Here is a 56,085-nt window from a genome sequence, read left to right as displayed (position 1 = left end):
GAAGGCCAAGCGAGCCGACTTCCTGCCTAGCCTGGAGCGCCAAGCGCGTGCCGCAGTGGCCGAGACCATTGAACGCGCAGCGGCCCGGCACTTGTCGGAAATGGGAATCCCTGCCGCCTGATCCGCCCCACCACCTCAACCAGCCCTCCTAGTGAGGGCTTTTTTTCGCCTGAACCATGCACACCAAGACCATCAATCACGTCCACATGTTCTGCGGCCTGGGCGGCAGTTCCCGTGGATTCAACCCGACCCGACCTGTGGAGGGAATTCAATGTGGCTCTTAATTCCATTGAACTCTGCGCAGGTGTCGGCATGCTCGGAGAAGGCGTCCGCGCCGCATTCGCTCATCTTGGGATCGAGCACCGAACCGTTTGCTACGTGGAGCGGGAAGCCCCTGCCGCCAGCCAGCTTGTCACGCTTATGGAAGCGGGAGCCCTTGATCCGGCGCCTGTCTGGTCTGACATGCTCACCTTCGACGGCGCAGCTTGGCGCGACTGTGTGGATCTCGTCATTGCGGGCTTCCCGTGCCAGGACCTCTCCATTGCAGGCCGGCGGGCCGGCCTGGATGGGAAGCGCTCCGGGCTCTTCTTTCGGGTTCTCGACATTGCCGACGCTTGCGGTGCGTGGGGCCTCGTTCTGGAGAACGTCGCAGGCATCGCTACTGCCACCACCTCCGTTGTGGACGAAGCCGAAGGGGCGCTCGAAGAGCGCGCCGCCGCCCGCGTCCTGGGAGAACTGGCCGACCGCGGGTGGCATGCGGAATGGATCACTTTGTCAGCAGCCGACGTGGGTGCCAGCCATGGGCGGGCCAGGTGGTTCTGCTTTGCCTGGCGCATGGAGCACCCCTTGTGCGCACGATGGGCGCAGACCCGGGCCGGATCTGAGGTCTACCCAGGGTGCCAATCTGAACCGGGAGGCGTCGACCTGGATGACGCCAAGTGTCTCCAACGCTCAGGGCAACCAGTACACGCGAGACCAGGGGACTGCAGGTGCCGAGCGGCTGACGCTGACAGGCCAGGCCATGAACTGGACCACGCCTTCAGCGTCGGACGGCGATCGAGGCGGCCGGATGACGCCGGCCATGACGGGCAGCTCGCTGACCCAGCAGGTGGGGTCATGGCCCACGCCAACGGCGCAGGACTGCGAGCAATCCGGCGGGGCGAAGTGCACGGCAACCGGGAGACGGGGGCAGTCGCTGTGGCACGCCGCGACCGCCGAATGGCCGACCCCGGCCAGCAGGGACTTTCGGACACCAAACAGTCAGGAAAGCCAGGCGCGCCGCCAGCACTCCGGCGGCGAGCAGCTTCCGAACTTCGTGGAGCACCACTTTTCGCACCCGGTCCTATCGACCCTCGATGGCCGTCCATTGTCGCCAACAGGCCGGACCTTGCCCCGGCGGTTGAACCCGGCGTTCGCATGCTGGCTGATGGGATGGCCTATCTGGTGGACGAATCCCGCACTCACCAGCTCCGTCAGGTCGGAAATGGCGTTGTACCGCTGCAGGCTGCAGCAGCACTTGTGCAGCTTCTTTGGCGAGCCGGATTTGCCTGAATGAAAGACCAAGGAGAAAACAGCATGAAAACAGCACACCGAAATGCATCCCTAGCAAAGCACCAGATCCGCCACCAAGCGGCCATCTACGGACTCATGACACGAGTGCAGCCCCTCGTCAAAGAGGAGCACGCAACCATGATGAACCCGATCCGCATGGCCTATGAGCGGATGCGGACTGGCTCGGCCGACCAGGCCGACATCGAGGCCTTGCAGCGCTCCATGAAGTTCGGAGAGGTCCGGAGCGAGTCCATCGACGCCATTTGCGTTGAGGTGTTCGTACGAGCCCTGGAATCGCTGGATCGCATTCAAGCGCGGGCTCAGCGCACGCGGACCATTGGCCTTGATGCCCAGGCTATGCAAGACCTGCAGGCCGGCATGGATCTGGTTTCCGATCTGCTGGAGAAATCCACGATGCATGACATCTTGACCTCTGGTGATGAGGCGGCCCGGCGCCTGCGCGCTGAGGGAAAGCTGGGCTCTGTTGCCGGCATCCAGCTTGACTCCAACACCAGAGAAGAGGTTTCGCCATGAAGGAAACCACATCCACCCACTACGAGTTCACCCTGCCGAGTGGCCTGGTGATGAGCCTCACCAACATCCCTGCCTCAGATGCCCAGGCCATTGAGGATGGGCTCAACGGAATGGCAAAGCTGCGGGCCGAATTCGAAAGCTACAAGGAGGCCTCAGAAGAGGTCTTTGGAACCGTGGTCGACCAGAAGAAAGACCTTGAAAAGAAGGTCGAACGTCAATTCGAAACCATCCAATCACAGCAGCAGGTCATCGTGCGCATGCGAACCCAGCTGGAAGCAAAAGGAACCCCCTATGTCCACGCCTGAAGAAGAACTTAACCCCTGCCCAAATTGCGACGGCACCAAGGTGATCGAGGTCTGTGCCAGCATGGATCCGGCATCCGGCCTGATCAAGGAATGCTGCCCGGCCTGCCATGGGACCGGGTACCAGAAGAACGACCTGCAGCCGGACTTCATGGGCACGCCAAAGCGCAAGCTCGACCAGCTGCTGGCTGAGGGCTTTCGTGTCACCGGCTTTGCCATCGAGCGCCATGCTGAGGGCGTCGAACCCGTGCGCGGCTTCATCACCGTGGGCGGCCTGGTGGGCTGGTGGACGCCAGGCATGCAGGCGCTGGAGCGTGCCCATGTGGCCATGGAAGCGCTGCGGGTGCGGTGCGAGCAGGCTGAGGCTGCGATTGATGCGGCCCAGGCTGTGGAACGGGAGCGGGATGAGCTGCGCGCCCAGGTGGAGGCGCTGAGCAAGTCGCAGGAGCCGGTGCATTGGAGGGCTATTCTCGCAGCCGACCAAGTGCCACATCAGCTCAAGACGTCAATGCACATCGTTGGATTCCGCAACAAAGGCTCGGCCGATCAATTTGTTGCTGAGCAGTTGGACTTCCAGGGTTGGCGATACACGCTGGAGCCGCTCTATGCCCATCCGGCACCCCATCCCTCGCTGACACGGCCATCCGTGCCGGAGGGGTGGGAACAGGTTGAGGCCATCGCGGTTGCCCGTTACAAGGTCGCCGCATCAGACCAAAGCATGTTTCACAGGCATGCAGTTGTTGCAGGAGATGGTAAGCAGCAACTCTATTTGGGACGCGAGGTTGAGTGCGAAATCATGGCGAGGAAGTTTGCCAACGCATTCCTTGACGGAGCTTTTGTAGCTCAGGGACTTCTCGCCGCCCCGCGGCCAGAGCAGGCGGAAAGGCCAGCCGTGCCGGAGGGGTGGGTGCCATGTTGCGTGTCTTTTGACGGTGGCGCCCCCGAAGAAGTGGCCTACGGCCCCAAGGTGATGATGGACCGCTTGCAGAAGTGGTTGAGCAAGCACTTTGCACGGGTCATTCGCGACAAGCTCGAAAAAGGCGCCGGCCCGCAGACTGAGGCCTACGCCCCACTCACACCTGACGAGGTGCGCGACCTGACCTGCATGCAATCCGGCGCCCCCTGGTCAGATGCCCACCTGACTGCACTGGGGGAGGTCATTGCCACCTATGAGCAGCTTCGCCACGAAGGAAAGCGCCCCGTGGATCCCGCCACATCGCCAGAGGCAGAGCAGCCAGTCAGGGTTGAGATTCACACCAGTATTTCCACCCCACCAACCGGGCTGATGACGATGGCGATAAAAGCCCTTACCGATGATGCGCGCCGGTATCGATGGCTCACCGATGACAGCGCATCTCCTGAAATGCAGGCACGAGTGAAGGAGGTGGCAGCCTCAATCCACCTCAACAGCAAGGCCGTGACTGACTTCACCATCGACGGGGCCAGCCAGCTTACAGGGCCGCAGCGGACAGTCGCTGAGATCTATGCCACTGCAAAAAAAGGAGGTGCGTGATGGAGTACAAAACCCAAGAGAAGCCTCTGAAGGCCTACGAGGTTCGCGAAAGTGGTGAGGGCTGCTGCACCATCGAATTTGCCACCAGTGGAGTGGCGGCCCGCCGCAATGGAGCAGGCGAGCTGTGCGTGGATTTTGAGGACATTGAGTCCTGCTGCCGCGCACCATGGGCCGACGAATATGCCCCCGGCCCTGTGCCAGTGCGTGCAACCCTGGCGGCTGGCTGGTGGCACACCTGCAGCGGCTGCCAGTGCACATTCGACGCTGAAGGCCGCCGCGATGGGGAATTCGATCGCGAAGACGCCTTTGAGCCCGTCGATGTTGGCAGCTCTCCCTTCTGCAGCCCTACCTGCATGATGGTGGACTGGGCTGAGCGCCGAGGTCGTCAGGCCCGCGAGCATGCTGCCATCGAGGCGGCCACGACCAAATGGCCAGATGCGCTTTCTGCCTTTACCTATGAGAACTATGGGCCATCGCGTGAGCTTGTGCGTTTCGTAGACGTGCGCCTGCCAGGGCTTGAGTACCACGTGGGATGGGTGCCAGGCGAGACCGAGGCGAGCGTGTCTCGATGCGATTTGGATACCTTCAATCGGCTGTATGGGGTGAAGGAAGAAGCACAGAAAGGCGGTGCGTGATGGGCATGCAGCACTACCGCCGATTTCGCGGCCACGAGATCACCGTCGAACGTGGATCGAAGGCTGAGAACTGGTACATCCAAGTGTTCTCGCCAAGCGGGGGCTACAGCTATGACGGCTGGTGGCGCGATTCGGCCAGCAAGACCGTCAATGAGGCCTTCCGAGAAGCAAAGCGTGGTGCCTGCCTGGTGCCTGCAAAGAAAGGCGGTGCGTGATGTGGACCCCCGCATGGTTCGATGCGCTGTTCATTGTGATTACATCCCCAGTCACCTGGGTAGTTGTCGGCATCGTCCTGGTCCTGCTGATAGGACTGCTGCTGCGGGCAGCCTGGCGGCTGGTCCGGAAAGGCGGAGCAGCATGAGCACGCCCCCCATCGCCCGCGCTGAACTCGTGCGCATGGCCGCCTCAGCGGGATTGGGCCAGTACCTGCCCGCCGAGGGAGGCCTGCCTGGCACATGGTGGGGCACCAACCTTGAGAGCCTGGAGCGCTTCGCCCACCTGGTGATCGAGGACTTCCTGAGCCGGTCGGGCCAGTACCTGACCAACGACGTGACCCGTGAGGCAGCCATTGCTGAGGCCGTGGCGGCTGAGCGCGAGGCCATCATTGCTGCTTGCCGGGCCAGGGCCGACGAGTGGCAGAAGCGCCCAGGCCGATGGCAGCACCACCAGGGGGCCGCCATCGGCGCGCTGGTCTGTGTGGAGCTGGTTGAGGAAAGGGGGCGTGCGCCCGAAGTGCCGGGGTGCTGGTGCCTGACCTGCAGGCCGATGAGGCCCGTCGAAGATCACGGAAGCGTTCGCATGGCGCTGTGCCCGACCTGCGGCAATAAGCGCTGCCCAAAGGCCAATGATCACCGGCAGGCCTGCACAGGAAGCAACGAACCGGGCCAGCCTGGAAGCGCCTACCCCTGACCTACCCCACCCCTACCAAGGCCCCTACCCAGGGGCCTTTTCTTTTTGGAGAACGCCATGAGCGAGAACAGCAAAATCGAATGGACCGACCACACTTTTAACCCCTGGATTGGCTGCACCAAGGTTGGCCCAGGATGCGACCACTGCTATGCCGAGAACCTGATGGACAAGCGCATGGGCGTGGCCGTGTGGGGACCAGGCAATCAGCGCGTCCGCACCAAGGCTGCAAACTGGCGCAAGCCGCTGGCATGGGATGCCAACCATGAGGCGTTCTTTGCCGAGCATGGCCGCCGCCAGCGCGTGTTTTGCGCCTCGCTGGCCGATGTGTTTGACAACGCGGTTGACCCGCAGTGGCGCCGTGACCTTTTCAATCTGATCTTGTCGACACCAAATCTCGATTGGCTGCTGCTCACCAAGCGCATTGGAAATGTGGCCGCCATGATCAGCGAGACGCTGCCAGAAAACATGAAGGGCCTGGACAAAGATCACCCATTGGCATGGCCCTGGCCACATGTCTGGATCGGTGCCACGATCACCAGCCAGTCCGAAGCAGACCGCGACATCCCCAAGCTGCTGCAGGTGCCCGCCCGTGTGCGCTTCCTGAGCATGGAACCACTGCTTGGGCCGGTGGACCTCACGAGCATTGAAATGTTCGACGGTGACGCCGAAATCTACCCGCTCAAGGGCACGACCAATTGCGTGAATGACGAAGGTGAACCAGCAGAAGACGTTCCTGCGCTGGACTGGGTGATCGTCGGCGGCGAGAGCGGCCCCGGCGCCCGCCCCATGCACCCCGACTGGGCCCGCAGTCTGCGCGACCAGTGCCAGGCGGCCAGAGTGCCGTATTTATTCAAGCAGTGGGGTGAACACATGCCAAAGAGCAATCACATGGGCCTGAGCGACCGAGAGATCAATCCAAACATGATGATCCGCATCGGAAAGAAAGCTGCCGGCCGGCTGCTGGATGGCGACACCTGGACCCAGTTTCCGCGGTAACCAGCGAACTCCAATCAACCCCACGGCCCGCCAAGTGCGGGCCTTCTCTATTCAGCACCATGCCTACCGTATCCATTGAACCCATGTACCTCTCCCGTGAAGAGGTGGCCAAATTCGTCAGCCTGTCAGAAGAGGTGATTTATCGAATGGCAAACCAAGGTGAATTCCCACGGCCGCGCCGCCTGTCGAATCGTCGAGTCGGGTGGCTGGTGAGGGAGGTCAGGGAATGGGCTGAGGGCCGTCCTGTGTCGGAAATCCTGCCGCCTGAAAACACCGGTCACTCAAACCGCTGATGCGATCTCTTCAAGCCTGGCAGATAGGAGGCTCAGCCAATGCCTCTTTTCCTTGTCGTAGTGGTATAGGTTGTATGTGCCCACGATGCCGGGCTGAACGTGCCCAATGATCGCTTCGGCAATCTCATTGGGGCAGCCCAGGGATGCAAGCAACGTTCTCCCGGTTCGCCTCAAATCATGGGGAGACCAATGAGTAACTTGAAAGCGCTCGCGAGTGATGTCCGGCCGCGACTTGCTGTAAGGCATCCGAAAATGGATCGGAGATCCTACGTTGACCTGCAGCAGGTGCGTTTTCACCCCCTGCTTTGTCGTTCTCGGGAACAGATATCCGCCCTGGAATCTCTCCATCCTGCGGCTGACCACCTCCAGCGCTCTGCCGATCAATGGCACGCGATGGTCAGTTGCTGATTCAATATGTCGATTCTTGGTGAGGCTCTTTGGCAGGGTCCACCACACCCCATCATCTTCTTTGGTCACCTGGCTGGCATGCATTTGGACCAGCTCTACACCTCGGCTACATGTCCACAGGTAGAGCGTCACGACGTCCCGCACCGCCTCGCTCATCAGGCCAATGTCTTCGCGAAGCAGCGTCCCCATCTCTGGGACCGAAAGAACCCGCTTCGAAGTCCCCTTTCTCACTCCATCTCGCATTGCTCCCTTTGACTTCATTTTGGGGCCAGCCACCTGACGCCACCAGTTTGGAGTCTCATCCGGAAGAAGCCCCGCATCCATCGCCAAGTTCCAAGCCGCCCCTAACTCGGCCTTGACCGATTTGGCAAGGATGGCCGTGCTGGACATGCTTGCCATCAGCTCAAAGACCATCTTCCGACTCACCTCGGAAGCCGGCATTAAGGAAAAAGGTTCTGTTGCGCGCCTGAGCCGCTGAGCAACAGCAATAGCCCCTTTGGGCTCTCGGTTATTCTTAAGATGGCCTTCAGCGTAGGCTTCGACGACATCAGACACCGTGGTGACCTTGATGGCGGCCTCTTCCTCAGCCTGCCGGCGTAGCTTTTTCTTATCCAACGCGGGATCTACGCCTGACGCCCGAAGTTCTTTGAGCTCCTGCCACCTGGTGACTGCGTTGATCCAACCCATCGCTGGCCACTCACCGATCTTGACCTGGCGCATGCGCCCATCCACCGGGCTCTTGAAGCGATAGATCCATGTGCGCTTTGTCGCAGTAGCCTCAAGGCGCAATCCCTTGACCTCCTCGAAGGCGATAGACTCACCTGGATTCATAGCTTTCGCTGTACGAGCATCGAATTTCAAGGACTCCCCCAAGTGCGGTTTGGCGTGATTCTACAAACCTACGCCAAACCTACGCCAAGTAAGCTAGTGGAGCGGCGATTTATAGATTCTCCTGACAAACTTCGAAACTGATCAATTTGGGAAAATTCTTTTGCCTTCATAGACTTACAAGTGAATTCCCTTTTAGATCAACGGTTTACAAGACAAAAAGATCCCATGAACATTGTGATTCTGGACGACTACCAAGACGCAGTGCGCAAACTCAATTGCGCAGCACGCCTGGACCCCTTTTCCGCCAAGGTTTACACCAACACGGTGAAAGGCCTTGGGCAGCTGTCCGTGCGGCTCAAGGATGCGGAAGTCATTGTGCTGATTCGGGAGCGGACCCACATCACCCGCCAACTGATCGAAAAACTCCCCAAACTCAGGCTGATTTCACAGACGGGACGGGTGGGCAGTCACATCGATGTTGGCGCCTGCACCGAAAAAGGCATTGCGGTGGCCGAAGGCGTTGGCTCGCCTGTTGCCCCTGCTGAATTGACCTGGGCCCTGATCATGACCAGCATGAGGCGGCTGCCTCAATACATCGCCAACCTCAAGCATGGCGCATGGCAACAATCGGGTCTGAAATCTGCCTCCATGCCGCCCAACTTCGGGTTGGGCAACGTGCTGCGGGGCAAGACCCTGGGCATCTGGGGGTACGGCAAAGTGGGTCAGCTGGTCGCCAGCTATGGCGCTGCATTCGGCATGAATGTGCGCGTCTGGGGGCGCGAGGCATCGCGGGCCCAGGCTTTGTCCGATGGCTACCAGGCGGCCAACAGCCGCGAGGAGTTTTTCGAGCAGTGCGATGTGTTGAGCCTGCACCTGCGCCTGAACGATGACACCCGTGGCATTGTGACCCTCGAAGACTTGTCACGCATGAAATCCAGTTCGCTGATCGTCAATACATCACGAGCCGAGTTGCTGGAGCCCGACGCCCTGATCGCCGCGCTGAACCGGGGCCGTCCCGGCATGGCTGCGGTGGATGTGTTTGAAAGCGAGCCCATTTTGCAGGGACATGCCCTGCTTCGCTTGGAAAACTGCGTTTGTACGCCCCACATCGGTTATGTGGAACTCGACAGTTATGAGCTGTACTTTGGTGCGGCATTCGACAATCTGGTCAACTACATCCGCGGTACGCCCACCAACATCGTCAATCCTGGGGCGCTGCAGGTGCGGCGCTGATCGGACAGCCAGCGACTCGACGGGGGCTCTTGAATGCACCCCGGCTGGGCCACAGAGTCTTGCCTGGAGCGGCCACTGCGCCGCTTCAAAGTTTGTTGGATTTCGAAATCGACTTGGCAAGATCGGCCTCGAACAAGTCGAAATCGATCAGATTGCTATCTTCGATGACTGTTGATTCCACTGGCATGGACGCGGGCAGGCGATCCAGTTCGGCAAGCGCAGTCCCGTCAAGCGTGAAGTCCAAGGGAGAGTCCAACGGCGAGTCAAGCGGCGAATCAAAAGGAGAATCCAGCGGCGAGCTCAACTCTGCCGTTCGAGCGACCGCGCTGTCCGCTTTGCCAAGCTCTTCGACGCGCACCTCAGTCGGCGCCCTGGGCGGCGCCAGAGCCGCCTCCATGTCGCTGAGGTCCAGGTCGAGGTTCATCAAGCTGTCAGGGCCTGAAGACTGGGTGGAAGGGCCAAAACCCGAGATGGGATCTACAGGCATGAATTCCGCCGGAATCTGCCCAGGCGCCGCACCGAATTGAGAGTCGCGCACGGTCTGGAACGCTGTCGACAAGTCGCCAGACTGCAGGCGCGGACTGCTGACACCCGAGGCCCCATCACTTCGCGCTTCCTGATCCAGTTGACGAGCCACGGACTGCAGCACGAGCAGGTCTTTGAAAGCATCCAGGTCAAAGAACTCGCCGATCGAGACGGCGTGCGCATGAAAGACGGCGTCCTCCACCGCCACCAAAGCCCCGGGGCTGCCCCACACCTTTTCCAGATAGGAAAGGGTGCGAGGGTAGGCCTCCAGGCCCTTGCCCGCCTTGGAGAAAGCACTGAAGGGCGGCACTTCGGCACTGAAGATCTGATTGAAACGCTCACGCAACCGGGCGTACTCCCCGGTGTGACTGAGTGTGTGGTGAATCTTGAGCAGATCGAGGTAAGCCAGAGGGGTGCTTTCTGGATACTGATCAATATAGGTTTGCAGAACGCCGATGGCTTCGTCGTATTGGCCGAGCGAAACGAAAAATTCAGCGTGCTGTTGCACATCAAACAGATCCAACGGCAGCTTGGAGCCCCCACCGGGCACTGGCACACCCACCAAATCTGTGGAGCCAGCGGGACGCAACTCCGATTTCAAGAAATCTGTGGGTGACGCCGCCGTCGCCTTGCCCATGCTCTCCAACCGTTGGAAGGCCGACTCACTCAAGTCCAGGTCGACATGAACGCCGGACATCGATGGCAGGAATGGCGGCTTGGCCACATCTGCCATGACCGGTCTGGCAGCCCCAGTCACCGGGGCTGGAGACGCCATGGCAGGCACCGGCTCCGGCAGCACCGACGCACCCGCCTCTGCCCCTTGATTCGACTTGAGCCCCGTCTGCCACCAGGGCGCCTTACCCTTTCGAGAGGCCTTGGCAACCCCCCCACTCGCTCGCGGCACGCCACCGCCTCGCTTCAGACGCAGGCCGGCATAAGCCCCAGCGCCGATCAGCAAAAGCACCAACCCACCCAGCCCGTACACCACGGGATTGGCGTAGCGCTCATCTTCCGCCTCTGCCAGACGACTCTTCAACTCGTTCAGTTGGGCCTGAGCCTGCCTGTCCACCGACTTGAGACGCTTGTTCTCGGCCTCCAATCGCACGCGATCATCCGTGTCTGAAAGAATCTGCTCCAGCGATCGATTCAGCGAGGCCCATGCAGCCAGGGCCTGCGCACGCTGCGGCGAAGCCCCCTCTTGCGGCACCATGCTGAGCATGGGCGAAGGCTTCAAGCCGACGACGCGCTCGACCGAATCCGCAGGGGAATCCAATTTGAGGCGAGCCTTGGCCACCGGAGGCGCCGAGGCCACCTTCCCAGCAGACGGCTTGGCAGGCTCGTGACGCGCTGCCCGCACGACACGCTCCCCGGTCTTGCCCGCTGCTGTATCGCGGACGCCACGGGCCTCGCTTGGCACCAATTGGGCGGGTATCGCGATAGCGTCGGAGGCTTTGGGCAGCGGCACGGGCGAAGCCGTGGCTGGGGACGCACCCACCGAAGCCGCCGCACGAGGATCCTGCGGCAGCTCGGTCAACAACACATAGCGGCGGGTGACCTGTTGATCACAGTTCGCCGTCAAAGTCACAGTGACCACGGGCTCGTCAACAGGGACATTGGATCGAAGGCGCACCACACGCTCGCCGGCGCTACCAGAAATCGCCAGCGTCACACGGGAGCCATCAATGCGGGTATCACCTTGGGCCAGTTGGGCACGCAGGCAACCAGCATCGACATCCTCGCCGGATTCGAGTTTCAATTCAAAGGCCAGCGAAAGCGCCTGCCCCAGCACAGCGTTGCCGCGCACGCCCCCCAGACTGAGAGCAAAACTGCTACCAGCCAGCGCCAACAAAGGCACCCCGACGAAAATATTACGTATTTTCACAATTTCGTGTTTGCTTTATCGCAGATTCTGGCACAAGGCTTCTAGTCCCCAAGCAAGGGATAATTCATTCATGAAAATAATTTACCAAAGCGTTGCAATCGTGGGCAGTGGCGCCATGGGACGAGGCATTGCACAGATTGCAGCCCAGGCTGGCAGTCAAGTGTATTTGTTCGATGCCAAACAAGGTGCGGCCAGTTCTGCCCGTCAAGAAATCAACAGCCAATGGGAAAAGCTGTCGGCCAAGGGCCGTATCAGCCCGGACCAACTGCAGCAATATCAGAGCCAGTTGCACGTGGCTGAAAGCCTGTCGGCATTGGCTGGCTGTCAGTTGGTCGTCGAAGCCATCGTCGAAAACCTCGAAGCCAAACGTGCCCTGTTTCGAGACCTGGAATCCGTGGTGAGCGCCGAGTGCGTGCTCGCCAGCAACACATCCTCTCTCTCGATCACGGCAATTGCAGCCGCCTGCGCCCGGCCTGAGCGGGTGGCTGGCTACCACTTCTTCAACCCTGTTCCGCTGATGAAAGTGGTTGAAGTGATTGCAGGGCTGGCCACGGCGCAGCCCACCTGCACGGCACTCAGCGACTACGCGCGCCAGATGGGGCACACCCCAGTGACCGCTCAAGACACCCCTGGCTTCATCGTCAACCATGCCGGCCGCGGCTACGGTACCGAGGCCCTGCGCATCGTGTCGGAAGGTGTGGCTGATTTCGCCACCATTGACCGCATTCTGAAAGACCAGGTCGGGTTCAAGTTGGGCCCATTTGAATTGCTGGACCTCACAGCCCTCGACGTCTCGCATCCGGTGATGGAGTCGATCTACCGCCAATATTACGAAGAGGCACGCTACCGCCCCAGCGTCATCACCGCACAGCGGCTCGCGGGCGGCATGCTGGGTCGCAAGACTGGCCAGGGGTTTTACCGCTACGAAGGCCAACAGGCGCAGTGGCCGCCAGAGCCCCCCGTGCCCCAGGTTCCAGAGATGCCCCCCGTGTGGGTTTCGAGCCGCGCCGCGCGCCGGGCCGAGTTGTACCAACTGCTCAAGGACCTGGGTGCTGCGATCGAAACCGGCACGTCACCCTCTCCCCAGGCACTCACCCTGGTGGCCCCGCTGGGCTTCGACGTGACCACGGTGGCCGTGGTGGAGCGCCTGGACCCAAGCCGCACCGTGGGCATCGACATGCTGGTGGACGATGCCAGCACCAAGCGCCGGGTATTGGCCACCAACCCGGCCACTCGAGCCGATATGCGCGATGCAGCGCATGCGCTGTTCGCTCGTGACGGCAAGGCGGTGAGCGTGATTCGCGACAGTGGCGGTTTTGTCACCCAACGGGTGGTCGCCACCATCATCAACATCGCCACGGACATCTGCCAGCAAGGCATCTGCAGCCCACGCGACCTGGAACTGGCCGTCACACTGGGTCTGGGTTACCCCATGGGCCCGCTCGCCATGGGGGACCGCTATGGCCCCACCAATGTGCTGGAGGTGCTTTTCAACATGCAGACCGTGTACGGCGATCAGCGCTACCGGCCCAGCCCCTGGCTGCGACGCCGCGGCGCCATCGGCCTGAGCTTGAGCCACGTCGAACACTGAGCCCTCGAACGCCACAACACCACTGAACCATGCCCGCCGAACTGCAAAGCACCAGCCAGGGTCAGACCCTGATCCTGACCCTGCACAATCCCGAGTTCCGCAACGCACTGGGGCCAGAGATGTATGCGGCCGGTGTCGAAGCCCTCAATGTGGCCGAGCGCAGCGCGGATGTGCGCTCAGTGGTCATCACGGGGTCTGGGCCCTGGTTCTGTGCCGGGGGCAATCTGCAGCGCCTGCAGGCCAACCGCCTACAGGCACCGGCCGTGCAGGCCGATAGCATCGAAGGCTTGCACACCTGGATAGAGGCCATCCGACTCTTCCCAAAGCCGATCCTCGCGGCCGTCGAAGGAGCCGCAGCAGGCGCCGGTTTTTCATTGGCCCTGGCCTGTGATTTCGTGCTGGCGGCGCGCGACGCCCAGTTTGTGATGGCCTACAGCACGATTGGCCTTTCGCCCGACGGCGGCGGCAGCTGGAGCCTCGCCCGGGCCTTGCCGCGGCAACTTGTCACGGAGTTGCTGATGTTCGGCAACCGCATCTCAGCCAGCGCACTTCACCAACATGGCCTGGTGAACCATGTCAGCGAACCAGGCCAGGCGCTGCAGGATGCGCTTCAATGGGCCGAGCGCCTCAACGCACGTGCCCCCAATGCACTGGCCAGCATCAAAGACCTGATCAACGAGGCCGGTCAAGACACATTGACCCACCATCTCGACCTCGAACGCGACCACTTTGTCCGCAACCTGCACCACGTCAATGCGGGCATTGGCATTGAGGCCTTTCTGAACAAGACCACGCCGCGTTACTGATTGCAAGGTTACTGATCGCAAGATTACTGATCGCCACGCGGCCTGGCACGACGTGACTGATCAGCCTTGACTGATGGCGCCGCCAACGGCCTTGCGCCTGAGCCTGCGCCTGGGCCTGCACTCGCCACGCGTGATCACCCCTGGGCCTGGCGAGCCAACGCAGTCCACCGCCCACACCGTCCGCACTGACCGCCCCGCAGGCGCAGGCAGACGGTGGTTCGCGCCCGTACGAAAGCCGGGATTCGCGAACCGGATCGGATGAGGCAAGCAAGCCGTCCTGAATGCCCCGTCCGCTCAGACACGCAGGTGACAACCCTGTGGGATCACGCCGGTCCCAGACGCGACAATGAACCTGTTTTCAGTCACGCAAAAGACAGGCCATGGACGACCCGATTCTTAATATCGAAGAACGTGAAGCGATCAACTCAGGTCGCTGGTTCTCATCCCTTTCACCCTCACTCCGGCACGACATACTCCGATGCGCATACGTGAAGCGATACCGCGACGGCGAGCTGATTGCAGCACGGGGCGACCCACCGGAAGAGTGGATTGCCTGTGCCAAGGGCGCGGTGCGAGTGAGCTCCACCTCGATCTCGGGCAAGCAGATCACGCTGACCTATGTCGAGCCCGGGATCTGGTTTGGCGACGTGGCCATCTTCGACGGCGATCGGCGCACCCACGATGCCTACGCGCATGGAGACACCACCATCCTGTGTGTGGCCAAGGCCGACTTCAAGAAGATCCTGGCCATGCACGTCGAGCTCTACGAAGCCATGCTGAGACTGCATGCGCGGCGCATTCGGCAATTGTTCGGCCTGGTGGAAGACCTCAACACCCTGCCCTTGCGTGCGCGTCTGGCCAAGCAACTGGTGCACCTGGTTCGCAGCTACGGTGTGCCCAGCCTGTCGGATGGTCGCGAAATGCGCATCAGCCTGCATCTGGCCCAGGAAGAGTTGGCCCAGTTGCTGGGGGCCTCGCGTCAGCGCGTCAACCAGGAACTGAAAGCCATGGAGCGCGAAGACGCGATCCGCATCGAACCAGGAGGCTTGATCGTGCGTGACCGCGATGCGTTGATGCGCATCGCCGACAGCGACCTCTGATTCAGCCACCCTGCCCCTGAAACCCAAAGAGACAAACACCAGCCCATGAGCAACTACGAACACTTTGTCGGCACGCGCCCCGTGACAGAACAGCATGCCATCGACACTGCGGCCCTGTCGCAATGGTTGAGCCAGCACCTGCCCGGTTTTGAAGGCCCGCTGAGCGTCGAGATGTTCAAGGGCGGGCAGTCCAACCCCACCTACAAACTGGTCACGCCCAAGCGCTCCTATGTGATGCGCGCCAAGCCGGGCCCGGTGGCCAAGTTGCTGCCCTCGGCGCATGCCATCGAACGCGAATTCGCCGTGATGACGGGCTTGGCCGGCACCGACGTGCCGGTGGCGCAGATGCACTGCCTCTGCGAAGACGAATCCATCATCGGCCGCGCCTTCTACGTCATGGAATTTGTCGATGGCCGCGTGATGTGGGACCAGTCTCTGCCCGGCATGACGCCCGCGCAGCGCCGCGACATCTACCTGGAAATGAACCGCGTGATCGCGGCCTTGCACACGGTCAAGTTTGCCGACCGCGGCCTGGCCGGCTATGGCAAGCCAGGCAACTATTTCGAGCGCCAGATCGGCCGCTGGAGCAAACAATACGTCGCCTCCATCACCCAACCCATCCCCGAGATGGACCAGTTGATGGCCTGGCTGCCCGCCAACATCCCGGCCGCGGCCCGGGATGAGCGCATGGTGTCCATCGTGCATGGCGACTACCGGCTCGACAACTTGATGTTCCACCCCACCGAGCCACGCGTTCTGGCCGTGCTTGACTGGGAGCTCTCCACCCTGGGCCATCCCTTGGCCGACTTCAGCTACCACTGCATGGCCTGGCACATCCCGCCCGGCTCGTTCCGCGGCATTGGAGGGCTGGACGTTCAAAGCCTGGGTATTCCGACCGAAGACGAATACATCCGCCTCTACTGCGAGCGCACCGGCATCACCACCCCCGAAGCACTCAAGGCCGACTGGAACTTCTACCTGGCCTACAACCTGTTCCGCATCGCAGCCATCCTGCAGGGCATCGCCAAGCGCGTGGAGACCGGCACCGCCTCCAGCGCCCAGGCCGTCAGTTCGGCAGCCGGGGCCCGCCCCCTGGCCCAGATGGCATGGCAATTTGCGCAACGTGCAGGCGGCTGAAGCCTCTCGCCCCCGCAGACACGGCCACCCCATTTTTTCGTTCTTTCCACAAGAAGCCCCCGGCACAGCGCCAATCAATCCAACAGGAGAAGCACATGGACTTTGACTATTCACCGAAAACCAAGGAACTCCAGGCACGGCTGAAGCAGTTCATGGCCGAGTACATTTACCCGTCCGAGGGCGCTTACCACGCCGAACTGGAAGCCAACACGGCCGCGGGCAAGCGCTGGTCAGCGCTGAAGACCATCGAAGACCTCAAGCCCAAAGCCCAGGCGGCTGGTCTGTGGAACCTGTTCCTGCCCGTCGACACGGCGGACGCCTCGGGCTACAAGGGTGCCGGCCTCACCAACCAGGAATACGCACCGCTGGCCGAAATCATGGGTGCGGTGCCCTGGGCCAGCGAAGTGTTCAACTGCTCTGCCCCCGACACAGGCAACATGGAAACCATTGCCCGTTACGGCTCGTCAGAGATCCGCGAGCGCTGGCTCAAGCCGCTGCTCGAAGGCAAGATCCGCTCTGCCTTTGCCATGACAGAACCCGATGTGGCCTCCAGTGACGCCACCAACATCGAAACCCGCATTGAACGCCAGGGCGACGAGTACGTCATCAATGGCCGCAAATGGTGGATTTCAGGGGCTGCCGATCCGCGCTGCGCCGTCTTCATCACCATGGGCAAAACCGATCCGGAAGCTCCCCGCCACTCTCAGCAGAGCATGGTGGTCGTGCCAGCCGACGCGCCCGGCATCAAGATCCTGCGTCCGCTCAATGTGTTCGGCTACGACGATGCCCCGCACGGCCACGTCGAGATGACGTTTGAGAACGTGCATGTACCAGTGGGCAACATCCTGCTGGGTGAAGGCCGCGGCTTCGAGATCGCCCAGGGCCGCCTTGGCCCCGGACGCATCCACCACTGCATGCGCCTGATCGGCCTGGCCGAGCGCGCACTTGAGCTGATGTGCCGTCGCGCCTCGGCCCGCACCGCCTTCGGCAAGACCGTGGCGCAACAGACCGTGACCCAGGAGCGCATCGCCGAAGCCCGCTGCAAAATCGACATGGCGCGCCTGCTCACGCTGAAGGCAGCCTGGATGATGGACGTGGCCGGCAACAAGGTGGCCAAGACCGAAATTGCCATGATCAAGGTCGTGGCCCCCAGCATGGCCTGCCAGGTCATCGACTGGGCCATGCAGGTGCATGGCGGCGGCGGCATGTGCGACGACTTCCCGCTCGCCTACGCTTACGCAGGGGCACGTACCCTGCGCTTCGCAGACGGTCCGGACGAGGTGCACCGCAACGCCATCGCCAAGCTTGAACTGGGCAAGTACGCCGCCCGCCCTGTCGAAGTTGAAATGCCGATCACACGAGGCTGCTGAGCCCGAAACCGGCAAAGACCTGCGCCCGGTTGGCAGCCAACCGGGCCAGTTCCAATGTGCGTGACAACTGCTGCACATGGGGGCGATCATGCTCGGTGCGCAGGTACAGACAACCGCGCGTCAGCATCATGACCAAAGGGACAGAGCGCTCATCCGTCCCCTCCCAGGCCAGCAAGTCCGCCGTGAGGGGCCCCTCCAGCCAGCACTGGGCCTCCTCCCGACGATCGCCGAGCACGGCGTAGCGTGCCCAAAGCTCTGGCGCCATCGTGGTCCACCCGAGCTCGCCAAACAGTGCCAGCCATCGGCTTTCTTCGTGCAACTTCAGCTTTCCTGTCGTTCGCACCTTGTCGGTGTAACCCTCGTAAGCCTGCTGCTCAAGACGGGTTTTCAACCATCGGCTCATCACCATCAAAGACAAGCTGTCCGGCAGATCCAGATTCATGCGCAGACGCAATTCATGGCCACGCAGGTAGTCACGCCTGGGCGGCATGCTCTCCATGCGCAAGGCCATTCCGCTGAGACGCCCGGTCCAGATCAGGCGGTCCTCGCTGCGGATGGCCTCGAAAGCCAGGCCTTCACGCTTGGCCCAAGCCCCCAGGGCAACGGAATGATCGGGCTTCAAGAACTTTGACAGGCGCTCCAGCATGGCAACTCAAATTCACTGAAAGATGAATTATTTGCCAGAAGTTGATCTGCCTGAAGCATCCAGCGAACCGCTGCCGCAACAAAGACACGGAACTCGGCACTGAATCGCGCCCGGGTTACCCCCCCTCAGGAGTTGGACACGTGCGGGTGGAAATGGAGACCGGCGCCCGGCTCTCCAATCACGCTGCCAACCTCGGCGAGAGCGACGTAGAACTGGACGACGCACGATGGACCCTGGGCCCAAAGCGTTGACAACCAGGCCAAGGCCCCCCTTTATTGCAGCCACAAAGTCACACCTGTTCAATAACATGGTGCAGACATCGCAGCCACGCGTCTCCAACTGCCCACTACTTGAGCTTTTGCCGGCCAATTGCCAATGCTTCATCTCTCCGTTGACCTGCCAACCGTGCTGCTGTTGCAGGTGTCGTCGTTACTGGCAGGCGCCATGGGCCTATTCAATTTGCGCAGCCGCAGCCAACGCCATCCTGGACTCGGTTTTCTTGCATCCTGCTTTCTGTTGCTGGGCGCCGGCGGTGTTATCGCGGCCATGGGCGAACTCAATGTCTTGCCTCACGCGCTATGGACTCACCTCTCCCTGGCAATCGGTTGCGGGGGATACGCACTGATGTGGCTGGGGGCATCTGAATTGAGCGGCGGCCCCTGGCGTCGTTATCAACGGCTGGTGGCGTCGACTCCGGTGGGATGGATCCTTATCGGCCTGATCACCCAGTTTCCGCTGACCAACACACCTCGCGCGGCGGCATTTCATTTCAATGCCAGCTTCTTCCTGATCGGGTCAGCCGTCATCATCTGGCGAGACCGTCATACCGATCCGCTGCGTTCCAGATGGCTGCTGAGCTTGACCATGCTGAGCAGTGGCGTTGTCTATGGCGTGATGGCCGTGGCCATGCTTAGCCACGGGGCCGAAGAGCTGCCGATCGCAGAGGCATTTTTTCTGCAGATCATTTTCAATTTTTGCATCGTCTTGTGGATCATGTCCCTTGTGAACGAGCGCACTGAGTCCAAGCTCCGCCACGCCACAGAAACCGACGAACTCACTGGTATAGGCAATCGGCGTTTCCTGACAAGTCGTCTGCCTGAATTGGCACATGTGGGATGGGCCCTCGCGGTGCTTGATTTGGACCACTTCAAGCGGATCAATGACGCTCATGGTCACGACGTCGGGGATCGTGTTCTGGCGTCCTCGGCCGCCGTGCTCAAAGCTGAGCTGCGTGACTGCGACACGCTGGTTCGCCTTGGTGGTGAAGAATTCGCGGTTGTCCTGCCTGAAGTCAGCAAGGACAACGCCCTCGCTGTCGCCGAACGTCTTCGCCGCGCAGTCGCGGCACAAACAATCGAGACAGGTACGGCGGGCCATTGCACGGTGACTGCCAGCATCGGGTTGGTCTGGGTCGACACACACGGCCAGCCTTGGAGCCATTGGCTCAATCTAGCCGACCTCGCCTGCTACGAAGCGAAGCATCGTCAACGCAACTGCGTCGTTTTGCATGCAGCATGAGCTTGCCCCCCTGGGGGCCGGAGCGTACAACTCGATCTTCATTTGTGCTGCGCCACCCACCGGCGATTCCCGTACCGCAGGGGCTCATCTCGTCCAATGTCGCATCGAGCCGGGAAGGGCTCTGGAGCCCTGTTCAGTCCAGAATCACCTGCCGTGCTTGTTCTCTGGTCGCGAAGCTTGATTTCCATGCAAAGCGAACCCATCGCCGATGGCGACCCTCTCCACTCGCCAAGGGAGGGCCGAGGCCAAGACGCAGGCGCCAGGGGGGCAGAGTGCGGCCGACCTCTTGGGGCACGCCAGCGTGTTCACGCCAAGGCGCCACCATCTGCGTCGAGGCAAGATCGTGGGCCCGACCAAGTAGCAAATCGTGCCAGTTTCAAGGGCATAATTCGGTGCGCGTCGGAACTCTTTCCGATACGCGTCGGAATGCGCTACAACAAACATAGCGCGAAACGCAGCATTCATGCGACTGCCCGTAGCTCAGTTGGATAGAGCAACAGCCTTCTAAGGCTAAGTGTTTTTATCGGCTTTGCACGGGCCTGCGCCTCCATGGTGCTTCCTCATGCTGTTTTTTCAAACAGCCTCCACGCCCGCGTCAATCTGTCAACCCTTCCGGTTTGTGGTGCACTTGGAGGTCGCAAATCCTGCCACAGAGCAAACCTATTTGCCCAGGCACGACGCCACGGTCAACATGGCAACATCTTCGAGTTACTGACGGCTAGTTCTTTCAGGCACTAGCTATACAAGCCCTTCGGCATTTAGTGCCTGGCGTACCGCAGGACGCTCCCGCATGCACACGTACCAAGCCTTTAGATGGTGGAGGTCGTCAAAATGGATGTCGGTTTTGTAGACGGACTTCAGCCACGGTGCCTGTGCCCAACCTGTTAGCGCATACAAATAGGCGTCGGCCACGGTAAACGTGTCGCCCATGAGGTACTTTTGATTTGCCAGTTGTGCGTCAATCCAAGCGTAACGTGTCTCCAGTTTGGGCTTAGCGGTCTCGACGTACTTGCCGGCCTGCACCGCGTAGAGCAAGGGAATAAAGCCCTTGTGGATTTCCGAGGTCAAAAAGCTCAACCACTCCTGAAGACGGTAACGAGCCAACGTGCCGTTGGCGGGCGCCAAACCTGACGCAGGCTTCAGGTCAGCCAAGTATTGAACGATGGCAGGTCCTTCCAGCAGCACTGTGCCATCGTCGAGTTCTAAGGCAGGCACGTAGCCCAAAGGGCTGATGTCGTAGAAATCGCGGCCGTCTTCAGTCCTGTGGGTTTTGTAGTCGACCTTGATGAGGGTGGCCTCCAAACCCAGTTCTTTGATAACGATATGGGGCGATAGCGAGCAGGCCCCGGGCATGTAATACAGCTTCAAACTGGTTCTCCAAGTTGGTGGTTGAAGCGCCGCAGGAATCGGCACCTCAGGCCATGGTATGGAGCCAGGCTAGAATTGGAAGAAGGCAAAAAAACTGCCCATAGGTTAAAAAAGTATACCTACGACCTCTCTTCCAAAGCTGTGTTATGAAAGCCAATGTCACTGGGTGCTCTGTTGAAGAAGCCATGCGATTGCTTGGGGGCCGGTGGCGACTGTTGTTGGTGTCGTATCTGGTCGACGGACCGAAGCGATTCAATGAACTGCGCCGGGACATTCCGGGCATTTCTCAACGCTCCATGACACTGGACCTTCGTGCTTTGGAAGAGGCAGGACTGGTCAAACGCACAGTACATCCCAGCGCGCCAGTTCGCGTTGAGTACGAACTCACCTCAGACGGACAGCGCTTGAAACCGGTGGTACAGGTGATGAAGGAATTTGGGCTTTGGTTGACGCAAAAGGCGCAAGCTTGACCACAACAGAGGTTTATCTATCCAGAGGCCGGCTGTTCGAGTCACTCAGGACACGCTACCCACAAGCCACAGGGCCCATAAAGCCTGCTACGGAAACGATAGCGGGCTTTTTTCATTTCAGGACCGAAACGATTCATGAAACGCATCTCAAATCCAGCGTTCTAGACGACCAAGTTCCCGCCGAGCACCAGGGGAGCCAGCAAACTCCGCCGACCTAGCGTAAAAAATCGTGAAATCCCGTCATTCGGCCAGCACCAAAATCAGACGCGGGGCCGCACATGGCCTTGCGCTGTTCAGGGTCGGCAGGGCCGTCAAAAGAGGCCCATTAAGACCGAGGGCGCGGCGGGGTCTCGACCGCGCGCTGGCAGATTCATTGGTGGATTCCCCATCACTTCAATCAGAAAACACAATAGATCATCGCCAATAGCAATCTATTTTTCAATTTCAGCATTAATTGATAATTTACAATTTTCCAAATATCGTTTTTGCTGTTTTAGATGTAAAATTTGATGAAATAACGCTCGGCAGCTGAAAATACTGCCATTTGTCGCAATCGACTTCCAACGAGGCCCCCCAATGAACGCACTTCGACAAATCAGAATCGGTACCCGACTCGCCGCAGCTTTCGCCACTGTCCTGCTTTTGCTTGCACTGCTTGGTGGCTTCGGGATGTATCAAATGAGCCAAGCAAACTTCTATGCCAACGACCTCGGCACGAATTGGCTTCCCACCGTGAAGGTGCTGGGTGACATCCGATCAACCTTCAACGAAGTGCGCCGGGTGAACATGCGGCACCTGCTCGAGAGCTCCCCTGAGCTCAAGGCCGCACAGGTCAAGATCTACGAGACAGCGATCGAGACAACGCTGCCCAAGCTTTTTGCTGTATACGAACCCCTGATTGCTTCGCCAGAAGAGCGCCAGGCATACGAGGAGATCAGACATGGCTGGACTGCATTCTTAGAGATCGAGAAGAAGCAAATGGCCTTGGCAACGGGCAATGATGCCGATCGAGAGGCCGCGCGCCAGTTGGCTGTAGGGGCTGCCGCAAACGCTTTCACGCAAATCATGGACAGTGTCACTAAGGATGTGAACATCAACCTGACAGGGGCGGACAATGCAACTGCGGGAGCCAAGGCTAGCTATCAGCATTCGTTGATTGTTTCGATCTCGGTGATCGTCGTCGCTTTGATGATGGGTGCTGTGCTGGCAGTGTTGGTCACACGCTCCATCGTCCAGCCCTTGAAAACCGGCGTCAATGTGGCGGAAGCGGTTGCGCAGGGCGACCTGACCACCAAGTTCGACATCCAGGGCCGCGATGAGCCGGCAGACCTGTTGCGCGCCCTGCAGCACATGAACGAACGCCTGGTCGACATCGTGGGCCAGGTGCGACTGAGCAGCGACAGCATTGCCACCGGCTCGGCCGAGATCGCCACCGGCAACGCCGACCTCAGTCAGCGCACCGAGCAGCAGGCCAGCAACCTCGAAGAGACCGCGGCCTCGATGGAAGAGCTCAACAGCACCGTCAAGACCAATGCCGACACGGCCCAACAGGCCAACCGCCTGGCCACGGACGCCACCCAGGCGGCAGAACAGGGCGGCGCCGTGGTGGGTCGGGTGGTGGCCACCATGCAGGACATCTCGGCCTCGTCGAAGAAGATTTCGGACATCATCGGGGTGATCGATGGCATTGCCTTCCAGACCAACATCCTGGCGCTGAACGCCGCGGTGGAAGCGGCCCGGGCCGGCGAACAGGGCCGTGGCTTTGCCGTGGTGGCCAGCGAAGTGCGCAGCCTGGCCGGGCGTTCGGCCGAGGCGGCCAAAGAGATCAAGACCCTGATCGGCGCCAGTGTCGAAAAGGTGGAGGCCGGCACCACACTGGTGGACGAAGCCGGTCAAAGCATGGACGGCATCGTGAACCAGGTCAAGCGCGTGAGCCAACTGATCAACGAGATCTCCAGCGCCTCGATGGAGCAAAGCAGCGGCATCAGCCAGATTGGTGACGCGGTGAATCAGCTCGACCAGGTGACGCAGCAAAACGCCGCGCTGGTCGAAGAGAGTGCCGCTGCGGCCGACAGTCTGAAGAACCAGTCGCAACGCCTGGCGGAGTTGGTGTCGGTGTTCAAGATCGACGGCCAGCCTGGCCGCGTGGGCGGCGCCAGCCCGGCACCGCTGCCTTCGCGTCAGTTCAGCAAGGCACCGGCCATAGCGCCGCTGCCCAAGGCCAGTGCACCCAAGCCGCCCAGCCTGGCCAAGGCCCCCAGCCCCGCCTTGACCAGTTCGCAAAAGGCTGTGGCGACCGCTGGTGGGAACGACGACTGGGAGTCGTTCTAAGCACCGATTGACAAGGAGTGGGCCCAATGGGAATTTGCCCAACGCCCACGCCCCTTCGGACCGTCGAACGCGTCCGATGCCACCGACGCTGTCATTGACAAGTACTGGACAGCGTATTTGCCTGTATCCGCTCGAGATCTGCCTATGTGCAAGTAGACGGTCAACGATCTATTTGATGATGCCTGAAGGGAACAGAGCAAAGCCAGGCCTTCAGGGCCCTGCAATTGCCCCATCAACCAAGCAGCAAATCGCGCCAATTTCGCAGGCATAATCCGGTGCTCGCCGCGATCCTTTCCGATCCACCTCAGAGAGCACTGCACAAACCGCAGCACCAAACGCAGCATTCATGCGACTGCCCGTAGCTCAGTTGGATAGAGCAACAGCCTTCTAAGGCTAAGCGTTTTTGTCGACTTTGCGCGGGTCAGAGCCCTCGCGATGCTTCCTCATCCTGTGTTTTCATACAGACCAGGAAGCCGCGCCGATCTGTAATTCATTCAGCTATGTGTTGCACCTTCGGGTCGCAAATCCTGCCCCAGTCCAAAATTATCTCCTGAGCCGCGAGGTAGTGTTCAAACTGAATGTGCATTTAGGGCCTCTTGCCTCGCAAAAAATTCAGGCAACGGATAACAGAAAGGCCATCTGGCGCTCCTTCCTTCCACTGAGCAATGGGCCATTACTTGTAATTGAGAGAGCCTCCTCAAAAGTCGCAAAAAGAGGCCGAAAGACGACAAAAATTCTCCTGGAGAACACAAAATTTCCCTAACAATGGAGGCGATTCACCGATTGATACCCTCCACGAGATGCCCTTTGCTCCAGTTCCCGCCGCTGAGCTGACGCGCCTAAAAGGACTGCGCGACCTCATGGTGCTCGACACACCGGCCGAGCCGCTGTTCGATACGCTGGCTCAGCAAGCAGCGCAGATCTGCAAGGCCCCCATTGCTTTGGTGAGCCTGATCGATTCGGATCGCCAGTGGTTCAAGGCCAACGTAGGATTGACCGGCGTACAGCAGACCGCTCGCAACGTCGCGTTCTGTGCGCACGCCATCATGAGCGACAACATATTCGTCGTACCCGACGCCACGAGGGACGAACGCTTTGCTGAGAACCCATTGGTCACTGGCGAGCCAAACATCCGCTTTTACGCCGGCTGCCCTCTGTCACTCCCTGATGGCTCACGGGTCGGTACCTTGTGCGTGATTGACCAGGTTGCCCGAGAGCTCGACCCTCTGCAAAAGCAGACATTGCGGTTCCTCTCCGAGCTCGCGACCCAGGCCTTGGTGATGAGGCGAGAGGTTCTTAGCAAAGCTTTGCAGGTGCGCACTCAGTATGAACAAGCCCTGGAGCGTAACGAAGAACGGTTTCGAGCCTTGGTTGAGACACAAGGGGATCTGGTGTCGCTGGCCACTCAGGACGGAACTCTGCATTACGTAAACCCTGCATATGCTGCACACTTTGGTCATGCTCCCTCGGAAATGGTCGGTCGCAACTTGTTTGAGTTTGTCTCCGAAGGTGATCGGAGCAGCGTAATCGAGCAGATTCGAAAGGTTTTTGAAACCCGACAAAGCCAGCAGGGCGAGAACCGTATGCTGGGACCCGATGGGTCTGAGAAATGGGTGGCCTGGACCAACCATTACCAACAGGACGCGAGAGGTCAGGCACTGCTCCACTCTGTGGGCCGTGACGTTACAGATAGGCGGCAGGCGGAAATAGCACTGAAGTTCAGTGAGCGATTACTGGAGCGCACAGCCAGCGTCGCCAAAGTGGGTGGCTGGGAGTTAGACGTTGTCACCCAGACAGTGACCTGGACACTGGAGACTAAAAAAATCCACGAGGTTGAACCGAATTTCAGGCCAACGCTTGAATCTGCGATGGCCTTCTACCCCCCCGACATACGCCCCTCGCTGGACAAGACCATCCAGGAAGCTATTGAATCCGGGCAATCCTGGGACCTTGAGCTACCACTGGTCACCGCCAGAGGACGGGCCATCTGGGTCAGGGCTTGCGGCGAGGTGGAATACGCAGAATTGGGGCGCGCGGTCAAACTTTTCGGCACCGTGCAAGATATCACCGAGCGTAAGTGCCTTGAAGCTGAGCTTGGGACGATCTCTCGGCAATACCAGGACCTCTATGACCACGCGCCGTGTGGATATCACTCACTGGACGAGCAGGGACGCTTCATAAACATCAACCAGATCGCCCTGTCCTGGCTGGGTTGCGATCGTGATGAAGTGATTGGAAAGCTGAAGATCACTGACTTCTTCGACGAAGTGGGCAAGGCTCGCTTCGCAAAATATTTTCCGATCCTGATTGAGCAAGGACAGGTGGGCCCCATTGAGTTCAACCTCTTGGGTCGCCATGGCCAATCGCGCAAGATTAGCGTCCTTGCCACGGCAATCAAAGATGCTCAGGGTAGGTTTGTTAAGAGCCGAACGGTGATGTATGACATGACCGAGTTGTTCAACACCCGAAAACAACTGCGCAAAGTTAATCGCGAGCAGGAGGCCATGCTCGACAACGACATGTTGGGTATCGCCAAACTGAAAGACCGTCGCATCATCTGGCGCAATCGGGCCCTGGAGCGCATCTTTGGTTACGAACCCGGCGGTTTACTCGGCCAACCCACCGCTGTGCTTTACCCCAGCCCTGAAAGCCATGAGGCTTTTGGACAAGAGGCCTATCCGCTCCTCTCGGCAGGTAGAAGTTTTCGGCGGCAATGGGAGATGCGCCGCTGCGATGGCGACCCCATCTGGATCGATCTCAACGGCATGGCACTAGAAGAGAGCGGCGGAGAGACGCTTTGGCTGCTTCAAGACATCACCGAAATGAGGCAGTACCAGGCGCAGGTTGAGCACATTGCGTTCCACGACAATTTGACGAAGCTACCCAATCGTCTGCTGCTGGCTGATCGCATGCGCCAGGCCTTCGCGCTCAATGAGCGCATGAACACCATGGCAGCGGTTTGCTATATGGATCTCAATGGCTTCAAGCCCGTGAACGATCAATATGGGCATGCTGTGGGTGATCAATTGCTGCAGGAAATCGCACAACGTCTCGGTGCGGCCGTGCGAACGTCAGACACTGTGGCTCGGATGGGAGGGGACGAGTTTGTGTTGTTGCTTACGGCTCTTGAGCATCCTGAGGAAGCAGAGGAGGTTCTTCGCAGGGCAAAGGCCACCATCGAACAGCCCTGGGAAATAGCCAACGGCAAAGCCATCTGCGTCTCAGCCAGCTTCGGTACGGTATTCCATCCTAGGGACGGGAAGCTGCCCGCCCAACTTCTCAAGCTGGCAGACGAAGCCATGTATGAAGCCAAGCGCAAAGGCAAATTAGAAATATCCCAAGGCCCTTGGTCACCAGATATTTAATCGGTCTCTGTTTCCATCCGTCTGCTTCCGCCCGCTGCAGCTCTTCGCCACAGCCATGTAAGAGACTAAGTGGTAGCAGTAGCGCTCGCCCCATACACAGGCACCTCTCACCTGTCAGCGGCTGATATCGCTGGACTGCTCAAGGGAAAATTTCCGTCAAATCCCGTCATTCGGCCGGCACCAAACATCGGACGCGGGGCCGCACCAGGGCTTATGCCGCCCAGTATCGGCAGAGTCGTCAAAAGAGGCCTATCAAGACCGGGGGCGCGGCGGGGTCTCGACCGCGCGCTGCCAAGTTCATTGGTAGTCCCATCATCACTTCAATCAGAAAACGCAATAGATCATCACGACCGGAATTCAATTTTTCATTTTCCGCATTAATTGATAGTTAACAATTTGTTAAATATCGTTTTTACCGTTTCTGGTGTAAAATCTGATGAAATGACACTCAGCGGCTGCGAGCACTGCCATTTGTCACAATTAACTTCCAAAGAGGCCCCCCAATGAATGCTCTTCGTCAGATCAGAATCGGCACCAGACTCGCAGCAGCATTTGCCACCGTCCTGCTTTTGCTCGCCCTGCTTGGGGGCTTCGGGATGTATCAAATGAGCCAAGCGAACTTCTATGCCAACGACCTCGGCACGAATTGGCTTCCCAGCGTGAAGGTGCTGGGAGACATCCGATCAACCTTCAACGAAGTGCGCCGAGTCAGCATGCGGCAGCTGCTTGAGAACACGCCAGAGCTCAAGGCCGCACAGGTCAAGATCTATGAAACCGCTGTAGAGACAACCCTGCCCAAGCTTTTTGCCGAGTACGAACCCATGATTGCCTCGCCAGAGGAGCGCAAGGCCTACGAGGAGATCAGGCATGGCTGGACCGCCTTTTTAGAGATCGAAAAAAAGCAGATGACGTTGGCAGCTGGCAGCGATGCTGATCGCGAGGCAGCCCGTCAGTTGGCTATCGGGGCTGCAGCAAGCGCTTTCACGGAAATCATGGATGGGGTCACCAAAGACGTGAACATCAACTTGGCGGGAGCTGACAACGCCACAGCCGGAGCGAAAACAAGCTATCAACACGCACTGATTGTCTCGTCGTCGGTGATTGTGATTGCGTTGCTTATCGGAGCCGCGCTTGCCTTGCTGGTCACCCGCTCCATCACCCAGCCCTTGGCCACTGGCGTGACCGTAGCCGAGGCCGTGGCTCAGGGCGACCTGACCTCCAAGTTCGACATCCAGGGCCGCGATGAGCCGGCTGACCTGCTGCGCTCCCTGCAGCACATGAACGACCGCCTGGTCGACATCGTGGGCCAGGTGCGACTGAGCAGCGACAGCATCGCCACCGGTTCGGCAGAAATCGCCACCGGCAATGCCGACCTCAGCCAGCGCACCGAGCAGCAGGCCAGCAACCTCGAAGAGACGGCGGCCTCGATGGAGGAGCTCAACAGCACGGTCAAGACCAATGCCGACACAGCCCAGCAGGCCAACCGGCTGGCCAGTGAGGCCACTCAGGCGGCAGAGCAAGGCGGTGCGGTGGTGGGCCGGGTGGTGGCCACCATGCAGGACATCTCGGCGTCGTCGAAGAAGATCTCGGACATCATCGGCGTGATCGATGGCATTGCCTTCCAGACAAACATCCTGGCGTTGAATGCGGCGGTGGAAGCGGCCCGTGCCGGTGAACAAGGCCGCGGCTTTGCCGTGGTGGCCAGCGAGGTGCGCAGCCTGGCCGGGCGTTCGGCTGAAGCCGCCAAGGAAATCAAGAGCCTGATCGGCGCCAGTGTCGAGAAGGTGGAGAACGGCACCACCCTGGTCGATGAGGCCGGCCAGAGCATGGAAGACATCGTGAACCAGGTCAAGCGCGTAAGCCAGTTGATCAACGAGATCTCCAGCGCCTCGATGGAGCAAAGCAGCGGCATCAGCCAGATCGGCGATGCGGTGAACCAGCTCGATCAGGTGACGCAGCAGAACGCGGCGCTGGTCGAAGAGAGCGCCGCTGCCGCCGACAGCCTGAAGAACCAGTCGCAGCGCCTGGCCGAGCTGGTGTCGGTGTTCAAAATTGGAGGGCAGCCCAGCCGAGTGGGCCAGGCCAGTCGTGCTGCTCCGTTGCCCTCGCGCCAGTTCAGCAAGGCTCCGGCCATTGCCCCCCTGCCCAAGGCGGCGGCACCCAAGAAGCCCAGCCTGGCCAAGGCGCCCAGCCCTGCTTTGACCAGCTCGGCAAAAGCCCCGGCCACCGCAACGGGCGGCGGAAACGACGACTGGGAATCGTTCTAACCAGCGCGGACTCCGGGGATCATCCCAACGGAAAATTCCCCACGATCAACTCCCCCTTCGGCGCCCTACCTCGCCCGGCGCCGCCCACGCTGTAGTTGATCGACACCTCCCGCATCGGGAACCCCTTGAACGCCTCGCGCATCTCGGGGATGTCGTTCACGCTGACCACCGCCCTGCCCTTCATGCTGGCCATGGCCTCGGCCATCAGGGCGTATTGCTCCAGGCCAAACTCCACCCCATAGCCCTCCGTGCCCCAGTAAGGCGGGTCCATGTAAAACAGCGTGTGGGGCCGGTCATAGCGTTTCACGCAGTCCAGCCAGTTCAGGTGCTCCACGGTGACCTGGTGCAGGCGCAGGTGGACGGCGCTGAGGTCTTCCTCGAGGCGCAGCAGGTTCAGGCGGGGTCGGCTGGTGGTGGCAGTGCCGAAGGTCTGCCCCTCCACCTTGCCGCCGAAGCCGCACTTCATCAGGTAGAAGAAGCGCGCCGCGCGCTGGATCTCGGTCAGGGTCTGGGGCGGCGTGGCTGACAGCCAGCCGTAGATCTCACGGCTGGCCAAGGCCCAGCGGAACTGACGCACGAACTCATCAAGGTGGTGCTGCACCACCCGGTACAGGCTCACCAGGTCACCGTTGGCGTCGTTCAACACCTCAACCTTGGTGGGCTCTTTCAGGAAGAACAAGGCCGCAGCCCCGCAGAAGGGCTCGACGTAGCAAGTGTGCTCAGGGAACAGCGGCAGGATGTGCTTGGCCAGGCGCCGCTTGCCGCCGATCCAAGGAACCATGGGGGCCGGGGCTTGCAGGCCGCCTTCTTCGTTCTTCATCTCGCTCAAATCGCGCACGTTCATCGTCATCTTTCGTTTCAGGGGTTGATGACGCTCGGTGGCGTTCTGGGCTGGGGCTCTCGGCCCGCAGGACGTTCAAGGTCCCGCAGCGCGGGCACTTGATGTCCAGTCGAACAAAAATTGCCACCGCAAGCTTCTTGCTGCAGTGGCCACATCGGACTTCTTTCGGTTCTTGCATGTCGGCATCGCCTTATGATCGCCCCGCCTGTGCACAGGTGACGGGGTCGTTTGGCCAATGCCGTGCTTACTCACGGCGGAGGGGTTTGTGCTAGGTGTTGACGCACCTGGTGCACTCGCCCCGTCTTTTTTTGGGGGAGGTCTACCCTCCCCCACCAGGCGCGGCCGGGCTGACCGTCACCTCGTATTTCTCAAACTGCACCACCTCCTCGCCCAGCCAGTCATTCAGGGCCAGGAAGCGGGCCTGCAGGGGCTCGATCTCGTTCGTGGCGAACACCTGGGCCGCCGGCACGATGGCGCCGAAGCCGCCTGTGTTGCTGGGCACGATGCCCAGCAGCTGGGGCGGGATGCGGTGGGCGGCCAGCACGTCGTCGCGGCTCACGTTTTTGATGTTGAAGAAGTCATCCTTGGCGGCCACCTCGCTGACCGGGATCAGCTGGATCCCGTCCTTCTTGCCATTGGGGCTGTACAGGAACAGGTTGCGGAAGTTGCCCGGCCCCTTGCTCTGCTTCAGCGCCTCACGGATACCGTCAATGTCACCCTGGCTCTGGGCCGGGTCACTGATGTACAGGATGAATCCCGCGTGGCTGCCGTTGTTGAAGTAGCGCCGGCGGAACAGCGTGGCCGACTCATTGAGCCAGGCGGCCTGCAGGGCGCTCAGGTACTCGGGCAGTCCGTACACCTCCTGCTCGATGTCGGCCTCCTGCAGGTGGAACACCCGGCCGGGGTTGAACTCGTGCTCGTCGGCGCCATTGCGCACAAAGAAGTACTTCCGCAGGTCCACCCCGCGGCGGGTGTACTTGGCCATCGTGTACGACAGGCCCAGGGTGCCCCCCAGGCGGTTGACCTGGTGCTCCAGGTAGGCATTGCCGAACACCAGGAAGTCGAGCGCAAAGCGGCTGAACACCTCGGTGCTCAACAGGCGGTGCGGCTTGAAGGTCTTGGCCAAGATGTTGCGCTTGAAATAGATCGCGCTGCTGTGGTGGGTGCTGGCCCTGAAACTCTTGGCTAGGCCTGCCCAGCTCATGGGTGGCTCGTACCAGCGGCCGTTGCTCCAGCACTCCAGGTAGTCGAGCAGCTCGCGCCGGTCCATCACCGGGGTGGGGTCGCCGAAGGTGAAGGCCTCCATCTTCTTGGCCTGGTCGGCTTGGGCGAGCTGCGCCGAGGCCTGGGCCTGTGTCGCCTGTATTTCGTCTTGCATCAAGAAATCTCCATGATCGATTGGGAGGAACTGGTCTCGCCATCCAGCGATTCGTTGTCCATGGCATGCATGCAGGCCCAGGCCAGGTCGGCGTGGCCGGTGACCTCGTTGCGGCCCGCGTCGTAGGTGACCTGCCGGCCGCTGGCCGTCATCACCCGTTTGATGGCCATGAAGGCCTGGGCCAGATCCGTGAACCCGGCGTCGAACTCCAGGCGGCCCTTGCGGATCACGCTTTGGGCCTTCAGCACCAGGCGCGACTTGACGTCCACGCTGTACTGGTAGCCCTTCACGGCCGGGAAGAACTTCTGCACGATCTGGAACACGCCCTGGCCCATGCCGGTGGTGTCCATGCCGATGAAGGCCACGTTGAAGCGCTGAGTGATCTTGCGTATCACCTCGGCTTGGGCCTCAAAGTCATTGCCCTTGAATTGGTGCCGTTCCAGCACCCGGAATTTGCCCCCCGGCGTGCTGGGCGGGGCCAGCACCACCAGGCCGGCCGAGTCGCCCGACAGCGCGGGGTCGTAGCCCACCCACACAGGCCGATAGCCAAATGGGCGCACGCTGAAGGGTTTGACGTCGCCCCACTCGTCCCAACTGTCGACCATGCAGCGCTGCAGATCGGCCAGGGGGAACATGCTGAAGCTGTCGTCCAAGAAACCGCACATCAGCAGGTTCTCGAACTCCTCGGTGGAGTACTCCAGCCGCAGCTCGTCGATGTCGAACAGGTTGCAGCCGCCGCGCATGGCGTCGACGATGGTGCAGATCTGTCGCCAGATCTTGTCCTCGCCCGTGAACCCGCCGGCCAGGCGGTCGTGGCTCAGGTCCAGGCTGATCCGGTCTTCCTTGGCCTTCTTGCGGTTGAAGCGCGCCCCGCTCCACAGCGCGTAGGCCTCATGCTGGATGCTGCTGGGCGTGCTGAAGTAGGTCTTGCGCCAGTGCTTGTGCATGGCCATGCCGCTGGCCACCTTGTTGAGCTCGTCAAACTTGCGCGTCCAGAAGCACTCGTCGAAATAGAAGTTGCCGTGGTAGCCCTGGGCCGTGAGCGCGTTGGTGCCCAGAAAGTACAACGTGGCGCCGTTGCTGAGCACGATCGGATCGCCCGACAGCTCAATGCCGCAGGCCTCCTTGGCGAAGGCGATGATGTACTGCTTGAAGATGTGCGCCTGGGCCTTGCTGGCCGACAGAAAGATCTGATTGCGCCCGGTGGCGATCGCATCGGCAAGGGCCTCGCGGGCGAAGTACCAGGTGGCGCCGATCTGGCGTGATTTGAGGATGAAGCGCGTGCGCGCCTCGCTGTTGCGGAACCACACCTTCTGGTAGTCGAACAGCGAGTCGTGGAAGGACTCCAGCAGCTGCTCGTGCTGCTCTTCGCTGAAGTGGTTGCGCTCGGGCTTCCTCTTGGGGCGGTCATTGCGCCGCTCAATGGCCGGGTTGAGGTCGGCCTCTTTGCCGGTCTCGCTGTACTTGTGCACCCGGGCCAGGCGCTCGATCTGGCGGCCCAGCAGGTCGATCTCTTTGAAGTCGCCGCCGGTCTTCGTGCCCTTCATGACCAGTTGCACCAGCCGGGTCTCCAGCGCAGCCTCTACGCGCTGCACCGGTTGTGCCTTATCCCATTCCTCGGCATCTTTCCAGCCCTGCACCGTGCTGCGCGGCTCGCTCAGGTACTCGGCAATCGACGAGATCCGCCAGCCCTGCCAGTACAGGTGCCGTGCGTTCCGGCGCTTGTCCGCATCCTGGCCCTGGGCGGGCTTTTGTTCACCTGCGAAAGGGGCGATGGGCTTGGGAACGATGACGGCTTGTGGCATGCCGTCGAGGTTAGGTGCGCCCCGCTGTTTCGTTGACAGGTTCCAGGTGTGTACGCCCCGTACACAACCACCATTCATTGAATGGCCAGCGCTGCGGCGCGACCATGGCAGCTACCCGAAACACACCTCACAACCCTTCCGGAGCAGCAGCCATCATGGCCCAAAAATCCAAACTTTTCCGCGTCGCCACCGAGGGCGCAACCACCGACGGCCGAGTGATCCAGAAGGACTGGATCACGCAGATGGCGGCCAACTTCGACCCCAAGAAGTACGGCGCCCGCGTCTGGCTGGAGCACTACCGCGGCATCGCGCCTGACGGCTTGTTCAAGGCCTACGGCGACGTGATCGCGGTGGAGGCACGCGAGGTTGACGGCGGCAAGCTCGCCCTGTTCGCCCAGATCGAGCCCCTGCCCGAGCTGGTGGCCATGACCAAGGCCAAGCAGAAGATCTACACCTCGATCGAAGTGAACCCCAAGTTCGCCGACACCGGCGAGGCCTACCTCACGGGCCTCGCCGTCACCGACAGCCCGGCCAGCCTGGGCACCGACATCCTGGCCTTCGCGGCGCAGAACCCGAAGGCCAGCCCCCTGGCCGGCCGCAAGAGCCACGCCGAAGCCCTGTTCTCCGAAGCCATCGAGGTCTCGCTGGAGTTCGAGGAAGACAAGCCCGAAGACACGGGCCTGGTCACCAAGTTCATCGCGTCGGTCAAAACCGTGACCGAGAAATTCAATGGCAAGGCCAAGAGCGACGACGCCCGTTTCTCTGCCGTGCTCGAAGCGCTGGAAGAGGCCGGCACGGTGATCGCCGACCAGGCCGAGAAACACGCCACCCTGCAGGCCGACCATGACAAGCTCGCCAAGGCCTTCGCCACCCTGCAGGGCCAGCACACCGAGCTGGTGACCAAGCTCGGCACCACGCCCGAGCAGCAACACAGCCAGCGCCCGCCGGCCACCGGCAACAGCGGCCGCATTCAGACCGACTGCTGATCAGCCGCCGCTTACCCACCCCCATCGCATTCAACCCGGAGCCCCTCCATGCGCAATGAAACCCGCCAGGCCTATGCCGAACTGCTGAACCAGATCAGCCGCCTGAACGCAGTGGCCGACGCCACCAAGCAATTCACCGTCTCCCCCAGCGTCCAGCAGAAGCTGGAAAGCAAGATTCAGGAGTCTTCGGACTTCCTGAGCCGCATCAACATCTCGCCCGTCACCGAGATGCAGGGTGACAAGCTGGGCCTGGGTGTGTCCGGCCCGGCCGCCAGCCGCACCGACACCACCACCAAAGACCGCCAGACCCGCGACATCAGCACGCTGGACAGCCGCGGCTACCAGTGCGTGAAGACCAACTCGGACACGCACATCACCTATGCCAAGCTGGACGCCTGGGCCAAGTTCGCCGACTTCCAGACCCGCGTGCGCGACCTGATCGTGCGCCGCCAGGCCCTGGACCGCATGCTGATCGGTTGGCATGGCGTGAGCATTGCCGCCGACACGGATCTGGCCGCCCACCCGCTGCTGCAGGACGTGAACAAGGGTTGGCTGCAGCACCTGCGCGAAGATGCCCCGGCCAATGTGATGGGCAGCGGTGCCACCAACGGCGTGATCAAGATCGGTGCCGGCGCGGGCACCGACTACAAGAACCTGGACGCGGCCGTGTTCGATGCCGTCAACCTGCTGGACCCGTGGCACCAACAAGACCCCGACCTGGTGGTGATCATGGGCCGTGCACTGTTGGCAGACAAATACTTCCCGCTGGTCAACGTCAACCAGGCCCCCAGCGAGACCCTGGCCGCCGACATCGTGATCAGCCAGAAGCGCGTGGGCGGCCTGCAGGCCGCGACCGTGCCTTACTTCCCCGATCACGCCATGCTGATCACCACCTACGACAACCTGTCGATCTACTGGCAGGAGGGCGCGCGCCGCCGCCGCATGGAAGAAAACCCCAAGCGCGATCGCATCGAGAACTACGAGTCCTCGAACGACGCCTATGTGGTCGAAGACAACGGCCGCGCGGCGCTGGTGGAAAACATCCAGCTCGTGGCCTGATCCCGGGGAGGCACCGCACCATGACGACGCCCGCCCGCCGCCACCAGATGCGCGTGCTCGCCGAGCAGGCCTCCCTGGCCACCCCCAACGGGGGCCAGGTCGAAGGCTCAGCCTACGAGCTGATGCTGGCCCAGCTCTACGAGCACCGCCGCACCCTCAAAGCCATCCAGTCGGTGGAGCGCAAGATCGAGGCCAAGCGCACCATGCTGGCCGACTTCGACGCCTGGATCGATGGCGCCCTGGCCGGCGGCCAGGGTGGCCAAGACCTGGTGCTCACCAGCGTCATGGTCTGGCACCTGGACGTGGGCAACTGGACGCGCGGCCTGCAGATCGCCGAATACGTGCTGCAGCACGGCCTGGCCCTGCCCGACCAGTACAACCGCGACACCGCCACCCTGCTGATCGACGAGACCAGCACCGCCGCCCTGGCCGGCACATTGACCGGACCTGACGCCCTGGTGGTACTGGCCCGGGTCGACCAGATGACGGCTGAACGCGACGCCCCCGACCAGGCCCGCGCCAAGCTGCACAAGGCCATTGGCTACGCCCTGATGGGCAAAACGCCCACCACCGAGCCCGACATCACCACGCTGGACCCGGCCCTGGCTCGCCGCGCCATGGACCAGCTGCAACGCGCCCACAAGCTCTTCGGCCAGGTGGGCGTCAAGAAAGACATGGAGCGCCTGGAGCGACGGCTGAAGGCCTCGCCTGGCTCCGACTGAGCGTACCCCGCACCCTGGCGGCTCGGGGTGCCGATGGAGCTGGCCGAGGCCGGCCCCTAACGCACCCCGACCACCGCCACCTATTTCTGATTGCCCACCATGAGCTTTCTGGCCACCACCTCCCCACCCACGCCCACCAACGAGCCCGCGATCGAGAACGACCCGTGGTTCCCAGAGATCGACCTGGGCGCGTTGCGTAGCGCCTGCCGGCTCGATGGCACGGTCACCGTGGCCCGACTGCGCGAGGCCGCCACGGCGGCCATGCTGAGCGTCAACCGGGAGTTGGCCGCGTTCAAGTTGGGGCACATCGCCTGCGGCCACGGCACGTTGGCGGAAATCCCGGCTGATCAGGTCGGCCGATCCAGCGTGCTGGTGCTGCACTACCGCCGCGCGGTGTACAGCGCGGTTCAGGCCGAGCTGGTGGAGGAATACCGCGACATGGACACCACGGGCAAGGGCGACAAGAACGCCGACGCCATGGAGCCCCGCGCCGACACGCACCGCCGCAACATGCGATGGGCCCTGAGCGATCTGCTGGGCCAGCCGCGTACCACCGTGGAACTCATCTGATGGCCACCACGCTGCAGGTCATGGCGCGAGATGGCGACACGGTCGACCAGCTCTGCTGGCGGCACCTGGGCCGCACCGCGGGTGTCACAGAAGCCACGCTGGCCGCCAACCCAGGCCTGGCTGCGAAGGGGCCACGCCTGAGCGCCGGAACCCTGGTCGACCTGGTCATCGTGGCCACCCCCACCCAAGAGACCGTCTCGCTTTGGGACTGAACACCATGAACGATCCGAAGGCCCCGCGCCTCATCTTTGACCCGACCATCAACCTCGGCCACGTGCTCACGTTTGCCGGGTTCATTGCCACCGGCTTCGGCGCCTACAGCACGCTGGACAAGCGGGTGGCCATGCAAGAGCAGAAGGCCCTGATCGCCGAGCAGAAGGTGACAGAGCAGGACCAGCGAAACAGCGAGGTGCTGCGCGAGATCAAGGCCGATCTGAAGGACGTCCGCCGCTCGGTGGACGACGTCAACCGTAACCTGTCCCGGAGCCGCCCATGAGCATCACCAACCACCTCCACAACCACCCGCGGCTGCGCGCCATCTTCAACCTCGACGCCTGGGTGCTGATCGTCATCGGCCTGGTGCTTTTCGGTGCCCGCACCCCGCTGCAGGCCTCGGCAGCCGGCATCAACCTGCCGCTGCTGGCCACCGTGCTGCAGCTCTCGGGCTTCATGTTCTGCATGGCGGGCCTTCAAGTGCTGCTGAGCCTGCTGGTCTGGCCCCAGATTAGCGTGGGCGAGCTGCTGCAGCATGCGGTGCAGCAGGGCGACTTTGCGGCCGGCGTGATCCTGCTGGGCCTGTTCATCTACAACGGGCTGTGCATGCTGGCCTTTGTGCTGTGGGTGGGGTCCAGCATGAGCGGCGCCGTGGGCCTGATGGGCCTGGGAGCTGTTGGATGATTCCGATGATCCCGGCCCAGGCCCCGGCCATCCTGGCGCTGCTGCAGGCCCTGCTGCCGGCCTACTGGCCCGCCATGCCTGCACCCAGCTTCCTGGCGGCCCAGATCGAGCAGGAGACCTGCCCCAGCCCGCAGCATCGCATGTGTTTCAGCGAGCGGGCCGAGCTGCGCACTACGCGCGAATACGGCTTCGGCCTAGGCCAGCTCACGATCACGCCCCGCTTCAATGTGTTCGAAGAAGTCAAGCGCATGCACCCCGACCTGGCCGACTGGCGTTTCGAGGATCGCTTCGACCGCCGCCGGCAGTTGATCGCTCTGGTGGTCAAGGACCGGGCGCACTTCCGGAGCTGTAGCGCCCTGATGGCCGACGCGCCGGCGGCGCTGGCCTGTACTGCGGCTCAGTACAACGGCGGCGCCGGTGGCTTTCTGGCGGATCGGCGCCTGTGCAGCAACACCTCGGGCTGTGACCCGCGCCAGTGGTTCGGCCACATCGAGCACACCAGCACCAAGGCCAAGACGGCCGTGGCCGGCTACGGCAAGAGCTTTTTTGAGATCAATCGCGAGTATGTGCGCAACGTGATGCAGGTGCGCCGGCCCAAGTACTCCCCCTTGATGGATGCCACATGAACGATTTCAAACAGAACGCCCTGGCTTTGGCCCTGTCCACCTTGCTGGTGGTGGGCCTGAGCCTGCTGACCTACCGGCTCGGCTTTCAGCGCGGCGAGGTCCGGGCCCAAGCCACGGCGCAGGCCAGAGAAGCCCAGATCAACGCCGACCACGCCGAAGCCCTGCTGCGCGCCACCGACCGCGAGCAGGCCATCGAACGAAACCTTCGGACCGAACTGTCCGAACTGCAAACCCGCCTCAACCTGGATGCCCAAAATGCGAAACAAATCAGTGATCGCTCTGCTGCTGCCGTGCGCTCTGGCGCTGTGCGCCTGTCAATCCCCGTCGCCAATTGCCCTGCGGACCCTGGAGCCACTCAGGGCCCAGGTGCCAGACCTGCCGGCGGAGATCGGAACGAAGCGCGAGCCCACCTTGCGCCAGAGACTGGACTTGCTCTTACAGCCATCGCCGATGCCGGAGACGACAGCATCCGGCAGCTCAACGCCTGCATCGACGCCTACAACGCCGTGAAGGTGCGCCTGAACGCAAAGCCAGCAGGCGAGGCCCATGCTCAAGCCCGGTAGCCTGCGCGCCCACATCGAGGCGGCCGTGCCCGATCTGCGCACCAACCCCGACAAGCTGTCGGTGATGGTCCGCTCGGGCCGCCTGATCTGCACCGGCACCGGCTCGCTGTCGTTTGAGTACGCCTACACCCTGCAACTGGTGGTGCTGGACTACGCCGGCCACGCCGACGCCGTCATGGTCCCCATCCTGGCCTGGCTGGCCGTCAACCAGCCCGAGGTGCTGGACAACCCAGATCTGCGCGAGAAGGCGGTGCGGTTCGAGGTGGAGTTCCTGAACGCCACCACGGTGGACCTGTCGATCGAGCTGGACCTGACCGAGCGCGTGCTGGTCAAGCCCAGGGCGAGCCAGTCAGGCGCCTACGACATCCGCCACGTGGGCGAGCCGGCCCACCCGGCCTGGCCCCAGCAGCGAGAGGAGTGGAGCCTGTATGTGCGCGACGAGCTGGTGGCCCAGTGGGCCCATGACCCCCGGCCAGTGATCTGACCATGAGCGAACTGAAGGCCCTGGAGGACTGGGTAGCACCGCTGCTCGACCGGCTCTCGGATGGCGAGCGGCGCAAGCTGGCCTTGGCGGTGGCGCGAGATCTGCGTGCGGCCAACGCAGCCAGCATCCGAGCCCAGCAAACCCCGGATGGCGAGGCCTGGCAGGCCCGCAAGCAGCCGGCCAGGAACAAGCGAGGGGAGATCCGCCGCAAGGCCCAGACAGGCAAGGCGGGCATGCGGATGTTTGTGAAGATGGGGGCGCCCAAGAACCTCAAGGCCATGGCCACGCCCACTGAGGCGGTGGTGGGGTTTGTGGGGCGGGCCGAGCGGATCGCTCGGGTGCATCAGTTTGGACTAAGCGATCGGGTGAGCCCTAGGGGGCCAAGCTATCGATACCCGGCGCGGGAGCTGATTGGACTCACCGCACTGCAAATTGAAGCTATCAAAGACCAAGTCATGGCGCACGTCACTTCGCCAAATACACTGAAAAAATAGATGCAATTCAAATAATCCACAATTTTTTGTTGAATGTGCTCTAATTCAAGAATGTTGCACCGATATGCGTTCTCGAATTTCCAATCTTTCCGTGATCGAACCGAGGTCTCATGGGTCCTCGATGGCAAGGTGCCGCCCAACGTTTGGTCAAGCCAGTCACCAACTGGTGCACGCGTCAGCTCTGTGATGAGCGTTGTTGGCGCAAATGCGAGTGGCAAAACTGCACTGTTGAAACCGCTGTTGTTCATACATTGGTTCATCGCGCACTCATTTGCTGCAGACCCTAAGGCGAGCTTGCCGTTCCTGCCTCATCTAGCGGCAACGGATACACCCTCAGAGTTTGAGGTTGAAGTCGACTTCCAAGGCAAGTTGTGGCGTCACACCCTACGCGCAACGCGCGAGCGCGTCCTGCATGAGTCGCTGTATGTCAAGCACGAGCGCATGCGCTATGTTTTTGTGCGCGACTGGAACGAAAGCGAACAAAGCTACGACATCAAGCAGCAAGAATTTGGATTTGCGCCCTCTGAGGCGAAAAAGGTTCGCCAAAACGCATCGTTGATCGCGACCGCTGCGCAGTACGGCGTGGAAGTTGCACAGCGTATCGTTGACTCGACCATTCATAGCAACATTCATCAATATGGCCGACAAGTCAACGACTACGATCAACTTCTCCGTGCAGCCACCCATTTCTCTCAACAAGCGGAGCAAATGCAGCAGGCTGTCCAACTGCTTAGCAGCTGGGACCTAGGACTCAAAGACGTTCAAATCAGGGAAGTCGAACAAGTCCAGTCTGACGGCTCTACAAATCGATTGTGGAGAGTGTTCGGCGTACATGACTCGGGCCCTGGCACCACGTTCGAGTTGCCGTTCTTCCTCGAATCTACAGGTACTCAAAGCGCCCTAGTTCTACTTGCAAGGCTGCTGCCAGCCCTGGCTGGTGGCGGCTTGGCAGTCATTGATGAATTTGAAAATGACTTACATCCGCTGATGCTGGAGCCACTGTTGGATCTCTTTGCGAACCCACGCACCAACCCACATCGCGCCCAACTACTTTTCACCTGCCACGCAGTTGAAGTGCTGAACATCCTGCACAAGTCTCAGGTCATGCTGGTGGAGAAAGACGAATTCAATCAGAGCAGTGCATGGCGCCTGGACAGCGTGGGCGGCGTTCGCAATGACGACAACCTGTATGCGAAATACCTGGCCGGTGCTTACGGTGCAGTGCCTCAACTATGAATAAAGGACCACACTCCAGGCGTGCAGCCTTAACCGTCCTGCTGGTCGGGGAGGGAGATGCCGAGCAGGCCTTCTTGGAACACGTCAAATCCCTCTACGTGCAACGGGGATCTGGTGTTGCCGTGACCATAAAAAATGCGAGAGGGAAAGGTGCTGAGCACGTCATTGACTTCGCTTGGCGTCAAAAGCGAACCAAGGACTTTGACGTCATCGCAGCTTTGTTTGATACCGACGTTGGATGGCACGACGCCTCGCAGGCTGCGGCCAAAAAGCACCGTGTGTTCCCGCTACTTTGTACACCTTGCCTCGAATCCTTGCTGCTGAGTATCAAGGGGCAACAGACCGAGGGGTTCAACACAGGTCAACTTAAGCATCGCTTCAAGCAGCATCTTGGATGCGATGCATCTGCGCTCGACATGCAGCAACACTTCGATTTGGCATTGATCGAAGGCAAACTTCATACCCACCAAACCTTGGCGAACCTGGTGCATCTGCTCAAGACGGGTACGCGGCCATAGGCCTTCTTTCCAAACCTTTCATCGATCGTGACTGGTTGTGTACGCCCCGTACACAACCAGAATCGGGTGCATTAACGCACCCGCCCCGGCACCATCAGCCGGGTGCAAAAACCCCTCACTCAACCCGAATCTCCCTACGAGCTCAATCGCAAGATTGAGAACATCGTGCGCCTTGGCTCCATCGAGCTGGTGCGCCTGGGCAGGCCCGCACGCTGCCGTGTGCGCACCGGCGGGCTGCTGAGCAATTGGGTACCGTTTTTCTCGTTGCGGGCCGGCGGCATGGCTGGTCGCACCTGGTGGCCACCCGTGGTCGGCGAGCAGTGCGTGCTGCTGTGCCCCGGTGGCGATCTGCTGCAGGGCGTGGCCCTGGCCGGGCTTTTCAGTGACGACGCTCCCCAGGGCAGCGAAGACCCCCACCAGTTCCTGCAGGAATGGTCGGGTGACGACTTCATGAGCTGGCTCGACGGCGAGCTTCTCATCCAATGCCGCACCGCCATCACCCTGCAGGTGGGCGACCAGCAACTGCGCATCACCCCCGAGTCCATCCGGGCCACCCCCGACATCCTGGCCGACTCCATCAGCCTGCGCCATCACCATCATGGTGGGGTGCGGGCGGGTGACCAGGTTACCGGGGAGCCGCAATGAACCGCACCACCGGCGCCGCCATCACCGGCATCGAGCACCTGCGCCAGTCCGTGGCCGACATCCTGACCACGGCCATCGGCACCCGCGTGATGCGACGCGAATACGGCTCGCTGGTCCCCGAGCTGGTGGACCACCCCGACAACCCGGCCACCCAGGTGCGCCTGTTCGCGGCCATCGCCAGCGCCCTGATGCGCTGGGAGCCCCGCCTGCGCCTGACCCAACTGCACTACACGCGCACTGAGCCCGGCAAGTCCGTGATCACGCTGGACGGCCTGTACCTGGAGCCCAGCACCAAGCAGCCGCAGGTGCTGAGCCTGAGTGTGCCTCTCACCATCACAGGAGCTGCGGCATGATCGCCCAGGACCTCACCGCCTTGCCGGCCCCCAATGTGGTCGAAGAACTGTCCTTCGAGGCCATCCTGGCCGCCGAGCGCGCCGACCTGCTGCAGCGCTACCCGGGCGTGGCCGATGTGATCGACCTGGAGAGCGAGCCTCTGCAGAAGCTGCTACAGGCCCACGCCTACCGCGAGATGCTGTACCGCCAGCGTGTCAACGAAGCCGCCCGGGCCTCCCTGCTGGCCTTTGCCACCAAGGGCGACCTGGACCACAAGGCCGCCTTCTACGGCCTGGAGCGCCTGGCCGGCGAGGCCGATGAGCGCCTTCGCCTGCGCATTGGCCTGCGCATCCGCGCCCTGGCTGGCAATGGCACCCGCGAGCACTACGAGCTGATCGCGCTGAGCACCTCGCTCAACGTGCGTGACGCCCTGGCCACCCAGCCCCAGCCGGGGCGGGTGCAGGTGCTGCTGTGGATTGAGGATGCCAGCCTGGCCGACGTCACCGCGCTGGCTGTGCTCAACGCTGAGAACGCCGAAGCCGCCCGCCCGCTGGGCGTGCCTGTCTCGGTTGCGGTGGCACGGCCGCGCCCGGTCAACATCAGCGCCCGGATCTGGCGCGAGGCCTCGGCCCCGTCCGACCTGGTGGCGCAGCTTCGCACCAGCCTGCCGCTGGCCATGGCCGCCTATGCCCGGCTGGGCCGCTCCGTGCCACGGTCCTGGATCACCACCCAGTTGCACGTCGCAGGCGTGGCCGCGGTGCGCTATGTCGACAACCTGCGCCCCACCGAGACCACCACCCTGGCTTCCGATGAGTACCCGGTGGTGGGCGTGCTGGACCTCACCGATGAGGGGGTTTCCTGATGGCCACCACGTCCACCGTGCTGCCACCGGCCTCCACGGCCCTGGAGCGGGCCATCGACCAGGGCATGCCGGCCTGGGATGGTCTGGCCGAAGCGATGGCGCCAACCGGCCCCCGCGTGGTCGATGCCTACCCGGTGGCCTTCTACCCTTGGCTGGCCGCCGAATGGGGCCTGGCCGATTTCGCGCGCTATTTCGACAGCCTGGCTAAGCTGCTGGAGGCCGGTAGGCCCTGGCTGCTGGAGCGCGGCACCGCCGCGGCTGTGCGCCGCGTGCTGGGCTGGCTGGGCTTCGACCAGGTGCTGATCGAAGAGGACGCCGCCTACCTGCACATCGATCTGGGCCGGGCCGCCAGCCCCGCCGAGATGGGCGAGATCGCACGCGTTGTGCGTTCCAGCATTCCGGCTCACATCCGCTTCTATCGGGTGTTCCACAGCTACGACCTGCGCCCCATCACCTTCGACGGTGGCCAGGCCATGGACGTGGGCCTGCTGGACAACGATTCGGGCGTCTGGGTCAGCACCGACACCGGGCCCGACCTGAAGGCGAGCTTCGCCACCCTGCAGGCCCGGGGGGTGTTCGCCTGGCCCCATGGGCAGATCGAGGCCTCGGCCACGTCCGTGCACGCCCTGACCATGCCCCGCGGCGACCGGGTCGAGCTGGACTCGTGGCGCCTGGACAGCTACGTGGTGGTCGACACCTACAGCGGGGTCGGGGCCATGTTCACCGGAACCTGTGCGGCACCAGTGCCAGGGGTTCCGCAGGGGGTCATCGGCACCGTGCACCTCGAATCGGTGGCCTGGCCTGCCCTTGACCCCATCGTTATCCGCACCGACGCCCGCGCCATCGAGATCACGAGCCCCATGCCGGCCCCACGCCGCTGGGTCGGCCCTTGGGACTCCAGGCCCTGGCGCACCTCCATTGATTCCAAACACACACAGGACTGACCACCACCATGGCAACCCTTCAAGAATCCGGCCGCATCGCCCTGGCCATCGCCGTCGCCAGCCAGCCCATCCACCTGGCCTGGGGCCATGGCTCACCCGCCTGGGATGACGCGCCCCAGCCCGAGGGCAACACCAACACCGGGCTGGTCGATGAGATCGGCCGTCGAGCCTCCACCCAGGTGGGCTACTGCCGGCCCGACGTCAACGGCGAGATCGAGCTGGCCACCGGCCGCTACACCCTATCGGCCGAGCCCACCACCTTCGTCTACGTGAAGTTCGTCTTCGCGTTTGCCGAGGCCGCCGGCGAGACCATCCGCGAGCAGGGGATCTTCCTGGGCACCCAGGTCAAGGCTGGCCTGCCTGCGGGGCAGCGCTACTTCCTGCCCGCAGATCTCACCAGCCCCGGCCGCCTGTACGCGCTGGAGCGCGTCCCCGCCTTCCCCCGCAATGGGGCCACGCGGCAGATGTTTGAGTACGTGCTGCCGTTCTGAGCAGGAATCCACCCATGACCATTTACAACCGATTCGACCCGGCCAAGCGCTACAACCGCGTGCTGTTCAATGCCGAGCGCGTGCTGCAGTCGGCCGAGCTCAACGATGCCCAGGACGCCCTGATTCACCGGATGAAGTCCGTCTCCGATGTGCTGTTCAAGGACGGCGGCATCGTCGAAGGCGCCGGCATCGTCGTGAACTCAGGCACTGGCGCCACGCTGTGCGAAGCCGGCAGTGTCTACGTTGACGGCACGGTGCGCCCGGTGCCCGCCGGCCAGCTCCAGATCGCCACCGTGGGCATCGTCAACGTGGGCGTGTACCTGCAGGTGGCGGTGGTGACCGAAGAGCAGGACCCAACACTGCTCAACCCCGCCGTGGGCACCCGTGGCTATCAAGAGCCCGGCGCCTGGCGCGAGCAGGTGACCCTGATGTGGGGCTTCAAGGGCGACGGTCAGGCCGGCACCTTCTATCCCATCTGGGCGGTGGAGGACGGCTCGGTGCGCGCCCGGGAGGCGCCGCCCAACCTCGACGCCATCACCCAGGCTCTCTCGCGCTACGACCGCGACAGCACCGGCGGCACCTACGTGGTGCGCGGCCTGGAGGTGGTGGCGGGCCCGGATCTGCCCACTGGCCAGCAGGTCTACACCCTGGCCGAGGGCGCCGCCCGCATCAGCGGCCGGGGCCTGGAGCTGCCCGCTTCGCGCCGCGTGGTGTACGACGCCACGCCCGAGCTGCTGGCGATCGAGGACGAGCCCCACGCCTCGACCACAGAGGGCCTGCAGCACATCGCGTTTGATCGCACCCCGGCCGTGGGCACGCTGACGGTCAAGATCACCGTTCGCAGCACCCACGACATCATTCACGGCGGCTTCAACGGCGCGGCCGACCCGCTGCCTGACACCAGCGTGCTGTTGGTCGAATCGGTCAAGCAAGGCGGGACCACGTTCGACAAGGATGTGAGCTGGAAGCTCACCGCTGGCCAGATTGACTGGAGCCTGGCCGGGGCCGAGCCCAATCCGGGCAGCACCTACCAGGTCACCTACCAGCACATCATCACCGCCCAGGTACAGAACCTGACCAGCACGGGCTTTGACGTGGCCGGCGCCCTGCAGGGCTCGCTAATCCTGGTGAGCTACCAGCAGGCGCTGCGCCGCTACGACCGCCTCTGCATGGACAGCGACGGCAACATCACCTGGATTCGGGGCGTGCCGGCCGAATGGAGCCCGGTGGCGCCCACCGTGCCGCAGAACACACTGAGCCTGGCCACCGTGTACCAGAGCTGGGACAGCAACCGCCGAATCGACCAGGATGCCATCCACATGGTGCCCATGCAGGAGCAGGCCGCACTGAAGGCGATGGTGCGCCGGGTGTTCGAAGACCAGGCCGAGCTGCGCTTGTCCCTGGACATCTCGGGCCGCAACAGCGGCATCAAGAAAGGGCTGTTTGCCGACCCGTTCCTGAACAACAGCATGCGCGACGCGGGCGTGGCCCAGACGGCCGCCATCTCGGGGGGCGCGCTGCGCCTGCCGATCGCCATCACCGTGCACCAGCTCGGCCTGGGCATCACCGAGCGTCAGGCACTGCCCCATGGGCACCGGGCCGCGCTCTCGCAGACCATGCGCACCGGCCAGATGCTGGTGAACCCGTATTCGGCGTTTGACCCGCTGCCCACGGACCTGGTGCTGACGCCCGCGGTGGACCGCTGGACCGACGTGCAAACCCTGTGGGCCAAGCCCCTGGAGCGGCAGTTCTATCTCAGCGGCATCGGGGTGGGCTCGGTGACCAGCGTCAGCAGCGAGATCGACACGCTGCAAGAGACATCGACCGAGCTGGAAACCCTGCGCCAGATCGAGGTGCAGTTCGAGAGCCACTTCGGCCCCGGCGAGACCGTGACCGCCATGACCTTCGACGGCATCGCGGTCCACCCCACCGCCTTGAACGGCGGCGCGCTGGCGGCCAATGCCCAAGGGCTGCTGCAGGGCAAGTTCACGATTCCTGCCAACGTGCCCGCCGGCACCAAGGAAGTGACGCTCACCGGCTCGGGCGGCAACCATGCCACGGCCTTGTTTACAGGGCAGGGCACCCTGGTGCAGCGCGAGTTGCAGCAGGTCACCAAATACTGGTACCAGGCCTTTGTTGACCCGCTGGCCCAAACGCTCACGCTGTCGACCACGACGCACTTGACCGGCGTGGACCTGCAGTTTGTGGCCAAGGGCACCAGCACCGTGCTGGTCCAGTTGCGTGAGGCCGAGAACGGCTTTCCCACGCCTCGCATCCTGGTGGAGAAGCGCCTGCAGCCGGCGGACATCGTGCTCGACGGCCGCACCCGCGTCACCTGGTCGCCCGTGCTGGCCGAGGCCGGCCGGGAGTACTGCCTGGTGCTGCTGTGCGACGACGCCAGCACTGCGGTGGCCGTGGCCGAGCTGGGCAAGTGGGACACCACGGCCGGGCGCATCGTCACCAGCCAGCCCTACCAGGTGGGCGTGCTGCTTTCTAGCAGCAATGCCAGCACCTGGACCGCGCACCAAGACCGCGACCTCACGTTCGAGCTGCTGGCGGCCGACTACAGCCAGACCGAGAGCCTGATCGACCTGGGCACCGTGGATGTGGTCGACGCCACCGACTTGCTGGTGCAGGCCTGCGTGCACCAACCCTCGGCCGCCTCGAGCTGCGTGTTCCGGCTCACGCTGGACAACGCCAGCGTGATCGAGGCAGCGCCTGGCCAGGTGGTGACCTTGGCGACCCGGTACACGGGGCACGTTCAGGTGTCTGCCCGCCTGCGCGGTGCGGGTTCGCTCGGCGCCATCCTGGAGCCCGGCATCCAGCTGGTGGTGGGCTCGCTGCAGACCGCTGGCAGCTACATCAGCCCGCTGGTCAATGCCGGCGGCCAGGTCAGCGTGCGCGTGGTGCTGGAGGCAGATCTGCCCGCCGGCAGCTCGCTCACCCTGCACGCACAGAACCAGACCGGTGGCGCCTGGACGCCCGTGCCCTTTGTGAGCAGCAGCCCCCAAACCGCCGGGGTGATGGAGCTGGTCTACCAGCTCGACAACTACGCCGCCGAGAAGGCCCGCCTGCGCCTGAGCCTGACGGGCACCCACGTGGCCCGCCCGGCCATCACCAACCTGCGCGCCGTGGTGCTGTGACACAGGCAAGAGAGACCAAGAAATGAGCACCATCAACGACATCACGCCCAACCTGGGCCTGGCCCTGCCGCACCCGGCCAACGACGCCGATGTGGACATCATCCGCCTGCGCAACATGATCCAGACGCTGGATGCGGCTATTCCGGCCTTGCTGACCAACGCCATGGGCAATGTGCTGACCAGCCTGCATGCCGAGCTGCAGACCGTCATCGGTGCCCTGAACACCGTGGCGCCGGCCGGCAGCGCACTGAGCACCGCCCAGTGGACCAATGCGCGCGCCGTGCTGCTCGATCGCCTTGATGCGGCCATCACCAGCCGCGCGCCGGCCGCTACAGCCCTGTCCACCGAGGTCTGGACCAATGCCCTGGCCCAGCGTGTGGCCGCCATCCCGACCAAGAACGGCGGGGCACTTCGTTACCAGGAATTCACCAGCTCAGGGGTTTTCACGCCCAGCGCCGCGCTCCTGGCCAATGGGGGGCAGGTATGGGTACAGGCCCTTGTTGGTGGAGGCGCGGGGGGGGAAGCTGGCTACGCCGGTTATGACGCTTACAGCAACCCCTATGGAAGCGCTGGTCGCAGCGGTGGCGGTGGCGAGGTACTGCTGAATCGCCTGGTCACGGTAACAGGGCCGGTCAACGTGACCATTGGATCGGGCGGCGCGGCTGGCACTGGCGTGACGAACAACATTGGCAATCGAGGAGCCGACGGGGGAGCATCCTCTTTCGGCGCTTTGCTGACTGCAGCAGGCGGTCGCGCAGACGGCACATCGGGCAACGGCAACGGTCCCATTAACTCCAGCATTGGCATGCCTGGACTACCGCTGGCGGGCTTTGGGGGAAGCATGAAAGGTCCCGGCGCCATGGGTGGCGCTGCTGGAGGACCTCCCTTCTATTTGTCCGGTGCATCCCTCTATAGCGGGGACAACACGCCCACCCGACCCAACCAGGGATGGGGTGGCAAAGGGGGCAACTCGACCCAGCCCTGGGCCGCAGGCCTCGCCGGGCAAGCCGGCTACTGCCTCATCTGGTGGCTGGAGTAACAGGACCATGCAATACGCACTCATCAAATCTGACAGCACCGGCCTGGGCCGCGTGCACAACGTGATCGTGGCCGATGCCGAGTTCATTGCCCACATTGCCCCCGACTGGGATCACATCGAGGCCCTGGACACGCTCCACGAGCAGGGCCTGGGGGTGGGCATTGGCTGGGGCTATGACCTGGCTGCAGGGGAGTTCATCGCCCCACCGGCGGCTGCTGCGCTCGAGGACCAGCGCCCCACCATCGTGGTGACCGGTATCACGGCCGACGCTGGCCATGCCGCGCACCTGGTGCTCAAGGGCCTGCGCGAGGTCACCTGCCTGGTGGGCACCGAGCTGCAGGCCGAGGCCGAACTACGGGTGGGGCTGGCGGGCGCATTGCTGCCCCTGGATGACACCTTTCGCATGCCGCTGCGCTCACGCGACGGCCGCGAGCGGGTGCTGCTGGGCACGATGACCCAGGGACAGATCCAGTTTCGGGTGACGCTGCCCGAGTCGGGTGTCTGGAGCGTCACCGAGGACGCCATCAATGAGGCCATCTCACCCGAGCAGCGCATGGCGTTTGCCGGGCTGACCCTCTACGTGGTGGAGGCCTGATGACCGCACTCTTGCCTCGACTGCTGGGCGCCCTGGCTCTGTCGGCCTTGTGCCTTCTGGTGGGCCTGGTCGCGCTGGCATGGCTGGCCGTGGCCTTCGCGGCCGGTTCGCCTCGCGGCTGGGCCTTGGCCCTGGCCTTTGACCGGCTGGGCAACACCATGGCTGGCGGCGGCCACCCCGATGCCTACTTTTCTTCGCGCTGCTGGCGGTATCGCGCCGAGCGCCCCTACTGCTGGCTGCAGCCTGCCATCGACCGCGTAGCGGCCTGGTTGGGCGACCCCAACCACTGCGAGAGCAGCTACCTCAACGAACAACAGCAGCGCCAAGCCGGTGCCGCTGACCTCTGATTTCAACCCTGGAGCAATCACCCATGTCTTCTGCCAACTACCACCACGGCGTACGCGTCACAGAAATCTCTGCCGGCCTGCAGGCCATCACCATGATCTCGACGGCCATCATTGGCCTGGTGGCCACCGCGCCCGACGCCGACGCCACCGTGTTCCCCCTGAACACCCCGGTGCTCGTCACCAAGATCAACACCGCCATCGACAAGGCCGGCGTGCAGGGCACCCTGGCCCCGGCCCTGACCGCCATCAGCGAGCAAACCCGCCCCATCCTGGTGGTGGTGCGCGTGGCTGAAGGGCAGGGCGCCGACCCCCAAGCCAAGCAAGCCGACCAAGACGCCAAGGTGATCGGCACCACCGTGGGCGGGCGCTACACCGGCCTGCAGGCGCTGCTGGCGGCCCAGGCCCAGCTCGGCGTGAAGCCCCGCATCCTGGGCGCGCCAGGCCTGGACAGCGAGCCCGTGGCCGACGCCTTGGTGTCGGTGGCCCAGAAGCTGCGCGGCTTTGGCTATGCCGCAGCCCACGGCGAGGATGTGAGCGGCGCCACGGCCTACCGCGACCTGTTCGGCGCCCGCGAGCTGATGCTGCTGTGGCCCAACTGGAAGAAGTTCGACGTCAATGCCGCCGGCATCGTCGAAGCCCCGGCCGTGGCCTATGCCATGGGCCTGCGCGCGCGCATCGACCAGGAATATGGCTGGCACAAGACCCTGTCCAACGTGCCGATCAACGGCGTGCAGGGCATCAGCCGCGACGTGCATTGGGACCTGCAGAGCCCCGACACCGACGCGGGCCTGCTCAATGCCGCCGGCGTCACCACGCTGATCCAATCCAGCGGCTACCGCTTCTGGGGCAGCCGAACCACCAGCAGTGAGGAGCTGTTCGCCTTCGAGAGCGCCACGCGCACGGCCCAGGTGCTGGCCGACACCATGGCCGAGGGCCACATGTGGGCGGTGGACAAGCCGCTGCACCCCAGCCTGGTGAAGGACATCCTGGAGGGCATCAACGCCAAGTTCCGCGAGCTCAAGAGCGGCGGCTACATCCTCGACGGCAAGGCCTGGTACGACGAAGAAGTCAACACCACCGCCACCTTGAAGGTCGGCAAGCTGCGCATCGACTACGACTACACCCCGGTGCCGCCCCTGGAAGACCTGGGCTTCCAGCAGCGCATCACCGACAGCTATTTCAGCGACTTCGCCGTGCGCGTCGGCACGGGTCTGTAAGCCCGCAGCACCTTTTCAACCCCTGATCACTGGAGAACCTCATGGGACTGCCCAAGAAACTCAAGAACTTTGCCCTGTTCGTCGACGGCGTGAGCTATGTCGGCGAGACCGAAGAGGTCACCCTGCCCAAGCTCACGCGCAAGATGGAGAAGTACCGCTCGGGCGGCATGAACGGCGAGATCGAGCTGGATCTCGGCTCGGAAGCCATGGAGATGGACTGGAAGGCCGCCGGCTGGATCTCCGACATCCTCAAGCAGTGGGGCGTCACAACCCACAACGGTGTGCTGTTGCGCTTCGCCGGCATGCTCCAGTCGGATGATTCCGAATCCGTCGACTCGCTGGAGGTCGTGGTGCGTGGCCGCCACAAGGAATTCGACCCCGGCAAGGCCAAGGGCGGCGACAAGACCGAGATCACCATCAAGTCGGCCATCAGCTACTACAAGCTCACCGTCAACGGCACCGCCCTGATCGAGATCGACGTGGTGAACATGATCGAGCTGGTCAATGGCGTGGACCGCATGCAGCAGGTGCGCGCCGCACTGGGCATTTGATCCGGGCATCTGATCCGGGCATCTGATGCCCACCCCGGGCGGCCCCTGGCGGGCCGCCTAGCCAACCATCACCCAATCTCCGAAAATCCCATGACCACCCCTGAATCCACCACCGCCGCCACCCCCACCGCCATCCCTGCAGCCCAAACCGACACCGCCGTGGTGCCCCTGGACACTCCGATCCAGCGAGGCGAGCAGACCATCAGCTCCGTCACCCTGCGAAAGCCCAAGGCCGGCGAGTTGCGCGGCCTGTCGCTGTCGGCCCTGATGCGCGTCGACGTCGACTCGCTGCAGGTGCTGCTGCCGCGCATCAGCTCGCCCACCCTCACCAAGTTCGACGTGGCCAACCTCGACCCGGTCGACCTGGTGGCCCTGGGCGGGGAGGTGCTCGCTTTTTTGCTGCCGAAGGGTCAGGTGCAGGACTTCCTGAACGCGTAGAGAGCGCCATGGCCGACCTGGCCGTGGCCTTCCACTGGCCGCTGTCGGAGATGACCCCGATGACGGTGGCCGAACTGATGGACTGGCGCGAGCTGGCCATCGAGCGCCTAAATCCTGACGACTGAACCCTGAAGACTGACCCCAAGGAAAACTCAACATGGCTGCAGACATGCTGCGCCTGCGCGTGGTGCTTGACCTGGCAGACCGCGCCCTGGCCCCCCTCAAACGCATCACCCAGGGCAGCAAGGCCACCGCCCAGGCCCTGAGCGCCACCCGCAAGGAATTGCGCGACCTGAACGCCCAACAAGGCGCCATCGACCGCATGCGCGGCCTGCAGCAGCAGCTCGCGGCCACTGGCCAACAGACCAAGGTGGCCACCGTGATGCTCGGCCAGTTGCGCCAGGAAACCCCGGCCACGGCCGCGGAGCAGCGCAAGCTGGCCCAACAAATTGCCACGGCCGAGAAAGAGCTGCAGCGCCTGAACGCCACCAGCGACACCCAACGCCAGCGCCTGATCGCCGTGCGCCGGGCCATGAAAGAGATGGGCATCGGCAACGTGACCGAGGCCGAGGCCCGGCTGCGAACCCAGATCGATGCCACCACGCGCTCGGTGGAGCGCCAACAGGCCCAACTCTCGCGCCTGGCCAAGATCCGCGAGACCGCCGCCAGTCAGGGCATGAAGGCCGGCCTGGTGGTTGGCGCCGGCGTGGCCATGAACGCCGCCGGCCGCAAGGGACTGGACATGGGTATGGTGCCGGTCAAGGACTTCGCCAGCCATGAAGACGCCATGCTGGGCATCGCGCGCCAGGTGCCGGGCGCCCGGGACGAGATGGGCAAACTGACCGAGGTGTACCGCCAGGCCGAGCAGCAGGTGCGCGAGTTGTCGGGCCAGATCCCCCTGGCCACCACCCAGATCGCGGCCATGATGACCGCCGCGGCCCGCATGGAGGTGCCCACCGACCAGCTCAAGGAATTCACGCTCATGGCCAGCGAAATGGCTACCGCCTTTGACGCGGTGCCTGACCAGGTGACCGAGTCCATGGGCAAGGTGGCGAAGAACTTCAAGATCCCTCTCACCGAGATCCGGGGCCTGGCCGATTCGATCAACTACCTGGATGACAACGCCATCAGCAAGGGGGCCGACATCATCGGCTTCTTGAACCGCACCTCGGGCGTGGTGTCCACCGTAGCCATGTCGGCCAAGGATGCGGCCGCCCTGGGCAGCACCCTTCTGACCCTGGGCGAGCGCGAAGAGACGGCCAGCACAGCCACCAATGCCATCGTGCAGAAGCTGGCCGCCGCCACCAAGGGCACCAAGAAGTTCCACGCGGCCCTGGCCGAGATCGGGCTGAAGGACACCGCCATCCAGAAGGGCATGGCCACCGATGCCATGGGAACTCTGACCCAGGTGCTGGAATCGATCCGAGCCTTGCCCCAGGACAAGCGAATCGGCGTGATGGTCGAGCTGGTGGGCCTGGAGCACAGCGACACCCTGGCCAAGCTGGTGGACAAGCCCGAGGAGCTGACCCGCCAGCGCGAGCTGGCCAACGGCGATGCCGGCAAGGGGTCGATGGCACGCGAGGCCGCCGCCCGCAATGCCACGTTGTCGGCCCAGTGGAAGATGGCCGAGAACCGGGCCTTCAACCTGAAGGCTCAGATCGGCGAGGGGCTGAAGCCGGCGCTGATCGAGCTGATGGATGGCATCAACCCCGTACTCGAGCGCACCTCGGCCTGGGTTTCTGAAAACCGCGCCCTCGTCTCGGGTGTGCTCAAGGTGGTACTGGCAGGCTCGGCCCTGCTGGCCGTGCTGGGCGCCGTGCTGATCCCGGTCGGCCTGTTGGCCGGCAAGTTCATCCTGATGCGCTACCTGGTCACCACGCTGGGCGTGAAGCTGTTTGGCCTGGGGCCGGGCATGGGCCTGCTGTACAAGGTCGGGTTCATGGCTGGGCGGGCGTTTTCGGTGCTGAGCCCCATCCTGACCGGCGCTGGCTCGGCCATCGCGCGGCTTGGGGCGCTGATGCTGGCCAACCCCATCGGCATCGCCCTCACGCTGATCGCCGTGGCCGCCTTCATGGTCTGGCGCAACTGGGACGGCATCAAGGGCGGGCTGATCGCGATCTGGGAGACCCTGTCGGGGGCCGTGAGCGGCTGGTGGAACAGCATCAGCACGGGCGGCCAGGCCGCCTGGCAGTACGTGGTGGACCTGAAGAGCCGCTTCCTGCAGGCCGGCGCCGACCTGATGGCGGGCCTGACCGATGGCATCACCAGCCGCCTGGCGGCCGTGCGCGACACGATTGCCGGCGCGGCCGACTCGGTGGCGCAGTGGTTTCGCGACCGCCTGGGCATCAAAAGCCCCAGCCGGGTGTTCATGGAGGCCGGCGGCTTCATCAGCGAGGGCACCGCCCTGGGCATCACCGGCCGTCAGGACCTGGTGCGACGCGCCGTGCTGGCCATGGCGGGCACGGCCGTCGCCGGCGCCGCGATGGCGGCCGATGGCCTGGGCTCCGATGCCCAGCCCCTGGTGGTGGCCCAGCGCCCAGTGATGGCGGCCCGCCAGGCCGGTGCCGGCGGATCTGCCGCAGCCGCACCGGCCAGCAGCCACCAGATCACGATCAACGCCACCCCGGGCATGGACCCGCAAGCCATCGCCCGCGCCGTCTCGGCCGAGCTGGACCGGCGTGACCGGGCGGCCCGGTCGCGGGTGCTGTCCAGCATGAGCGATATCGATTGAAGGAGAGCCCACCATGATGATGAGCCTCGGCCAGTTCGTGTTCAGCCTGAACACCCTGGCCTTTGAAGAACTGAAGCGCCAGACCACCTGGCGCCACCCCAGCAACGCCCGCGTGGGCCAGCGCCCAGCCCGGCAGTTTGTGGGGCCAGGCGACGACCTGATCAACCTGACCGGCGTGCAGGTGCCCGAATTCATGGGCAAGCGCCAGTCATTGCCCCAGTTGCGCGACATGGCCGACAGCGGCCGGGCCTGGGCGTTGGTGGATGGCGCCGGCGGCGTGTACGGGGCCTGGGTGATCGAGGGCATCAGCGAGACCGGCTCGGTGTTTGTGGCCCAAGGCGTGCCCCGGCGCGTTTCGTTTGACCTGAGCCTGGCCCGGGTCGACGACTGGATGGCCGACGCCAGCGGGGGCGTGAACCCAGACGAGACCTGGCCCGTGGATTGGTGGATCTGATGGCGGCCAACCCTTACAAAGACCGGGCGCCCTACCGCGCGCCAGACTTCAGCCTGACGATTGACGGGCGCGACATCACGCCCACCATCGACGCCCGCCTGATCAGCCTGGCCTTGAGCGAATGCCGGGGCAATGAAAGCGACCAGCTTGATCTGGTGCTGAACGACAGTGACGGCGCCGTGCGCCTGCCCCCGCGCGGTGCCGAGATCGCGCTGCGCATCGGCTGGGCCGGCCAGGCCCTGGTCGACAAAGGCCTGTTCATCGTGGATGAAGTGGAGCACAGCGGCTCGCCCGACCAGGTGCACATCCGTGCCCGTGCCGCCGACATGCGCAAGAGCCTGCGCATTCGCCGCGACCAGAGCTGGCATGCCACCACCCTGGGCGACATCGTAGGCACCATCGCAAAGCGCCACGACCTGCAGGGCCGGGTGGACGAGGCCCTGGCCAGCGTGAAGATCGTAAGCGTCCTGGCAAGTCATCTACCCAACCCTGCGCCGCCGCCTGAGGATCCAACCCACCAATCACTCCCCTTGGT

57 protein-coding genes and 2 pseudogenes (1 of these 59 only partly in view) are annotated in these 56,085 nt (G+C 62.8%); 51 read left to right on the top strand and 8 right to left on the bottom strand.

What is annotated here, in order from left to right; all coding sequences use genetic code 11:
* The 11 genes and pseudogenes from AC07PT_RS16025 to AC07PT_RS15975 all read left to right on the top strand — a co-directional run.
* Positions 1-121, top strand: the 3' portion of a protein-coding gene (locus AC07PT_RS16025) for a hypothetical protein (protein WP_494657292.1). The gene continues 332 nt to the left of window position 1, outside the view; the window shows 121 of its 453 coding nt (coding positions 333-453); the start codon falls outside the window, past its left edge; its stop codon occupies positions 119-121.
* A 191-nt stretch (positions 122-312) separates the two neighbouring features.
* Positions 313-786 (top strand): annotated as a pseudogene (locus tag AC07PT_RS16020) (DNA cytosine methyltransferase); the annotation flags it as partial.
* A 235-nt stretch (positions 787-1,021) separates the two neighbouring features.
* Positions 1,022-1,555 carry a hypothetical protein gene (locus AC07PT_RS16015; RefSeq protein ID WP_494657437.1) on the top strand — a complete coding sequence of 178 codons (534 nt, stop codon included), beginning with the start codon at positions 1,022-1,024 and terminating at the stop codon, positions 1,553-1,555.
* Positions 1,552-2,085 carry a hypothetical protein gene (locus AC07PT_RS16010; protein ID WP_494657291.1) on the top strand — a complete coding sequence of 178 codons (534 nt, stop codon included), beginning with the start codon at positions 1,552-1,554 and terminating at the stop codon, positions 2,083-2,085. Before AC07PT_RS16015 ends, AC07PT_RS16010 begins: the two co-directional genes overlap by 4 nt.
* Complete coding sequence (locus AC07PT_RS16005; RefSeq protein ID WP_494657290.1) at positions 2,082-2,390, top strand: hypothetical protein; 309 nt, start codon at positions 2,082-2,084, stop codon at positions 2,388-2,390. Before AC07PT_RS16010 ends, AC07PT_RS16005 begins: the two co-directional genes overlap by 4 nt.
* Positions 2,377-3,900, top strand: a complete 1,524-nt coding sequence (locus AC07PT_RS16000) for a hypothetical protein (protein WP_494657289.1) — start codon at positions 2,377-2,379, stop codon at positions 3,898-3,900. Before AC07PT_RS16005 ends, AC07PT_RS16000 begins: the two co-directional genes overlap by 14 nt.
* Positions 3,900-4,535, top strand: coding sequence for a hypothetical protein (locus AC07PT_RS15995; protein ID WP_494657288.1), 636 nt, complete (start codon positions 3,900-3,902; stop codon positions 4,533-4,535). The genes AC07PT_RS16000 and AC07PT_RS15995 overlap by 1 nt, the downstream gene beginning before the upstream one ends.
* Before the next feature lie 5 nt (positions 4,536-4,540).
* The gene (locus AC07PT_RS15990) at positions 4,541-4,750 is read left to right on the top strand and encodes a hypothetical protein (protein WP_494657287.1); all 210 of its coding nucleotides are present in this window, start codon (positions 4,541-4,543) and stop codon (positions 4,748-4,750) included.
* 142 nt (positions 4,751-4,892) lie between these two features.
* The gene (locus AC07PT_RS15985) at positions 4,893-5,444 is read left to right on the top strand and encodes a hypothetical protein (protein WP_494657286.1); all 552 of its coding nucleotides are present in this window, start codon (positions 4,893-4,895) and stop codon (positions 5,442-5,444) included.
* 57 nt (positions 5,445-5,501) lie between these two features.
* Positions 5,502-6,440 carry a phage Gp37/Gp68 family protein gene (locus AC07PT_RS15980; protein WP_494657285.1) on the top strand — a complete coding sequence of 313 codons (939 nt, stop codon included), beginning with the start codon at positions 5,502-5,504 and terminating at the stop codon, positions 6,438-6,440.
* Between the two features lie 83 nt (positions 6,441-6,523).
* Positions 6,524-6,733 (top strand): helix-turn-helix transcriptional regulator, encoded by a 210-nt coding sequence (locus AC07PT_RS15975; protein ID WP_494657284.1) that lies wholly within the window; start codon positions 6,524-6,526, stop codon positions 6,731-6,733.
* Here the strand turns inward: AC07PT_RS15975 and AC07PT_RS15970 are convergent.
* Positions 6,722-8,002: a tyrosine-type recombinase/integrase gene (locus tag AC07PT_RS15970; protein WP_494657283.1), complete on the bottom strand. Its 1,281-nt coding sequence runs from the start codon at positions 8,000-8,002 to the stop codon at positions 6,722-6,724. The two genes, AC07PT_RS15975 and AC07PT_RS15970, sit on opposite strands and share 12 nt — an antisense overlap.
* A 195-nt stretch (positions 8,003-8,197) precedes the next feature.
* Here AC07PT_RS15970 and AC07PT_RS15965 point away from each other — a divergent pair, with 195 nt between their 5' ends.
* Positions 8,198-9,205, top strand: coding sequence for a D-2-hydroxyacid dehydrogenase family protein (locus AC07PT_RS15965; RefSeq protein ID WP_492346395.1), 1,008 nt, complete (start codon positions 8,198-8,200; stop codon positions 9,203-9,205).
* An 85-nt stretch (positions 9,206-9,290) separates the two neighbouring features.
* On the opposite strand, the gene AC07PT_RS15960 is transcribed toward AC07PT_RS15965, so the two are convergent.
* Positions 9,291-11,612, bottom strand: coding sequence for a type IV pilus assembly protein FimV (locus tag AC07PT_RS15960; RefSeq protein ID WP_492346394.1), 2,322 nt, complete (start codon positions 11,610-11,612; stop codon positions 9,291-9,293).
* Between the two features lie 70 nt (positions 11,613-11,682).
* Here AC07PT_RS15960 and AC07PT_RS15955 point away from each other — a divergent pair, with 70 nt between their 5' ends.
* The 5 genes from AC07PT_RS15955 to AC07PT_RS15935 all read left to right on the top strand — a co-directional run bounded on the left by AC07PT_RS15955 (position 11,683) and on the right by AC07PT_RS15935 (position 17,616).
* Positions 11,683-13,203 (top strand): 3-hydroxyacyl-CoA dehydrogenase, encoded by a 1,521-nt coding sequence (locus tag AC07PT_RS15955; RefSeq protein WP_492346393.1) that lies wholly within the window; start codon positions 11,683-11,685, stop codon positions 13,201-13,203.
* 29 nt (positions 13,204-13,232) lie between these two features.
* Entirely contained in the window at positions 13,233-14,009 is a 777-nt protein-coding gene (locus AC07PT_RS15950) for an oxepin-CoA hydrolase, alternative type (RefSeq protein WP_494657282.1), read from the top strand.
* 380 nt (positions 14,010-14,389) lie between these two features.
* The gene (locus tag AC07PT_RS15945) at positions 14,390-15,109 is read left to right on the top strand and encodes a Crp/Fnr family transcriptional regulator (RefSeq protein WP_027478639.1); all 720 of its coding nucleotides are present in this window, start codon (positions 14,390-14,392) and stop codon (positions 15,107-15,109) included.
* A gap of 45 nt (positions 15,110-15,154) precedes the next feature.
* On the top strand, positions 15,155-16,246 hold the full coding sequence (locus AC07PT_RS15940) for a phosphotransferase family protein (protein ID WP_494657281.1): 1,092 nt from the start codon (positions 15,155-15,157) through the stop codon (positions 16,244-16,246).
* A 95-nt stretch (positions 16,247-16,341) separates the two neighbouring features.
* Positions 16,342-17,616 (top strand): acyl-CoA dehydrogenase family protein, encoded by a 1,275-nt coding sequence (locus AC07PT_RS15935; protein WP_494657280.1) that lies wholly within the window; start codon positions 16,342-16,344, stop codon positions 17,614-17,616.
* Here AC07PT_RS15935 and AC07PT_RS15930 read toward each other — a convergent pair.
* Positions 17,600-18,262 carry a hypothetical protein gene (locus AC07PT_RS15930; protein ID WP_492346389.1) on the bottom strand — a complete coding sequence of 221 codons (663 nt, stop codon included), beginning with the start codon at positions 18,260-18,262 and terminating at the stop codon, positions 17,600-17,602. The genes AC07PT_RS15935 and AC07PT_RS15930 overlap by 17 nt on opposite strands.
* A 375-nt stretch (positions 18,263-18,637) precedes the next feature.
* Between AC07PT_RS15930 and AC07PT_RS15925 the strand changes: the two genes are divergently transcribed.
* Positions 18,638-19,780 (top strand): GGDEF domain-containing protein, encoded by a 1,143-nt coding sequence (locus AC07PT_RS15925; protein ID WP_494657279.1) that lies wholly within the window; start codon positions 18,638-18,640, stop codon positions 19,778-19,780.
* A 738-nt stretch (positions 19,781-20,518) separates the two neighbouring features.
* On the opposite strand, the gene gstA is transcribed toward AC07PT_RS15925, so the two are convergent.
* Positions 20,519-21,148: a glutathione transferase GstA gene (gene gstA, locus AC07PT_RS15920; protein WP_494657278.1), complete on the bottom strand. Its 630-nt coding sequence runs from the start codon at positions 21,146-21,148 to the stop codon at positions 20,519-20,521.
* A 146-nt stretch (positions 21,149-21,294) separates the two neighbouring features.
* Between gstA and AC07PT_RS15915 the strand changes: the two genes are divergently transcribed.
* The 4 genes from AC07PT_RS15915 to AC07PT_RS15900 all read left to right on the top strand — a co-directional run bounded on the left by AC07PT_RS15915 (position 21,295) and on the right by AC07PT_RS15900 (position 29,581).
* Positions 21,295-21,618, top strand: a complete 324-nt coding sequence (locus AC07PT_RS15915; RefSeq protein WP_494657277.1) for a winged helix-turn-helix transcriptional regulator — start codon at positions 21,295-21,297, stop codon at positions 21,616-21,618.
* Between the two features lie 576 nt (positions 21,619-22,194).
* Positions 22,195-23,949, top strand: a complete 1,755-nt coding sequence (locus AC07PT_RS15910) for a methyl-accepting chemotaxis protein (RefSeq protein ID WP_494657276.1) — start codon at positions 22,195-22,197, stop codon at positions 23,947-23,949.
* Positions 23,950-24,749: 800 nt separating this feature from the next.
* Entirely contained in the window at positions 24,750-27,314 is a 2,565-nt protein-coding gene (locus AC07PT_RS15905; protein ID WP_494657274.1) for a PAS domain S-box protein, read from the top strand.
* 503 nt (positions 27,315-27,817) lie between these two features.
* On the top strand, positions 27,818-29,581 hold the full coding sequence (locus tag AC07PT_RS15900; protein ID WP_494657273.1) for a methyl-accepting chemotaxis protein: 1,764 nt from the start codon (positions 27,818-27,820) through the stop codon (positions 29,579-29,581).
* Between the two features lie 19 nt (positions 29,582-29,600).
* On the opposite strand, the gene AC07PT_RS15895 is transcribed toward AC07PT_RS15900, so the two are convergent.
* From AC07PT_RS15895 to AC07PT_RS15880, 4 genes are all read right to left on the bottom strand, one after another.
* Positions 29,601-30,401 (bottom strand): DNA adenine methylase, encoded by an 801-nt coding sequence (locus AC07PT_RS15895; RefSeq protein WP_494657272.1) that lies wholly within the window; start codon positions 30,399-30,401, stop codon positions 29,601-29,603.
* Positions 30,301-30,600, bottom strand: coding sequence for a Com family DNA-binding transcriptional regulator (locus AC07PT_RS15890; RefSeq protein WP_494657271.1), 300 nt, complete (start codon positions 30,598-30,600; stop codon positions 30,301-30,303). The genes AC07PT_RS15895 and AC07PT_RS15890 overlap by 101 nt, the downstream gene beginning before the upstream one ends.
* Positions 30,601-30,741: 141 nt before the next feature.
* Positions 30,742-31,800: a phage portal protein gene (locus tag AC07PT_RS15885; RefSeq protein ID WP_494657270.1), complete on the bottom strand. Its 1,059-nt coding sequence runs from the start codon at positions 31,798-31,800 to the stop codon at positions 30,742-30,744.
* Entirely contained in the window at positions 31,800-33,605 is a 1,806-nt protein-coding gene (locus AC07PT_RS15880; protein WP_494657269.1) for a terminase ATPase subunit family protein, read from the bottom strand. The genes AC07PT_RS15885 and AC07PT_RS15880 overlap by 1 nt, the downstream gene beginning before the upstream one ends.
* 155 nt (positions 33,606-33,760) lie before the next feature.
* Between AC07PT_RS15880 and AC07PT_RS15875 the strand changes: the two genes are divergently transcribed.
* The 29 genes and pseudogenes from AC07PT_RS15875 to AC07PT_RS15735 all read left to right on the top strand — a co-directional run.
* Complete coding sequence (locus AC07PT_RS15875; protein ID WP_494657268.1) at positions 33,761-34,591, top strand: GPO family capsid scaffolding protein; 831 nt, start codon at positions 33,761-33,763, stop codon at positions 34,589-34,591.
* Positions 34,592-34,639: 48 nt separating this feature from the next.
* The gene (locus AC07PT_RS15870; RefSeq protein WP_494657267.1) at positions 34,640-35,650 is read left to right on the top strand and encodes a phage major capsid protein, P2 family; all 1,011 of its coding nucleotides are present in this window, start codon (positions 34,640-34,642) and stop codon (positions 35,648-35,650) included.
* Positions 35,651-35,670: 20 nt separating this feature from the next.
* Positions 35,671-36,372 carry a phage terminase small subunit gene (gene gpM / locus AC07PT_RS15865; RefSeq protein WP_494657266.1) on the top strand — a complete coding sequence of 234 codons (702 nt, stop codon included), beginning with the start codon at positions 35,671-35,673 and terminating at the stop codon, positions 36,370-36,372.
* 99 nt (positions 36,373-36,471) lie between these two features.
* Complete coding sequence (locus tag AC07PT_RS15860) at positions 36,472-36,942, top strand: head completion/stabilization protein (protein ID WP_494657264.1); 471 nt, start codon at positions 36,472-36,474, stop codon at positions 36,940-36,942.
* Complete coding sequence (locus tag AC07PT_RS15855) at positions 36,942-37,154, top strand: tail protein X (protein ID WP_494657263.1); 213 nt, start codon at positions 36,942-36,944, stop codon at positions 37,152-37,154. The genes AC07PT_RS15860 and AC07PT_RS15855 overlap by 1 nt, the downstream gene beginning before the upstream one ends.
* 5 nt (positions 37,155-37,159) lie before the next feature.
* Positions 37,160-37,438, top strand: coding sequence for a hypothetical protein (locus AC07PT_RS15850; RefSeq protein WP_494657262.1), 279 nt, complete (start codon positions 37,160-37,162; stop codon positions 37,436-37,438).
* Positions 37,435-37,839: a hypothetical protein gene (locus AC07PT_RS15845; protein WP_494657261.1), complete on the top strand. Its 405-nt coding sequence runs from the start codon at positions 37,435-37,437 to the stop codon at positions 37,837-37,839. Before AC07PT_RS15850 ends, AC07PT_RS15845 begins: the two co-directional genes overlap by 4 nt.
* On the top strand, positions 37,836-38,465 hold the full coding sequence (locus AC07PT_RS15840; RefSeq protein WP_494657260.1) for a hypothetical protein: 630 nt from the start codon (positions 37,836-37,838) through the stop codon (positions 38,463-38,465). Before AC07PT_RS15845 ends, AC07PT_RS15840 begins: the two co-directional genes overlap by 4 nt.
* The gene (locus AC07PT_RS15835; RefSeq protein WP_494657259.1) at positions 38,462-39,028 is read left to right on the top strand and encodes a hypothetical protein; all 567 of its coding nucleotides are present in this window, start codon (positions 38,462-38,464) and stop codon (positions 39,026-39,028) included. Before AC07PT_RS15840 ends, AC07PT_RS15835 begins: the two co-directional genes overlap by 4 nt.
* Entirely contained in the window at positions 39,012-39,512 is a 501-nt protein-coding gene (locus AC07PT_RS15830) for a phage tail protein (protein WP_494657258.1), read from the top strand. Before AC07PT_RS15835 ends, AC07PT_RS15830 begins: the two co-directional genes overlap by 17 nt.
* Before the next feature lie 2 nt (positions 39,513-39,514).
* Positions 39,515-40,006, top strand: a complete 492-nt coding sequence (locus tag AC07PT_RS15825; protein WP_494657257.1) for a phage virion morphogenesis protein — start codon at positions 39,515-39,517, stop codon at positions 40,004-40,006.
* Between the two features lie 186 nt (positions 40,007-40,192).
* The gene (locus tag AC07PT_RS15820; protein ID WP_494657256.1) at positions 40,193-41,242 is read left to right on the top strand and encodes an AAA family ATPase; all 1,050 of its coding nucleotides are present in this window, start codon (positions 40,193-40,195) and stop codon (positions 41,240-41,242) included.
* A gap of 74 nt (positions 41,243-41,316) precedes the next feature.
* Positions 41,317-41,760 carry a hypothetical protein gene (locus AC07PT_RS15815; RefSeq protein ID WP_494657255.1) on the top strand — a complete coding sequence of 148 codons (444 nt, stop codon included), beginning with the start codon at positions 41,317-41,319 and terminating at the stop codon, positions 41,758-41,760.
* A gap of 102 nt (positions 41,761-41,862) precedes the next feature.
* A complete protein-coding gene (locus AC07PT_RS15810) occupies positions 41,863-42,405 on the top strand; it encodes a phage baseplate assembly protein V (RefSeq protein ID WP_494657254.1) in 543 nt (180 codons plus the stop codon).
* Complete coding sequence (locus AC07PT_RS15805; protein ID WP_494657253.1) at positions 42,402-42,758, top strand: GPW/gp25 family protein; 357 nt, start codon at positions 42,402-42,404, stop codon at positions 42,756-42,758. Before AC07PT_RS15810 ends, AC07PT_RS15805 begins: the two co-directional genes overlap by 4 nt.
* Entirely contained in the window at positions 42,755-43,600 is an 846-nt protein-coding gene (locus AC07PT_RS15800; RefSeq protein WP_494657252.1) for a baseplate J protein, read from the top strand. The genes AC07PT_RS15805 and AC07PT_RS15800 overlap by 4 nt, the downstream gene beginning before the upstream one ends.
* A complete protein-coding gene (locus AC07PT_RS15795) occupies positions 43,600-44,544 on the top strand; it encodes a phage tail protein (protein ID WP_494657251.1) in 945 nt (314 codons plus the stop codon). Before AC07PT_RS15800 ends, AC07PT_RS15795 begins: the two co-directional genes overlap by 1 nt.
* Before the next feature lie 8 nt (positions 44,545-44,552).
* Entirely contained in the window at positions 44,553-45,035 is a 483-nt protein-coding gene (locus tag AC07PT_RS15790) for a BW3TFN family phage tail fiber component (RefSeq protein ID WP_494657250.1), read from the top strand.
* Between the two features lie 14 nt (positions 45,036-45,049).
* Entirely contained in the window at positions 45,050-48,178 is a 3,129-nt protein-coding gene (locus AC07PT_RS15785; RefSeq protein WP_494657249.1) for a DUF4815 domain-containing protein, read from the top strand.
* A gap of 22 nt (positions 48,179-48,200) precedes the next feature.
* On the top strand, positions 48,201-49,217 hold the full coding sequence (locus tag AC07PT_RS15780) for a hypothetical protein (RefSeq protein WP_494657248.1): 1,017 nt from the start codon (positions 48,201-48,203) through the stop codon (positions 49,215-49,217).
* Between the two features lie 7 nt (positions 49,218-49,224).
* Positions 49,225-49,812, top strand: a complete 588-nt coding sequence (locus tag AC07PT_RS15775) for a hypothetical protein (protein WP_494657247.1) — start codon at positions 49,225-49,227, stop codon at positions 49,810-49,812.
* Positions 49,812-50,159, top strand: coding sequence for a hypothetical protein (locus AC07PT_RS15770; RefSeq protein WP_494657246.1), 348 nt, complete (start codon positions 49,812-49,814; stop codon positions 50,157-50,159). The genes AC07PT_RS15775 and AC07PT_RS15770 overlap by 1 nt, the downstream gene beginning before the upstream one ends.
* Positions 50,160-50,182: 23 nt before the next feature.
* Complete coding sequence (locus tag AC07PT_RS15765; RefSeq protein WP_494657245.1) at positions 50,183-51,376, top strand: phage tail sheath protein; 1,194 nt, start codon at positions 50,183-50,185, stop codon at positions 51,374-51,376.
* A 41-nt stretch (positions 51,377-51,417) separates the two neighbouring features.
* Positions 51,418-51,927: a phage major tail tube protein gene (locus tag AC07PT_RS15760; protein ID WP_494657244.1), complete on the top strand. Its 510-nt coding sequence runs from the start codon at positions 51,418-51,420 to the stop codon at positions 51,925-51,927.
* Between the two features lie 90 nt (positions 51,928-52,017).
* Complete coding sequence (locus tag AC07PT_RS15755; RefSeq protein ID WP_494657243.1) at positions 52,018-52,365, top strand: phage tail assembly protein; 348 nt, start codon at positions 52,018-52,020, stop codon at positions 52,363-52,365.
* An 8-nt stretch (positions 52,366-52,373) separates the two neighbouring features.
* Positions 52,374-52,490 (top strand): GpE family phage tail protein, encoded by a 117-nt coding sequence (locus tag AC07PT_RS15750; protein WP_494657242.1) that lies wholly within the window; start codon positions 52,374-52,376, stop codon positions 52,488-52,490.
* A gap of 32 nt (positions 52,491-52,522) precedes the next feature.
* The gene (locus AC07PT_RS15745; RefSeq protein WP_494657241.1) at positions 52,523-55,096 is read left to right on the top strand and encodes a phage tail tape measure protein; all 2,574 of its coding nucleotides are present in this window, start codon (positions 52,523-52,525) and stop codon (positions 55,094-55,096) included.
* 13 nt (positions 55,097-55,109) lie between these two features.
* Positions 55,110-55,550: a phage tail protein gene (locus AC07PT_RS15740; RefSeq protein WP_494657240.1), complete on the top strand. Its 441-nt coding sequence runs from the start codon at positions 55,110-55,112 to the stop codon at positions 55,548-55,550.
* Positions 55,550-56,085: pseudogene (locus tag AC07PT_RS15735) on the top strand (hypothetical protein); the annotation flags it as partial. The gene AC07PT_RS15740 and the pseudogene AC07PT_RS15735, both read left to right, overlap by 1 nt.

This window comes from Curvibacter sp. GW821-FHT09D12 (genome assembly GCF_059416245.1).
Note: the sequence above shows the minus strand (reverse complement) of the source record. Positions and strands in the feature narration are given on the sequence as shown.

Bases quoted from the DNA above. Each gene is read 5' to 3' on its own strand.
- AC07PT_RS15955 (WP_492346393.1), top strand. From the start codon at position 11,683: ATGAAAATAATTTACCAAAGCGTTGCAATCGTGGGCAGTGGCGCCATG.
- AC07PT_RS15795 (WP_494657251.1), top strand. From the start codon at position 43,600: ATGGCCACCACGTCCACCGTGCTGCCACCGGCCTCCACGGCCCTGGAG.
- AC07PT_RS15895 (WP_494657272.1), bottom strand. From the start codon at position 30,401: ATGAAGAACGAAGAAGGCGGCCTGCAAGCCCCGGCCCCCATGGTTCCT.
- AC07PT_RS15985 (WP_494657286.1), top strand. From the start codon at position 4,893: ATGAGCACGCCCCCCATCGCCCGCGCTGAACTCGTGCGCATGGCCGCC.
- AC07PT_RS15785 (WP_494657249.1), top strand. From the start codon at position 45,050: ATGACCATTTACAACCGATTCGACCCGGCCAAGCGCTACAACCGCGTG.
- AC07PT_RS15925 (WP_494657279.1), top strand. From the start codon at position 18,638: ATGCTTCATCTCTCCGTTGACCTGCCAACCGTGCTGCTGTTGCAGGTG.
- AC07PT_RS15945 (WP_027478639.1), top strand. From the start codon at position 14,390: ATGGACGACCCGATTCTTAATATCGAAGAACGTGAAGCGATCAACTCA.
- AC07PT_RS15800 (WP_494657252.1), top strand. From the start codon at position 42,755: ATGATCGCCCAGGACCTCACCGCCTTGCCGGCCCCCAATGTGGTCGAA.
- AC07PT_RS15935 (WP_494657280.1), top strand. From the start codon at position 16,342: ATGGACTTTGACTATTCACCGAAAACCAAGGAACTCCAGGCACGGCTG.
- AC07PT_RS15775 (WP_494657247.1), top strand. From the start codon at position 49,225: ATGCAATACGCACTCATCAAATCTGACAGCACCGGCCTGGGCCGCGTG.
- gpM (WP_494657266.1), top strand. From the start codon at position 35,671: ATGACGACGCCCGCCCGCCGCCACCAGATGCGCGTGCTCGCCGAGCAG.
- AC07PT_RS15845 (WP_494657261.1), top strand. From the start codon at position 37,435: ATGAGCATCACCAACCACCTCCACAACCACCCGCGGCTGCGCGCCATC.
- AC07PT_RS15825 (WP_494657257.1), top strand. From the start codon at position 39,515: ATGAGCGAACTGAAGGCCCTGGAGGACTGGGTAGCACCGCTGCTCGAC.
- AC07PT_RS15875 (WP_494657268.1), top strand. From the start codon at position 33,761: ATGGCCCAAAAATCCAAACTTTTCCGCGTCGCCACCGAGGGCGCAACC.
- AC07PT_RS15940 (WP_494657281.1), top strand. From the start codon at position 15,155: ATGAGCAACTACGAACACTTTGTCGGCACGCGCCCCGTGACAGAACAG.
- AC07PT_RS16010 (WP_494657291.1), top strand. From the start codon at position 1,552: ATGAAAGACCAAGGAGAAAACAGCATGAAAACAGCACACCGAAATGCA.
- AC07PT_RS15755 (WP_494657243.1), top strand. From the start codon at position 52,018: ATGACCACCCCTGAATCCACCACCGCCGCCACCCCCACCGCCATCCCT.
- AC07PT_RS15850 (WP_494657262.1), top strand. From the start codon at position 37,160: ATGAACGATCCGAAGGCCCCGCGCCTCATCTTTGACCCGACCATCAAC.
- AC07PT_RS15915 (WP_494657277.1), top strand. From the start codon at position 21,295: ATGAAAGCCAATGTCACTGGGTGCTCTGTTGAAGAAGCCATGCGATTG.
- AC07PT_RS16005 (WP_494657290.1), top strand. From the start codon at position 2,082: ATGAAGGAAACCACATCCACCCACTACGAGTTCACCCTGCCGAGTGGC.
- AC07PT_RS15750 (WP_494657242.1), top strand. From the start codon at position 52,374: ATGGCCGACCTGGCCGTGGCCTTCCACTGGCCGCTGTCGGAGATGACC.
- AC07PT_RS15950 (WP_494657282.1), top strand. From the start codon at position 13,233: ATGCCCGCCGAACTGCAAAGCACCAGCCAGGGTCAGACCCTGATCCTG.
- AC07PT_RS15890 (WP_494657271.1), bottom strand. From the start codon at position 30,600: ATGCAAGAACCGAAAGAAGTCCGATGTGGCCACTGCAGCAAGAAGCTT.
- AC07PT_RS15840 (WP_494657260.1), top strand. From the start codon at position 37,836: ATGATTCCGATGATCCCGGCCCAGGCCCCGGCCATCCTGGCGCTGCTG.
- AC07PT_RS15910 (WP_494657276.1), top strand. From the start codon at position 22,195: ATGAACGCACTTCGACAAATCAGAATCGGTACCCGACTCGCCGCAGCT.
- AC07PT_RS15780 (WP_494657248.1), top strand. From the start codon at position 48,201: ATGAGCACCATCAACGACATCACGCCCAACCTGGGCCTGGCCCTGCCG.
- AC07PT_RS15740 (WP_494657240.1), top strand. From the start codon at position 55,110: ATGATGATGAGCCTCGGCCAGTTCGTGTTCAGCCTGAACACCCTGGCC.
- AC07PT_RS15830 (WP_494657258.1), top strand. From the start codon at position 39,012: ATGCTCAAGCCCGGTAGCCTGCGCGCCCACATCGAGGCGGCCGTGCCC.
- AC07PT_RS15860 (WP_494657264.1), top strand. From the start codon at position 36,472: ATGAGCTTTCTGGCCACCACCTCCCCACCCACGCCCACCAACGAGCCC.
- AC07PT_RS15760 (WP_494657244.1), top strand. From the start codon at position 51,418: ATGGGACTGCCCAAGAAACTCAAGAACTTTGCCCTGTTCGTCGACGGC.
- AC07PT_RS15805 (WP_494657253.1), top strand. From the start codon at position 42,402: ATGAACCGCACCACCGGCGCCGCCATCACCGGCATCGAGCACCTGCGC.
- AC07PT_RS15975 (WP_494657284.1), top strand. From the start codon at position 6,524: ATGTACCTCTCCCGTGAAGAGGTGGCCAAATTCGTCAGCCTGTCAGAA.
- AC07PT_RS15765 (WP_494657245.1), top strand. From the start codon at position 50,183: ATGTCTTCTGCCAACTACCACCACGGCGTACGCGTCACAGAAATCTCT.
- AC07PT_RS15965 (WP_492346395.1), top strand. From the start codon at position 8,198: ATGAACATTGTGATTCTGGACGACTACCAAGACGCAGTGCGCAAACTC.
- AC07PT_RS15930 (WP_492346389.1), bottom strand. From the start codon at position 18,262: ATGCTGGAGCGCCTGTCAAAGTTCTTGAAGCCCGATCATTCCGTTGCC.
- AC07PT_RS15990 (WP_494657287.1), top strand. From the start codon at position 4,541: ATGCAGCACTACCGCCGATTTCGCGGCCACGAGATCACCGTCGAACGT.
- AC07PT_RS15980 (WP_494657285.1), top strand. From the start codon at position 5,502: ATGAGCGAGAACAGCAAAATCGAATGGACCGACCACACTTTTAACCCC.
- AC07PT_RS15770 (WP_494657246.1), top strand. From the start codon at position 49,812: ATGACCGCACTCTTGCCTCGACTGCTGGGCGCCCTGGCTCTGTCGGCC.
- AC07PT_RS15995 (WP_494657288.1), top strand. From the start codon at position 3,900: ATGGAGTACAAAACCCAAGAGAAGCCTCTGAAGGCCTACGAGGTTCGC.
- AC07PT_RS16000 (WP_494657289.1), top strand. From the start codon at position 2,377: ATGTCCACGCCTGAAGAAGAACTTAACCCCTGCCCAAATTGCGACGGC.
- AC07PT_RS15835 (WP_494657259.1), top strand. From the start codon at position 38,462: ATGAACGATTTCAAACAGAACGCCCTGGCTTTGGCCCTGTCCACCTTG.
- AC07PT_RS15745 (WP_494657241.1), top strand. From the start codon at position 52,523: ATGGCTGCAGACATGCTGCGCCTGCGCGTGGTGCTTGACCTGGCAGAC.
- AC07PT_RS15820 (WP_494657256.1), top strand. From the start codon at position 40,193: ATGAGCGTTGTTGGCGCAAATGCGAGTGGCAAAACTGCACTGTTGAAA.
- AC07PT_RS15870 (WP_494657267.1), top strand. From the start codon at position 34,640: ATGCGCAATGAAACCCGCCAGGCCTATGCCGAACTGCTGAACCAGATC.
- AC07PT_RS15790 (WP_494657250.1), top strand. From the start codon at position 44,553: ATGGCAACCCTTCAAGAATCCGGCCGCATCGCCCTGGCCATCGCCGTC.
- AC07PT_RS16015 (WP_494657437.1), top strand. From the start codon at position 1,022: ATGAACTGGACCACGCCTTCAGCGTCGGACGGCGATCGAGGCGGCCGG.
- AC07PT_RS15905 (WP_494657274.1), top strand. From the start codon at position 24,750: ATGCCCTTTGCTCCAGTTCCCGCCGCTGAGCTGACGCGCCTAAAAGGA.
- AC07PT_RS15855 (WP_494657263.1), top strand. From the start codon at position 36,942: ATGGCCACCACGCTGCAGGTCATGGCGCGAGATGGCGACACGGTCGAC.
- AC07PT_RS15880 (WP_494657269.1), bottom strand. From the start codon at position 33,605: ATGCCACAAGCCGTCATCGTTCCCAAGCCCATCGCCCCTTTCGCAGGT.
- AC07PT_RS15885 (WP_494657270.1), bottom strand. From the start codon at position 31,800: ATGCAAGACGAAATACAGGCGACACAGGCCCAGGCCTCGGCGCAGCTC.
- AC07PT_RS15900 (WP_494657273.1), top strand. From the start codon at position 27,818: ATGAATGCTCTTCGTCAGATCAGAATCGGCACCAGACTCGCAGCAGCA.